44 protein-coding genes (2 of these 44 cut by a window edge) are annotated in these 57,671 nt (G+C 30.0%); 10 read left to right on the top strand and 34 right to left on the bottom strand.

Translation table 11 applies throughout. From position 1 onward, the window contains the following. The 5 genes from VHP32_06755 to VHP32_06735 all read right to left on the bottom strand — a co-directional run. Positions 1–662 carry the 5' portion of a ThiF family adenylyltransferase gene (locus VHP32_06755; protein HEX2787590.1) on the bottom strand. 115 nt of this gene lie to the left of the window's left edge, so only the first 662 of its 777 coding nucleotides appear in the window; its start codon is at positions 660–662; the stop codon falls past the left edge of the window. 64 nt (positions 663–726) lie between these two features. Then, positions 727–1,560: a hypothetical protein gene (locus tag VHP32_06750; GenBank protein HEX2787589.1), complete on the bottom strand. Its 834-nt coding sequence runs from the start codon at positions 1,558–1,560 to the stop codon at positions 727–729. 161 nt (positions 1,561–1,721) lie between these two features. After that, positions 1,722–1,991 (bottom strand): hypothetical protein, encoded by a 270-nt coding sequence (locus tag VHP32_06745; GenBank protein ID HEX2787588.1) that lies wholly within the window; start codon positions 1,989–1,991, stop codon positions 1,722–1,724. Between the two features lie 102 nt (positions 1,992–2,093). Continuing rightward, a complete protein-coding gene (locus VHP32_06740; GenBank protein HEX2787587.1) occupies positions 2,094–2,423 on the bottom strand; it encodes a hypothetical protein in 330 nt (109 codons plus the stop codon). Between the two features lie 6 nt (positions 2,424–2,429). Continuing rightward, a complete protein-coding gene (locus VHP32_06735) occupies positions 2,430–2,591 on the bottom strand; it encodes a hypothetical protein (protein ID HEX2787586.1) in 162 nt (53 codons plus the stop codon). A gap of 148 nt (positions 2,592–2,739) precedes the next feature. On the opposite strand from VHP32_06735, the gene VHP32_06730 reads away from it, so the two are divergent. Further along, positions 2,740–4,167, top strand: a complete 1,428-nt coding sequence (locus tag VHP32_06730; GenBank protein ID HEX2787585.1) for a T9SS type A sorting domain-containing protein — start codon at positions 2,740–2,742, stop codon at positions 4,165–4,167. A gap of 264 nt (positions 4,168–4,431) precedes the next feature. Continuing rightward, positions 4,432–4,830, top strand: coding sequence for a hypothetical protein (locus VHP32_06725; GenBank protein ID HEX2787584.1), 399 nt, complete (start codon positions 4,432–4,434; stop codon positions 4,828–4,830). A gap of 558 nt (positions 4,831–5,388) precedes the next feature. On the opposite strand, the gene VHP32_06720 is transcribed toward VHP32_06725, so the two are convergent. Genes VHP32_06720 through VHP32_06705 form a run of 4 tightly spaced genes read right to left on the bottom strand, consistent with a single transcriptional unit; the run spans position 5,389 to position 12,943 of the window. Beyond that, positions 5,389–9,294, bottom strand: coding sequence for a helicase-related protein (locus VHP32_06720; GenBank protein ID HEX2787583.1), 3,906 nt, complete (start codon positions 9,292–9,294; stop codon positions 5,389–5,391). Position 9,295: 1 nt separating this feature from the next. Then, entirely contained in the window at positions 9,296–10,537 is a 1,242-nt protein-coding gene (locus VHP32_06715) for a hypothetical protein (protein ID HEX2787582.1), read from the bottom strand. Beyond that, positions 10,534–12,018, bottom strand: a complete 1,485-nt coding sequence (locus VHP32_06710) for an SMI1/KNR4 family protein (GenBank protein ID HEX2787581.1) — start codon at positions 12,016–12,018, stop codon at positions 10,534–10,536. Before VHP32_06710 ends, VHP32_06715 begins: the two co-directional genes overlap by 4 nt. 1 nt (position 12,019) lies before the next feature. Beyond that, a complete protein-coding gene (locus VHP32_06705; protein ID HEX2787580.1) occupies positions 12,020–12,943 on the bottom strand; it encodes a hypothetical protein in 924 nt (307 codons plus the stop codon). Between the two features lie 374 nt (positions 12,944–13,317). On the opposite strand from VHP32_06705, the gene VHP32_06700 reads away from it, so the two are divergent. Continuing rightward, a complete protein-coding gene (locus VHP32_06700; protein HEX2787579.1) occupies positions 13,318–14,940 on the top strand; it encodes a hypothetical protein in 1,623 nt (540 codons plus the stop codon). On the opposite strand, the gene VHP32_06695 is transcribed toward VHP32_06700, so the two are convergent. The 6 genes from VHP32_06695 to VHP32_06670 all read right to left on the bottom strand — a co-directional run bounded on the left by VHP32_06695 (position 14,933) and on the right by VHP32_06670 (position 21,046). Continuing rightward, a complete protein-coding gene (locus tag VHP32_06695; protein ID HEX2787578.1) occupies positions 14,933–15,931 on the bottom strand; it encodes a DNA cytosine methyltransferase in 999 nt (332 codons plus the stop codon). The genes VHP32_06700 and VHP32_06695 overlap by 8 nt on opposite strands. Then, positions 15,909–16,400, bottom strand: coding sequence for a DNA mismatch endonuclease Vsr (gene vsr / locus VHP32_06690; GenBank protein HEX2787577.1), 492 nt, complete (start codon positions 16,398–16,400; stop codon positions 15,909–15,911). Before vsr ends, VHP32_06695 begins: the two co-directional genes overlap by 23 nt. A 466-nt stretch (positions 16,401–16,866) precedes the next feature. After that, complete coding sequence (locus tag VHP32_06685) at positions 16,867–17,895, bottom strand: site-specific integrase (protein ID HEX2787576.1); 1,029 nt, start codon at positions 17,893–17,895, stop codon at positions 16,867–16,869. A 12-nt stretch (positions 17,896–17,907) separates the two neighbouring features. After that, positions 17,908–18,246, bottom strand: coding sequence for a hypothetical protein (locus tag VHP32_06680; protein ID HEX2787575.1), 339 nt, complete (start codon positions 18,244–18,246; stop codon positions 17,908–17,910). Between the two features lie 169 nt (positions 18,247–18,415). Continuing rightward, positions 18,416–19,999 carry an ATP-binding protein gene (locus tag VHP32_06675; protein HEX2787574.1) on the bottom strand — a complete coding sequence of 528 codons (1,584 nt, stop codon included), beginning with the start codon at positions 19,997–19,999 and terminating at the stop codon, positions 18,416–18,418. Positions 20,000–20,326: 327 nt separating this feature from the next. Further along, on the bottom strand, positions 20,327–21,046 hold the full coding sequence (locus tag VHP32_06670) for a hypothetical protein (protein ID HEX2787573.1): 720 nt from the start codon (positions 21,044–21,046) through the stop codon (positions 20,327–20,329). Between the two features lie 735 nt (positions 21,047–21,781). On the opposite strand from VHP32_06670, the gene VHP32_06665 reads away from it, so the two are divergent. Then, the gene (locus VHP32_06665; GenBank protein ID HEX2787572.1) at positions 21,782–22,777 is read left to right on the top strand and encodes a hypothetical protein; all 996 of its coding nucleotides are present in this window, start codon (positions 21,782–21,784) and stop codon (positions 22,775–22,777) included. Between the two features lie 242 nt (positions 22,778–23,019). Here VHP32_06665 and VHP32_06660 read toward each other — a convergent pair whose 3' ends face one another. The 6 genes from VHP32_06660 to VHP32_06635 form a co-directional block, all read right to left on the bottom strand. Beyond that, complete coding sequence (locus VHP32_06660; GenBank protein HEX2787571.1) at positions 23,020–27,984, bottom strand: T9SS type A sorting domain-containing protein; 4,965 nt, start codon at positions 27,982–27,984, stop codon at positions 23,020–23,022. Positions 27,985–28,112: 128 nt separating this feature from the next. After that, on the bottom strand, positions 28,113–29,624 hold the full coding sequence (locus tag VHP32_06655) for a T9SS type A sorting domain-containing protein (protein ID HEX2787570.1): 1,512 nt from the start codon (positions 29,622–29,624) through the stop codon (positions 28,113–28,115). A gap of 285 nt (positions 29,625–29,909) precedes the next feature. Then, complete coding sequence (locus VHP32_06650; GenBank protein ID HEX2787569.1) at positions 29,910–30,506, bottom strand: C39 family peptidase; 597 nt, start codon at positions 30,504–30,506, stop codon at positions 29,910–29,912. Between the two features lie 26 nt (positions 30,507–30,532). Continuing rightward, a complete protein-coding gene (locus VHP32_06645) occupies positions 30,533–30,796 on the bottom strand; it encodes a DUF6150 family protein (GenBank protein HEX2787568.1) in 264 nt (87 codons plus the stop codon). A 51-nt stretch (positions 30,797–30,847) separates the two neighbouring features. Beyond that, on the bottom strand, positions 30,848–31,681 hold the full coding sequence (locus VHP32_06640) for a DNA/RNA non-specific endonuclease (protein ID HEX2787567.1): 834 nt from the start codon (positions 31,679–31,681) through the stop codon (positions 30,848–30,850). A 30-nt stretch (positions 31,682–31,711) separates the two neighbouring features. Further along, positions 31,712–32,392 carry a hypothetical protein gene (locus VHP32_06635; GenBank protein ID HEX2787566.1) on the bottom strand — a complete coding sequence of 227 codons (681 nt, stop codon included), beginning with the start codon at positions 32,390–32,392 and terminating at the stop codon, positions 31,712–31,714. Between the two features lie 311 nt (positions 32,393–32,703). Between VHP32_06635 and VHP32_06630 the strand changes: the two genes are divergently transcribed. The 5 genes from VHP32_06630 to VHP32_06610 all read left to right on the top strand — a co-directional run bounded on the left by VHP32_06630 (position 32,704) and on the right by VHP32_06610 (position 42,749). After that, positions 32,704–33,573, top strand: coding sequence for a hypothetical protein (locus VHP32_06630; protein ID HEX2787565.1), 870 nt, complete (start codon positions 32,704–32,706; stop codon positions 33,571–33,573). Positions 33,574–33,757: 184 nt separating this feature from the next. Beyond that, positions 33,758–35,461 (top strand): tellurite resistance TerB C-terminal domain-containing protein, encoded by a 1,704-nt coding sequence (locus VHP32_06625; GenBank protein HEX2787564.1) that lies wholly within the window; start codon positions 33,758–33,760, stop codon positions 35,459–35,461. Further along, entirely contained in the window at positions 35,451–36,761 is a 1,311-nt protein-coding gene (locus VHP32_06620) for an ATP-binding protein (GenBank protein HEX2787563.1), read from the top strand. The genes VHP32_06625 and VHP32_06620 overlap by 11 nt, the downstream gene beginning before the upstream one ends. Next, entirely contained in the window at positions 36,761–38,878 is a 2,118-nt protein-coding gene (locus tag VHP32_06615) for a DEAD/DEAH box helicase (GenBank protein ID HEX2787562.1), read from the top strand. The genes VHP32_06620 and VHP32_06615 overlap by 1 nt, the downstream gene beginning before the upstream one ends. A 4-nt stretch (positions 38,879–38,882) precedes the next feature. Continuing rightward, positions 38,883–42,749, top strand: coding sequence for a hypothetical protein (locus VHP32_06610; GenBank protein HEX2787561.1), 3,867 nt, complete (start codon positions 38,883–38,885; stop codon positions 42,747–42,749). A 437-nt stretch (positions 42,750–43,186) separates the two neighbouring features. Here VHP32_06610 and VHP32_06605 read toward each other — a convergent pair whose 3' ends face one another. The 5 genes from VHP32_06605 to VHP32_06585 form a co-directional block, all read right to left on the bottom strand. Then, the gene (locus VHP32_06605) at positions 43,187–43,930 is read right to left on the bottom strand and encodes a hypothetical protein (protein HEX2787560.1); all 744 of its coding nucleotides are present in this window, start codon (positions 43,928–43,930) and stop codon (positions 43,187–43,189) included. Then, complete coding sequence (locus tag VHP32_06600; protein ID HEX2787559.1) at positions 43,927–44,751, bottom strand: ThiF family adenylyltransferase; 825 nt, start codon at positions 44,749–44,751, stop codon at positions 43,927–43,929. The genes VHP32_06605 and VHP32_06600 overlap by 4 nt, the downstream gene beginning before the upstream one ends. A 49-nt stretch (positions 44,752–44,800) precedes the next feature. Next, positions 44,801–45,688 (bottom strand): hypothetical protein, encoded by an 888-nt coding sequence (locus VHP32_06595; GenBank protein HEX2787558.1) that lies wholly within the window; start codon positions 45,686–45,688, stop codon positions 44,801–44,803. 129 nt (positions 45,689–45,817) lie between these two features. Next, positions 45,818–46,093 (bottom strand): hypothetical protein, encoded by a 276-nt coding sequence (locus tag VHP32_06590; GenBank protein HEX2787557.1) that lies wholly within the window; start codon positions 46,091–46,093, stop codon positions 45,818–45,820. A gap of 100 nt (positions 46,094–46,193) precedes the next feature. After that, positions 46,194–46,523, bottom strand: coding sequence for a hypothetical protein (locus VHP32_06585; GenBank protein ID HEX2787556.1), 330 nt, complete (start codon positions 46,521–46,523; stop codon positions 46,194–46,196). Between the two features lie 574 nt (positions 46,524–47,097). On the opposite strand from VHP32_06585, the gene VHP32_06580 reads away from it, so the two are divergent. Then, positions 47,098–48,585 carry a hypothetical protein gene (locus tag VHP32_06580; GenBank protein HEX2787555.1) on the top strand — a complete coding sequence of 496 codons (1,488 nt, stop codon included), beginning with the start codon at positions 47,098–47,100 and terminating at the stop codon, positions 48,583–48,585. Between the two features lie 315 nt (positions 48,586–48,900). Here the strand turns inward: VHP32_06580 and VHP32_06575 are convergent, their stop codons facing one another. The 8 genes from VHP32_06575 to VHP32_06540 form a co-directional block, all read right to left on the bottom strand. Then, complete coding sequence (locus VHP32_06575; GenBank protein HEX2787554.1) at positions 48,901–49,158, bottom strand: thioredoxin family protein; 258 nt, start codon at positions 49,156–49,158, stop codon at positions 48,901–48,903. A 70-nt stretch (positions 49,159–49,228) separates the two neighbouring features. Beyond that, positions 49,229–49,603 (bottom strand): DUF305 domain-containing protein, encoded by a 375-nt coding sequence (locus tag VHP32_06570; protein ID HEX2787553.1) that lies wholly within the window; start codon positions 49,601–49,603, stop codon positions 49,229–49,231. A gap of 109 nt (positions 49,604–49,712) precedes the next feature. Next, on the bottom strand, positions 49,713–51,017 hold the full coding sequence (locus VHP32_06565) for a hypothetical protein (protein ID HEX2787552.1): 1,305 nt from the start codon (positions 51,015–51,017) through the stop codon (positions 49,713–49,715). Positions 51,018–51,102: 85 nt separating this feature from the next. Continuing rightward, positions 51,103–51,843 (bottom strand): MauE/DoxX family redox-associated membrane protein, encoded by a 741-nt coding sequence (locus tag VHP32_06560; GenBank protein ID HEX2787551.1) that lies wholly within the window; start codon positions 51,841–51,843, stop codon positions 51,103–51,105. 92 nt (positions 51,844–51,935) lie between these two features. Beyond that, the gene (locus tag VHP32_06555; protein ID HEX2787550.1) at positions 51,936–52,517 is read right to left on the bottom strand and encodes an AraC family transcriptional regulator; all 582 of its coding nucleotides are present in this window, start codon (positions 52,515–52,517) and stop codon (positions 51,936–51,938) included. 20 nt (positions 52,518–52,537) lie between these two features. Beyond that, on the bottom strand, positions 52,538–55,762 hold the full coding sequence (locus VHP32_06550) for a CusA/CzcA family heavy metal efflux RND transporter (protein HEX2787549.1): 3,225 nt from the start codon (positions 55,760–55,762) through the stop codon (positions 52,538–52,540). 5 nt (positions 55,763–55,767) lie between these two features. Next, positions 55,768–55,968, bottom strand: coding sequence for a GDCCVxC domain-containing (seleno)protein (locus VHP32_06545; GenBank protein HEX2787548.1), 201 nt, complete (start codon positions 55,966–55,968; stop codon positions 55,768–55,770). Between the two features lie 108 nt (positions 55,969–56,076). Then, on the bottom strand, positions 56,077–57,671 hold the 3' portion of the coding sequence (locus VHP32_06540; GenBank protein ID HEX2787547.1) for a copper-translocating P-type ATPase. 358 nt of this gene lie beyond the right edge of the window; 1,595 of the gene's 1,953 nt are visible here — the last part of the coding sequence; its start codon lies off the right edge, out of view; the stop codon is at positions 56,077–56,079.

Here is a 57,671-nt window from a genome sequence, read left to right as displayed (position 1 = left end):
GCAAGTATCTGAGGAGTTGCAAACAAGCTTGGAACGACTGTATATGAACCGTCATCACCCCATTTACCCCGTTCAAACTCATTCATAAGAATAGTACCGAAGAAGCCGTCATACCCGCATTTGCAGTATGGTGTATTAAACTCAGTAGCTTGTTTCGATATAGTAGGTATTCCCGGGATAAAGTTGATTTGGTTATTATTGTTATTATCATTGCTAACATTGTTATCAGTGTTTTTAGACTCTTCAGCTAATTGTTTTGATTTATTCTTGTAATCTTCAATAAGCTTTCTTGTAGATAGATTATCCGTACAGTCGAATATGTAATCAACTTCATATTTTTCTAGATGCCTTTGATTAAAATAATCTTCAATAGATACTATTATGATATCCTGTCTTCTTTCTTTTATCAGCTCTTCGATTGCAGTTGTTTTCTTTTTCCCGATATCAGAGAGCTTAAACATTGTCCTATTTAAGTTTGAAGCTTCTATTATATCCGGGTCAATAATGATAAGAGTTCCTACTCCGATAAGAGCCAGGTCCATTGCAAGCCAGCTTCCGATACCGCCGAGTCCTATTACAATAGCGCTGTCATTAGAAAACCCTTCCAAAAACTCCTGGCGTTTGTAAATTTCTTCGTTTATTGTTGTAATATTATTTGACATATGATTAATGATATTTAAGTTTATAAATATGTTTTGTTTATTCTGATGGTTTGAATTAAATATTTCAGTTACTATTCCATGCTGCTTCAGCAGTCTCTTCTACTTTTTTGAAGCTTCCATGCGGCTGCCAGTATGCTGATTTAAGATTCATAACTTCATATGTATGGCAAATTTCATCTAAAAGAGTGATTAATTCTTCAGGATTACTTAAAGAAATGTCCCTGTCTTCAAGTGTTCCATTGCATACTGAAGTTAATCCGGGTGCCTGTGCATTGGGATGTCTGCCTTCGGTATTAAGCATTATTGTTCCTAAAGTTATTTTAGGATGAAGAAGGTTAACATAAATGCTTTTTATTTTACAGACCGGTGAATCATACTGGACTGTATAGTCATCCGAGTCATCATTAGCATTGTTTCCTTTAGTGCCTACTGATACTTCATAAGGCGGAGAATAATACTTATAAGCCCATATTGTATTATCTTTCATGACCAGACAACATTCATGGAGACTTAACACATTAATAAGATTAATCAGGTGAGAGCCAAAAATCTCTTTTTGTCTTATAACCTGGAGATTAAGCATTTCTTCCGAGTATTTTGTTCGAACTTCTTCAAGTGCTGCATCAAGCTCAGTCTGAAATACTCCTTTTAGCTGGTTAACGCTTTTTATAAAATCAATTTCACTTTCAAGCTTAACTTCTTTAATTTTTATCTTTTCATGTTTGCAGCTTACAAGTTTTTGCACTAAATCCTGTGGGAATATCTCATGTTCGATTTCTTTTATGAGTTCATCTGCGGTTAATAATTCCAATATTTGCGTATCCTGAGTACTATCTCCTGAATCTGAATTATTCACCCTTTCAATAAATGTCTGTAATGCTGATGTATTTTGTGACATAATTGTTTTTAGTTTTTTATTAATACTTTTTATAAACAGAAAAAGGAAATCTTGCTCTATAACTTATTCTTATATACCCGGTCATATACATTTAAGCATAAATCAGATGGAGAATAAGAAATAATCTGAAGATTTCCTTTAATATTTGATTTTGAATCTTGTTATACTGCTATAGAAGCAGCAACATTGAACCTGATGACCTTTAAGTCACCTTCAAAGTTTCCTGCCTGTATATCCTGAGGATTGACATTTTTGCAGTTGCTGTCGAAGATATCAAACTTGCCAATTGAGTTTTCTCTGGCTATTTGCTTAATTCTTTCAACAAGCTGAACTCCTGAGAGTCCTATTACATCATATGAGTTTGAATTACATGTTACTTTGGTTGCATCGGATAAATCCGACGGATTGTTTTGTGTGTTTGTATTCCACATAGGAATAGTTCTCCTTTAGATTTTTTATTTTTAAATGAATGAATTACCTGCTTATGAGGCAGATAAACTTTTAAGAATTAATAATTTTATAATGGGTTGAGATTATGCAGCTGCATGAACGGCAGGCAGGTCTTCTAGAAACGATGAATTTACAGCTAAAGAATTGCTTACAGTAAATGAATGAGATTCGTTATAAGTATTACGTTCAGGAATTAAATCGTCAGGAATATCTTCTTCTTCGAGACTTACGGACATTTCATCATAATAATAGTTTGTATCATCACTATTATCTGAATCTTCATATTCTTCATCTTCAAGATAGCCTTCAGAAGCTAATTCTTCTGCTTCTTCCTCGTCTTCTGCATATACAAATCCTGTTTTATCACCGTACTTACGATAATCATATGGGATTGAAACTGAATATTTGTTCATGATATTTTAATTAATTTTATTAACGGTATTAACTGATTCCTTTGTATTTTCAGCTATCAAGGCTGAGCGCAGGATATTGTCAACAACTTTTGTCATCGGCTTTTTGATTTCTAAAGACCTGCGCTTAATGATTGGTATTAAATCCTCATTTATTTTTGGTGAATACATTGATACCTCCTTTCTTGAGCATATTATACCATAAATTATATAAGACTATATAGAGTAATGTTATTTCTAAAGTATTGATTAAACCATAGAAAATTCAGATTTTATGTTAATTACAAATTTCGCCAAGTAGTTAATAAAGGAGGACTTAATGAAAAAAATATTTCTTACTTTTATTTTAACAGTTTTATTTACTCATTTTATGTATGCGGATAATGGTCCGCAAATTTGGACTGCTTCGTTGACAACAGGTGGCCAAATATGGGCTTTAGCAATCAATCCCGTAAATCAGCAGGTTATTTATGCGGGTAGTAATACAACAGGAATATGGAAAACTACTAACAATGGTCAAAACTGGTTTCAAACAAATACAGGATTAACAAATCTTGCTATACAGGCAATTGCAGTTGGAACAAATAACCCGTCAATTGTTTACTGCGGCTCGAGTCAGACTGGCGGTGGTGGAGTATATAAATCAACAAACGCCGGCACATCGTGGTCATTAATTAATAACGGTATACAGGAAACATCAATTAGTATCCAGGCAATTGTCGTCGATCCTACAGATGCAAATATAGCGTACATAGGAGTATTTGATGGAATAGTTGATTCTCCTGTTGGCTTATATAAAACTACAAATGGCGGACAGAATTGGACTCCGTCAAGTAATGGATTAACAACTTATAAAAATGTTTTATCCTTAGCTATAAATCCTCTCAACCCAAATGTACTATATGCAGGAATATCATTTGAAGTTGCTTCCCAGCTTCTGCCAGCCAGAATATTCAAATCGGTAAACGGTGGTGCAAGCTGGACTGATATGAGTAATGGACTTCCTTTTTTCCCGGGTGAGATTAAACCGGTCAGATGTTTAAGTATTAGTACATTGGACACACAAGTAGTTATTGCCGGTTTATTTAATAATACAGATTCTTTAACCGGAGGAATGTACTTATCTACAAATGGGGGTAGTCAATGGAATAGAAGGAATTCCGGTCTTCCCAGTGCTATAGGAACACATCCTCGTGCATGTATTATAAGACCGGGAAGTGCAATTGAGTTTTATGTAGGTATGGGTAATGCAACAAATACAAATATCGGAATTTATAAAACCAATAATGCCGGATTTACCTGGTCTAGTTTTAATGGAGGTACAATGCTAAATACTACTACTGTAAGAGCTTTAGCATTCAAAATCACACTTGATAGTACATTGTTTGCCGGGGTTGCACATCCATCTGTTGTATCACAACAGGGTGTTTTTGAATATTCATTAGTTATAACGAGTACAGGAAATAATACAGAAAATCTACCCGATAAATTTTTATTAAAACAAAATTATCCTAATCCCTTTAATCCGGTTACGAATATTGAGTTTAATATTCCTAACTCTGGTTTTGTCAACCTTGAAGTTTTTGATATTAACGGAAAACTTATAAAAACATTAATTAATAAAAATCTTTCTGCAGGTAATTATGTAACGTCATTTGAAGCTCACTCATTGCCAAGTGGAATGTATTTTTATAAATTAACTACTAAAAATTTTGTTGAAACAAAAAAGATGATTTTAATTAAGTAAATGTGAATATCTAAATATATTTTAATTGGATTAATAAGAAGTTATTTTAAGATGTAAATAGTTCTTTATATAGTTTTTATTCACGAAAGTTTGGACTAACTTTCGCCACGTTTTCATCAGAAATCTGGTAATTTCAACAGGTAAAACGGACGAGAGGCAGTCCCATTAAATTGGGGCGCGCCTTTATGTCTTACCTGTGGGCTTACCAGAGCCTCTGATGGGGACGTAATAGGTTGCGTCCCTTTTTTATTATATAAACTAAATATGAAAAAAATATTATTAGTTTTTATTTTGCTCTCCTTCCAAGCCTGTAATAATAACAAAACAGAAACAATTAATTATGATTGGACAGGATTATACTTATTTGAAGACGGTTATGATAAACGATATGTAAAAATTCATCCGGATGGTACAGCTGTATTTAGTGCGGAGGATTATTTTGGTTTAATATATGTAATTAATTGTAATACAAAAGACAAAGATTCAATTATTGAGATTTTTTACAAGGGTATAACTGTAAACAATATTGCGGGACATGAAATTATTAAAAATGAAGATATGCCTCTTTATATTTTCTCTTATGAGCATGATTTACTATATACCCAAACACAATTCTCAGACCCACCTTTGGAGAAAAAATATATCTATTTTAAAAAACAATAATTTTATGATATAATAAACTTGAAAGTTAAATTTCAATAATTAAAATAAAATTAAAATGCTAAAAAAATACAAACCTGCTTTAATAATATTTGCAATACTGGTTTTAATTAATTTATTATTCCCACCTGTAATTCAAAAGTTCGAAAGTTTTTCAAGTACTACTTCATTTAACGATTATTTTCATAGTATATTCAAAATGACAGCTAATAGACAAATTAATATCCCAATATTAATAGTGCTTATATTAATTTCGTTTATAGTTTCTATTCTCATACAATTATTTGTTGATTATATGAATAAAGATATGGTTTCCGAAAGAAAAGAAGAAAAATGATAAAAATGCCGGTTTAATAATGCGCCGATAAAATGAAATGTGATTTGTGATTAAATATAAACCAAAGCCGGCAAAACTAATTTTTATATTTAAAGATTAATTTTAAACTAATATTACACCCAACCCATCTAAATTTCTTTACACTTTCCGTTAACAAATTATTTATTTTAAGTCATCTGAATTGTAAGGTAAAACGAAAGAATATTTATAAAATAAAAAAGAATTTAATAATACATTTTTAACTGAGATTTTAATACTTCTATTTCATTACTAATTTCCATTATTTTTGTATATTTGGTATCTCTCTTTCTTGTCTGAAAATCCGGAATTTGATCATATTCAGTATATAATTTGTCTAAATATTTGCTTTTATTTTCTATTAATCCGAAAATCTTTTTTACTTGATATTCTTTATTTCGTATAATTTCCCATATATTATCCATTTCATCTCTGATAATTTTTTGTTGCTCTCTATTAATTTTATAACTATGCCATTTAAATCCCTTTAAAATCTCCCGGGCCTGCAAATTTGGTAATCTTATTATTTGCATTCGAAGATTTGAAATATTTATAATTAATTCATCATACGCTTTATCGATTCCCAGAATAGAAATTTTTAACTCCCAAGACTTTGCATACAATATTCTTAATGAAGAGTTTAATATAGGATATTTATTTAATAGATTAATTAAATGTTGGAACAATATAGGTTTGCTAGCAAAAAACTCTGTCCCGTTTATTTGGATATCGTTATCTAGAAATAAAGCATATTCGGCATTATTATCTTTTATTTTACAAAGTAAATTTTCTATATGTTTTATTTCTTCATAGGTTAAACTATCGTCGTCCAAGCAATCAACAATAATTTTTTCAGTGTTTTGATTTCTCAATTTTAAGTTGAGTGTCACTTCTCCTCCTATTACAATAAACTTTATATCATCTTTAATATGTGCAATTGGTAATATTAAAGGTAAATGAAATTCTCTTTCATCTGATTTAACATTAAAAGATATATATTGTTCTGTAATTTTAGAGACTATAACTTTTATTTCGACAACACTCAAAAGTCTAGTTCTTTCATTTTCAAGTATTGGGACCAAAGAAAATATAGGTTGTTTTGAAATTTGAGTTATACCAATCTTAATTAAAGTAATTCTTTTATTTACTAATTCAATAAGTGAGTCATTTTGGAGCTCTATACTAATTTGATCAATTGGCAAAGAATAATTAAATCCTTCAATAGATACCATAAATCCCGCAATTTCTCTTAGTCCATTGGTACGTATATTAAATATTGGGCGTTTAATTAATGCTTCTACTTTTTCACCAAGTTTTAGATGTATAAAAAGACCTGGTTCATAATTTAAAAATTCATCTAAAACAGCAACCACCTTATCTTTCTTTTTTATCCATCTTTCAATAATTATATTTTCTTTAAAATTAATGCCTTCATTAAGCTCTGCTTTATATTCTTCTTCTAATTCAATTTTTTTATCTGAATGATAGATAGCACCAAATAAATCATCTAAAACATATGGATCATTAGAGTTCTCTGCAACTGGGAAATATCCTATAATTTTTTGGAATTTTCTTTTATCGTTTATTCTTATTCTGGAATTAATAGGAATTATTAAATCCGAAATACAATTTGAATAAGAATCAGTTACTGAAGAGTTGGAGTTATATTTTCTAAATGTATTTATTATATTTATAATCGTTTTTGTTGAAGATGAAGGTTTTATATATCTTATTAAAAAATTTGCAATGGGTACTTTGATTTTTTCCCCTTCAATAAAGATATCATTTTGATTTTGATCCAAAATTCCGACAATTGCCATTTTTTCATCAGTCCAATTACCAGCACAGTTTTCAGAAATTATACCTCTGAATTCATATTCTTTATTTTCAAATAGTATTCTATTTGATTTTGTAATAGTTACGACTCTATCAGGCCATGCTATAGAAGCTAAAACTCTTACACGAGAAATGAGATTTAAATTAATTTTCCGGATTTTGTTAATCTTTTTACCTTTACTAAATACCTTAATTAATTCATTCCTTGTGTTATCTAATAATTTGAAGTTTTCGTAATTTAATGGAACTTCTTTTAAAAACCATTCAATATATGATTTATTAAGATTGTAATCAAAAAAACTACCTTCATATAAACTATAAAGTTTGCACGCAAAATCTAAATCGTCACTGCAGCCTGCTTTAAAACTGTCTATTAATCTAATTTGATAATCTTTAGAGATAAGATTTAATTTTTTATTCCATTGCAAAAGACCATCTGATTTCCAATATAAAGCATTGCCCATTCTTGGCATCATACAAATTGCAGTTATAGCTTCTATAAGACAGCAATATTTATCTGCTAAAATTAAAAAGGAAGCAACATCTAACGCTCTTTGAGTTGAATTAAACTCAACTTTGTCTAAAATACTATTTAATGCTTTTGATAATCTGTAAATTTCTTTACCTTCTAAAGTAAAGTCATGTTCATTATCTATTATTTTTCTTTTTTTTATAACTTTCAATGCTCGTTGAAATTCTAATTCTCCAGGTTTTTCAAGCAAAGAAAACTCTTCAATATTATTTACACCATTAGCAAATAAATTTAGAATTATACTTTCGGCATTTGACCTTTTTATTTCCGGTGGAGTATGATTTGGAAAATATTTTATATACTGTTCCTTACTATATAATTTATGAACAAAACCTTTTTGAACTCTTCCTGCTCTACCCCACCGTTGCTTACTACCATCTTTTGAATGAAATATTGTATTAAGTTCCTGTCTGCAGGTTATAGAATTCCAATTTGATTGTTTTATTAATCCCGAATCAATAACATATACAACATCGGGTATAGTTAGAGATGTTTCGGCAATATTCGTTGCTATTACAATTCTTCTTTCTTTAATATCTCTTAAAGCCTCTTGAACCTTGTCATTTCCTAACCCAGTATATAATGGAAATACTTTAACATCTTTTCTATCCTTTAGCTTATCTTTTATCAATTTAACTGTATATTCTATATGTTCCTGACCATCAAGAAAACCAATAATTCCTCCATCCTTCGTATTATTAATCAATTCAATAACTTTTTGCGACATTAAATATGAAATATTTCTTTCATATTTTCTTATTATTAAATGTGCTTCCTGTTTATATTTTTCAATTAATGTGGCATCAAATTCTTCTGGCTTTATTTCTGAAGTTTTCCATGGAAACTCTTCATATCCAAAAGATTTTTGGCAATTAGAAAAATCTAAAAACTTCACGCTAAATGGATAAGAAAAATACTTTACAAAACTTTCGGCATCTATAGTTGCTGAAACAATAATAAATTTTAACTCAGGATATTTAAGTAATTCTCTTTTGACAAGTCCAAGAATTAAATCTATATTACAACTTCTTTCATGAGCCTCATCAATTATTATCATACTAAAATCTGAAATTTGCCCTTTTTCAAGCCAATTTATTAATGAACCATCCGTTACATATATTAATCTGTTTCTTTTTAGATCAAAATTATCACCTCTTTTTTTATTATTTCTATCACCATGCCTAAATCCAATTTCATAGCCCTCCCCAATACTTGACCCAATAAGTTTTGTACCTATTGTTTCTGGAATTTTCCTTGCTGCAGCTATCCTAGGTTGTGTAACAATAATTGGACCTCTTTTTGTAAAATGGTCAATTGGATATCCTTCTAGAGGGAAAATAAATTTAGAAGGGAGATAAGTTGATTTTCCAGTTCCAGTTGGAGCTATAATAACTAAGACTTGGTTTTGCTCTAAAGCTTCATAAACTTGCTTAATATGAAACTCTTTTATTCCAAAATCCATTCCAGAACTATTTGGTGTTCTTTCAATTTTTCTTAACTCTTTTTTATCATGCTGTATTTGTCCAATAAAGGGATAACCTAATATTGAAGATTTTAAATCTCTTTTTTTTAGCGCAAAATGTGATGAAACAATAGATTTTATTTCTAAAGCATGAAGTTTTCTGCAATCAGAGCATCGCTCAGTTCTACTTAATCCTTTTTTAAAATCTTTTTGTAAAGAAATATCAGAATATCCAAATTCTTTGTTACAATCCTTACATTTTTGTTTCCATTCTATTGTCATTTTAATACCATGATTTTAAGTCGGAGTAAATATTCCCTCCTTTAAAAATTTTTGGTGTTACAACAATCTTACCCCTATTTTCAGGTTTTAAAAGAATGTGCAATAGCGCACGGTATGTGCCTATAACCGCCGGTTCTAAACCTGTATGAAATAATTCAATATGTATACCATCAGTATTCTTAAGAATTTCATTAAAAAATTCTTCGGCAATTTTAAAACTTAAACTCTCTTGTTCTGATATTGTCGCTTCTTCTCTTCTACTAATCTCACTGTTTCGAATTATACAAACATCAACAATATTATCAAGCTCAAAATGTCTGTTTGAAATTAACGATACTTTGATAGTTTCTAACCTACTTTTAGGTTTTACCTCCAGCATAGAATACAAAGGGAAGGGTTCACTTATTGAAGCGTCCTGAAAAGCAAATTGAGTATATTTAGGTATAATATTAACTTTTATTTCCTTTTCCTTTTCAACTTCAATTTTCTTCATTATTTTAGGTTGATTGAAAAAAAGATTGATAATTTTAGACCATAAAGACTTATTCCTTTCTTCATTTGCTTTTACATCTATAACATTTTTCTTTACTTTATATTTTTCAATAATTGTAGGTTGTTTTTTGACATAAATATGTTCACGAAGACAAGAAATAAGACCTTCGTGCCTTAATAGAAATTCTGGTTTATTTTCTGATTCGATTAAATTAATCCATCCTATTGGAGTTCCTTTTTTAATAGCATTTAATATCTGTACATGAAATTTATTTTGGATATTATCAGGGCTGGTTAAAATTCCTTCATTAAATTCAGTTATATTGGATTTAGCAATATTCGTAGATAAATTTTTATTTTTACGATTAAATTTAATTGTTCCATTAGAAAATTCATTAAGAATGAAAACAATATTCATTTTTGAATCTATTAAATAACGAATATTTTCACTAAAATAGTTTATGAAAGATTCTAATTGAATTGTTTCTATAAAAGGTAATTGGATATCTTGTTCTATATTGAATGAATCCAATGCCTTTTGAAGTTCATTTTCATCGAATAATATTTCTTTCCCCTTTTGTAAGGCAAGTTTTTCTAATCTATAGCAAGAATTGTTAAAACGTTTCCGTTCAATCCCAATATCAATCTCTTTCATAATTTTTCGTGCTGAATCTTTTATTTGACGTACTACAATAGAAAAATAATCAGAGTTCCAATCCTGACTTGATACGGAAATAACACTTATTTTCATATTCTATATTGCCGAGCTTTTTTCATTTTATTAATTATTTCTTCATCAAGTTCTTCAGTAGAAAATGGAAGTATTAGATAAGATAATTCTTCGCTTGGGTTCAATGACATAAAAGTTGAGTGAAAATTCGGAATATTCAAAATATTATTGCAATATAAGATTATTTTTTGACCAGGTTCATTTTTTATAGTATTAATATCATCCATTACTTGTACATAAAAATTTATCCAATTGCTTCTGGGTCGTGAAAGTATAGTCAAACTTGTTTTTGGTTGAATATTAAAAAGTTCATTATTATACCCCCAATCAATAGAATAAAAATGATAATTTAAAAGTACAAAGAATAATTTATTTATGTTCACTTGAATATTTATTGAATCATTGTCTGAAACAGATTCTATTTTATCTTTAAACTTTGTTAAGGCTAAAGCACATCTTCCTAAAGAAACTGATTCAGAATAATTGATTCTATCTTCAGGATCATCTTTACCAAATATGACTTCTCTTACTCTTGTTGCATTTAATATTATCCAATTTATTTGTTCAATTGTCCATATTCGACAATTTATTAAAAAACATACTCCCTGTAGTGATATTTCATTCAATTTTGCAAATTGTTTGATTTTATTTATTACATCTTCTTGAATTCTTAGAATAGATGTAAAAATATTTATTGATTCTTCATGAGAAATCATTCCTTTATCCGAATTGCTTAAAATGATACCTGAAGAAGTTATAATATTTAATAAATTTTGGGGTATAGTACTAGAAACTCTCTTTTGTAAATTTGAATCAAATCGAGTGAACCTTATTTCCATTCCTGAACCATTCCTATATGCATCTGAAAGCAATAAAGCCAATAATGCTTTTGTACCATGTTCATCTTCATATTCCGGATGATTAGTGGATAGAAATACATCAACTTCAATACAATTAAATAATTCACTATATCTAAATGCAATCAATCCGACAATATAATCATGCACACAGCATCGGTGTATTCTCCAGTCTTTAGCTTTATAAGGGATATTGGTTTCTCCAAATCGCGAATAAGATTTAACATGTTTATTTGCAAATAAATTCTTAATTCTTTTAAGACCTTCTTTGATCTCTCTTTTTGAAATTTCAGATTCATTTATATATTTTGCAAATGAGTTATGAATAGGGTTTAGATTTTGAGAAGTATCGGTACTTATCTCAACTAAAGGAGCATCATTTTCAGTAGCATTATTTAAATCTAAACAAAGAAATCTGCAATCACAAATTCTAATAACTAAATAATTTAAATATTCAGGCTTTATCATTCTCAATAACACTGTAGCACCATAACAACTTGTAATATCTTCTGTTAAGGGAAGTCCTAATATAGGTAATCCAAAAACTATACAATCTGTTTTATTTAAAAGTAGGTCCTTATATGATTTTGGAAGGCGAATTTTTAATTCATTTTCTATGAATAATATATCTTCGTATTTTGACAAATTATCCTTCGAATTTAATTTTTTCACAATATCCTATTTGAGGGATATCATATTTTTTAGCTATTAAATTTAAATGGTCGACATCTAATACAGATTTTAACTCCTCAATCGATGCTGATATTAGAGAACCTTTTTTCTCAATATTTGCAAGGTATTCAAAGTTATTTTGCATGTCCAAATCTCTTGTAAGCCTATCTTGAAATATTAAAATATTATATTCATTAATTTTATTTATGAATGATTCTGAGAATTCAACATTTGAAATGAAATAATATCCATTTAAACTCCCATCTGCAAAACAATTTCTTATTTTTTCTAGAGAATTATTAAAAGAATCATTTTTAATACCATAATGAGTGCTTGTTTTACTATATTTAATATCTACACCTATATTGGATTGTTTTAAGTAAAGTTGAAGGTCTGCTTCTAAAGTTTTATTAGAAACATAATGCTCTCCAAAGTACTTTTGTCCAAATGATATTTTTAAATCATTTTTATCAATTATTAAATTACCTAATGAAGTATTTATTTCTTCTTTTTGAATTATGGCTGCTCCTAAAATTAATTCTCCTGCGTGTTGTAGAGGTGAAGAATATTCTCCTCTGGGTTTTGGAATGCTATGAAAGATCCCATGTACATTTGGGTCTACATTTAGAATTGTCAATAGAGCTTTGGGTAAGTGATTTAAGTCAGTGTCACTTAAATCATTTTTGAAAGCTTTTCTTAACAAATCATCTATAATTTTGTATTGGGGTTTTGAAGAATCAAAAATCGTTTTTTTAAATTCCTCAACATTATTTTTGATGTATAAATCAAGCATAGTCTGTGCATCATTTTCTGTATTTTTCAAATATCCAACTTTTAAAGAATTTTGAGCTTGAATTAAATCACTTTCAGTAAGATATAAATTGCAACCGTCCGCCATATTTTACGGAATAATTTGAATCAATGTGTTAATATAAAATATCTACGAGTTAACACACAACAATTACTTTATTATTTTGTTTAAAAAATCGGCACAACAGGTTTAAAATTTATATCATTATTATATGAACGTCAATATAAAAATATGAGTTTATACTGTTCACATATTTTTATAATTTCCAAGAGTAGTCTCAAATGTGCTCGATATCTATAAATTTTATTTAATACTCCATAAAGTTCATACTTTAATACAGCTTATAATTTTCCTATAATCATTAGCTTTTAATAACATCTAACATATAGTAAAGTTTAGAAATAAGATATAATTTATGGATTTTAGGTTTAAAATCATCATTTAAATTTTAATTATTATATATGGAAAGTATCAAATACGAAAACATTTTAACATTAAAGAATATTCCTATTCAATGGATTCCCTTTTTTGAATTATATTATCCAGATCTTCCTCATTTCCCTATGATCTATGTTCATTTTAGTTATGGCAAGGATAGAGTTTATGGATTTCCTATAAGTATTTCATTTAAAGAAGTAAGAGGTGAATTTTGTACAGTCGATATTTTATTTTTATCAAATAAGAATCTGAGTAATTCTCAAGATTTAAAAGAGAAAACAATTACAGAACTTGAAAATAGGTTTGGACTATCTGATAAAATATCAATTGATGATGTAAAAGTGTGCTGTTCAAAAGAAGAAAAATATTTTCCAGTGTTGAACCGTATATTTACTTTACTAGAAAATTCTTTTGGCAAGCATATACCTTTTGGAAGATATTATGAAGAAGTTTATTCGATTGTCCGGTTTGTAGCTGCATGGCAACCGAAAACAGGAAGACAAAGCGAAATGAGAATGCTTTACAATTTTCTAAGTATTTTTGGGGAAAAAATTAATATAGAAGGAAAATGGAGTTTTTATGAGTTTTATATTCTTCCTACTTATAATGATTTGCTATCAAATAATCTTAAAAATTTTCCAAAATTTTCTGATTTATTTGATACTATATTAAAAGTATATAATCATAGCTTTACTTCTATAGTAAATATTGATGGAACAGAATTTTCAAGTATGCATAAAGCATGGCCTAGAGATAAAGAACAATATATTAAAACTATTGGCTTAGAATTTGAAGACCAAAATATTTTAAATGCAAAGGAAAGACACATAATCGAAAGATTAATTGATGCATTTAACAGGCACCCGTGGAGAGCTTGTTATTTTATTTCTTCTATAATGTTTGCTTTTGCAAAAGATTATAAATTATGGGATAAAGATTTTTATATTAATTTTTATTTATCAAAAAAATTTAAAGGAGTTGCCCCAAAAGTTATTGGATGCTTTTTGCAACAAGGTTTCGGGAATATTAATGCTATTCCGATAGATATTTGGATTGAATCATTTGCCTTCTACGTTCTAGGATTTACTAATAATATAGAAGGATTTTTAAACTCATTTTCAAATTTAGGAAAACTTGAAAGAATAATTTGGTATGCAAGTCAAGCAAATAAGACTAATATGAAAAGTTTTTATTTTACTCAATGGTGCACTCGGTTTGGTACTAAAGGCAATAGTCAACTAAGAGAATCAAATCCAATCGCATGCTTTGAATGTGAATTACGCACATTATGTACTGGATATGGTAATATCGAAAATGAAAAAGTTTTAGTTGTTGAACAAAAAAATTTGGATATTGTGAAAGTCATAAACAGGAAAGGCGAAGAAACAGGTAATTTGATTACAAAAATCCCTAATAATTTAGCTAAAAAAATAACAGAAAATCCCATGTTTTTATGCGCAACTATAAATAACATTCCTAAAAAAATTTTTAAGATTTACACCTCGAATAACTATTTACTCATTGATGAATTTTCAGGATATTTATTAGATAGTCAAAAAATAAAAGCTGATGAGATAACAAATATTGAAAAAATTCGGAAAGTATCAGAATTTATTAAGGAACTTCCCGAATTTGAGTTTAAATAATTTGTTCTAAAATAGATTCTGCAATAGCCTTCCCCAAAAGCGGTGGTACTGCATTTCCAATTTGCATATATTGTTCTTTTTTATTACCAACAAATTTAAATGTATCTGGAAATGTCTGAATTCTAGCACATTCGCGTGGCGTTAACATCCTAATTTCTGTCTCAGAATATTTTACTAATGCATCAGAACCATCTTTCCAATATCGTGCAGAAATAGTATATGAAGGTTTATTCAAATCCAATATTTGCCATCCAAAACCATTTCCTTTTTTCCGGTTAACAGCGGTTCTTTTTATAAAACCTTCAATCATTTTTTTGGAATGGAAATACGATTTTTCAACTTCGTTTTTTTTAAACAAAACTTCTTTTACAGGTTTCCATTTTTTTAATGGAGGTTCAAATAATCCTTCAGCATTGATTTCAGAATGTGTTGGTTTAGGAAAATGTATCTTTTTATTTTTATTTGTTCCAATAAAAATTATTCGTTTCCTTTTTTGAGGTACACCATAATCTGAAGCTAAAAGCTTTTTATATTCAACGGTATATCCAAGTCTCTTAAATTCTGTTAATATAATAGATAATACATTCTGTCCAGAAGCAGTTTCCATAGTTAGTATACCGGGAACATTTTCCATTACGAAATAAGTAGGTTTTAAACCCTCAACTATTCTAACATATTCCATAAAAAGAGAATTTCTTGGGTCTTTAGGATCTCTTTGACCTGCCATACTAAATCCCTGACAAGGTGGTCCTCCAACTATAACATCAACTTCTAAATTGTTGATAATTTTTTTTATTTCATCAACTGTTATTTTAGTAATATCTCCACATATTGTTTTTGAATTTGTATGATTTAATTGAAAAGTTTCTGTAAATCTCTGAATGCTATCAATTCCTAATAGAGTTTTAAATCCTGCCATTTCAAAACCTTTACTTAATCCTCCCGCACCACAAAATAAATCAATTAATCTAGGTTTTCTTTTTCGTGCCATTAATTTTTATTTCCGTTAAATTATTAATTAAATTTAATAAATATGTTTGATTATTTTTTTTAATATTGCATTCCCAAATAATAAATACTTGCCAACCTAACTTTTTAAGAGCTTTAAAATGCTTAGCATCATTAAGCTTATTCTTTCCTATCTTATTTAACCACCATTCAGTTTTTGTTTTAGGAATAGAAGCGTATTGACAATTTTTATGTCCATGCCAGAAACAACCGTGAACAAATATAATTGTTTTATATTTTGGTAAAACAATATCAGGTTTTCCAGGTAAATTTATTACGTTTTTTTTATATCTAAATCCGTTTTTAAATATAAATTTACGAACTATCTGTTCTGGTTTTGTATCTCGACATTTTATTTGGGACATATTATAGCTTCGAGTCTTTTTATCATGTACGTCTGCCATATTTAGTATATGTATTTTATATAATAAAATACTTAATACTAATTTCATTCGTAATAGATTAATTTTTATATGAATTAAAAGTATAATTAACCCATTACCAATATTATGCCATAAAAATTTAAAAATTGTTAATGGAATTCTTTAATTATTATAATATGTAAACGAATGAAGAATAAGGATTATCCTTTTGGTTATTAGTTACATGAAATTCCTCTTAAATTCTTTCAGCAATTTATCAGAAATTCTTTCAGCGATTTTTCAAAAAAGTGGGTAATTTCAGGTAAAAGCAGGAAGGACGCGATTTTAAAACATTGAAAAACATTAAAAATTTCAATATTTTAATATGCGTCCTTAGCTCAGCTGGTAGAGCAAATGACTCTTAATCATTAGATATAGTATTTTATAAATCTTAGATATAAAAAGTAAAGCCCTGTAATATAATACACTTACAGGGCTTTTTATTTCAAGGAAATGTTAGAATTATGAAAGTGTCAGCGATTTTGTCAGCGATTTTTTAAGAAACGAACACTTTATTTAAATCTTCTTTCAAGTTTTCAGCTTTAACTTTTGCATAATATTTTATTGTCGTGGCAACAGATTCATGTCCTAATAAATCCGCAACTTTAGTCCTATCTATTCCTTTAGAAGCTAAATGTGTCCCAAAAGTTTTCCTGAAAGTCTTTAAATCATATCCTCTTTCTTTAATATTTAATTGCTTCTTTATTCGAATCAATCTCTTGCTAACAATGCTTATATTAAAACCTTCAAATATTAAGTCCTCCGGTTCAATCTGATATTGCATAATATCAGTCAGTATGAATTTCCTTAATTCATTATATATTGGAAAGTAGATTTGTTTATCGGTCTTTGAAATCTTTATAAATAATAAATCCTTTTCTAAATTCATATCCTTAAACCGAAAATTTAGAACATCTCCTGGCCGTTGCCCGGTTAATAATAACATTTTAAGAAAACAGTAATACTTATGGTCTCTTTGTTTAGCAAGCGAGAGTATATTCTCTATCATATTAGAATCAAAAGTTTTGATGAGTTTCTTAGGAGACCTAGGCATAAATTTCTTTGGAATTGGTGATTTTAATATATATTCTTCTTCGACAAGAAAGTTAAAGAAAATTTTAAAATATCTTAAATATGATCTAACTGTTTCAATACTACGATTAGTTTTTAATTCAGAAATAAGCAATTTAATATCTTCTTTAATGATATCTTTTATATTTTTTTGCGGAGATATATATAAGCTGATTTGACTAAATGCTGTTTTAAAGGATAGTAAATGATTTTTAGATTTGCTTAATAAATATTCAACATATTTTTCAGAAGCCGTTTCTAATGACATTCCTTCTGTTTTAGTTATGAATTTATTTTCATTACTTTTAATTAACAATTCGATTTTAAGCTTAATTTTTTCAGCTTCCGTTTTAAATATTTTGGTGGCGGGTAATTTTGTGTTTTTGGTTTTTTTCTTACCGTTTAATACATAATCAATATACCACCTCCCTCTTTTTTCGTATAAAGTTGCCATAGTTTAAATTCTTTAATTATTGATAATAGAATCGATTTCATACTGAATGTTTTTAAATTTATTTTTTATAAGTTGGTTAACATTTCCTTTGGTTTCATTGATGTATTTCCAAAGTTCAATTTTAGGAACCATGATCTTATTGCCAATTAACTTATAACCAATCTGACCGTCTTTGATTAAATTTAAGGTTTTGCAATAAGATAAGCCTAGAAGCTTTCTTACCTTGTTAACTGATAAAAGTTTAAACATAGAGTCCTGTTCAAGTTCCTTATTCAAGTTAAAATTTGATGATTTACTTGATTCTATTATTTCGTTCATTTTAATTTTTTGAACTTTAATTTCTTCATTCATCTTATACCATAAAAACATGTTTACCTTAGTAATGAATTAGCAATGGGTTTATTATAAGTCCATCAATTCATTTTCTCATATATAAATAAAGGATAACATTTTTCAAATTGAACAACTATCTAACAAATTAAAATTTTGTTTTTCATATGGTTTTTCTTAGCTTTGAATGTTAAGCCCCTAAATAAGTTGTTAAAGGTTTATCGTTTAATTCTTCCAATTCTCTTTCCAATTCATAATACACTTCTTTAAACTCATTCATTTCATTTTTAGAATTTATCTGTTTTAGATAATGACTTAAAAACTCAATTATTATAAGACTGATTAGTGATTTTGTCATAAATTCTTCTCCGAGTCTATTTCTTCTGACTCTTTCATTAAAATCCTTATGTTTCTTATAAATGACGACCTTATTATTTACAAGTATTGAAAGAAGAGCGGTATTATTTTCATCGTTCAGCGGTTGCGCATTTCCTTCAATTTTAATTTTAATTGAGGAAATTTCATCTTGAACAGGGTTTACGACTAAAGTTTCATATTTATAACTATCCGCTGATATAATATTACTACGCAGAGGATTTGCCTTCACTCGGCGGCTCGTCCGTTTTAATCTACGTTGATCTGGAGTTGCTTTTTCTATTAACTCAAATTGAATGCATTCTATTTCATATCCTTTATCATCTTCGTTTATGGTTACAATATCCCCGCTTTGAGGTTTCCTTTTAATCTTTTGTTTGTTTTTAATTGAACATTTAATTTTTTCATTTATAATATCCTCTAGCCGGTTAAAATGTGTTGTTATATTTTTTTGATTACATATGTTGATAAAATCAATAATAACAGGTTCAAGTTTTTTTAGTTGGGTAAAAAACCTTTTTGTATCTATATCATTCTTATAAGTATTTCTTGTTATCACAGGGCTTAATATATCAGCTGTATCTATATAACCTGTTAATTGAGGATTAGACCATATGAGAGTTTTATTATTGGAATCAAATAAAGATATTTGATTAACATCATTAATCCTTCTGCCTTTGGAAAAGAATGCTATAGGCCTTTTAGTAATTCTTTGAGAAGTATATTTCAAAAATATTTTAGCTTTCTTAATTATTGTGTTGCTTCCTTTGCCGATTTTAACGGTAAATTCTTTTGTAAACTCACTACCTTGATGAATACCATACATATAGGGTCTACATTGGGTTTGTTTGTTATTTCTCAGCAATTTTATTTTCAAAGGTGATTCCCTAAGTATAAGGTCAAAATGATGCGAAATAAAAATTCCTAAATATAAATCTCTAAAATCTTCCCATTTTTCTTTGTCAAATCCGCTTAATGTGACTTCTGTATAATGTTCGGCAAAATCTGCTCTTACAGTTGTGATATTTAGGTTCACATCTGAAATACTTTTCTTTTCAAAGTCATTTCTAGTAACTGTAACTTTTTCAGCAAAGTTTTTTCCTTTGAACTTAGTTATTATATCAAGTCTGTTGCAGACAGCCATAAAAGAATATATTCCAAAACCAAAATTCCCATTTGTCCATGATTGAGATTTCTTGTTTGAGAAACCTATATTTTGTAAAATATCTATTAATTTAAAAATCCCTTTACAGTTATCTGTTATTGTTATGCTGCCTCCCGCATAATTACTTCCCCGAATATTAATGATAATTTCAGCATCGTTTTGATAAATGGTTTTATGGGTTAATGGATTAATTCTTAATGACGCAGCATCAATTGAGTTATCAATGTATTCCATCAAGACGCGATATGTATCAGTGTAAGTAGATGCAACACTGGAAATTATTACTGGTGATATAACAGGATTAAAGATCATATTTTATAGTTTTTAAATAGAAAATCCGGTTGCTGCCGGATTTCTAGTTCTTATTTTCAATAACGTTTTCTTAAAATATTATTAAACCTTGAGTCAAATTCGTCTGACAATTTAATTTTTGGTGCAATTCTCTGATTGAAAGACTATTCTATTGGTTTTACCTTCTTTAATTAATTCAATTGATTATGCATCAATGTTTAGTCAAAGAATTTGACTCAAAGATTTAGAATTAAGATCACTATTTAATATTTATAGTGAACTTAACAATTTCTTATTCTCCTTTCCCACTTTAAGGTCTGTTTGAGTGTTCGATTGTAGATTATTTCCTTTTTCATCTTTACTACCTTCTGCAACAGTTTCAGATACAACCATAGTGACCGTTTCTTTTTCCTTCTTCACAGGCTTATCAGTTGAGGCACCGGACTGGTCAGCGTCCGTCTTTTTGTCTTTCGCTGCCTTTGAAGATGCTGCACCTAATGACGGAGCTTTGGAGGAGGTTTTCTTTCTATTAACCTTTTCTCCCTGGAAGCTCGTGCACAAGCCATGTTTTTTTAAGAGCTTGGCATCGAGTTTTGTGTTTCCAAATAAGAGATTCCTTAAACTTTCATCATTGAGTTTTGAAGCGCTTTGTTTGCAAAGTACTCTTTCAAGGAGTTCTAATACCTCAGGATCATTGAGAACAGCTGGATCAATACTAACAGCTTGTCCTGGTTCGATATTTCTGTTCTCTTTTTTCGCAGAACAGAGTATCAGCATACCTTTCAGATTCAAATTAGAAACTGCCTTAATTTTTGCATTAGGCAAGGTATGCTTAATTCTATTGCTTAGTTCTTCAACATCGTTGTAGCTAAGCTTTTCACATCCAAAGATTAAAATTTCTTTATCATTTGGATCTTTTGCGGCTCTTTCAATATTTGATAAGAGCTTAGGTAACTCTGAAGAGCTACCTATTGTTATTATAGTTTTCATAATTTTCATATGAATATTATAAAAAACACTGCTTTTGCAGTCGTTTTAAAAAATAAATTATTAAATTTGTGCCATTATCCTTTAACACAGAAATGTAAAATCTGAATATTATAAAAAACACTGCTTTCTGCAGTCGTAAATTATAAATTATTAAATCTGTGACTTAGATTATTGGTACACGGAATGTTACATCGTGTGAGATTTCGATTTATGAACAATCTTCGAAATTTAGTATCGGACTAACCATGCCGATTGTAGGTTGAGGTTAACTTCTCTTTTATTCAGTGGCATTTCGCTACTGCCTCAAATTGATTTTTGCGATATTGTTATAGAACAAAATTAAATTATACTGATACAAAGCTAATAAATATTTCTTTATTTGTCAACTACTTTATTAGATACTTAATTAATTATGGTGTTCGGAAATTTTGTTAGACAACATTCAAATGCAATATTATAAGGTAAAGATAAACTATGCTAACAAAGAATAAATTTATAAACTATAATTTAAGATTGAAGAACACTGAAAAGCTTAATATGGTAATTTCAGAACTTAAGGTCATAAACAAGAAAACTGACCAAAAAAAGGAATTTCTAAGCTGCCTAATAGCAAACTTGTTTATTTGCAAAAAGTCCGGGAATGAGCTTATGGTTTCTAGGGCGAAGAACTACTATGCATTCATACCCCCGAGATATAAGCAGAATATACAGAATTACCAAACAAGCGTTGAAATATTGGATAAACTAGAAAAGAATGGTTATATGGTCCGGCAGCTGGGAGCAAAAGGTGAAAAACCGGATTCATACATAGGAACTGATAAATTGTTTAAAATTTTGAATGATTCAGCTGAAATTGAAGAATGCATACCATATGAAAGTATAATCCTGCGAAAGAATGATAACGGTAAAAAATCTGATATAGATTATGTTGATACTGCCTTGACTATGAAACTCAGCGAAGAAGTGAAACTAATTAATAATGTGAGAGCTAAGAATAAGGTTTCATTGAAGAATGTACCGGCGGATTTATTGAAAGATGGAAATGCATTGTATTTTGCTGAAAAAATCGAGAGGAAGGATAAAAAGACAAATATTGACCTTAGAACTACTTATCTTGTCCGGATATTTAATGACAACTTTTTACACGGCGGCAGGTTCTATAGAGGAGTCGAAAGCAATATGCCTAAGGCAATCAGGAAGTATTTAATGATAAACGGTAATGAAACTGTAGAGCTCGATTATAAAGCTTTGCATTTAAATATGCTGTATCATAAAGAAGGAATAAAACCAAAGACAGACCCGTATGATGATTTGTGTAAAAGGATGCCCAAGCTCCGTTCCATATTTAAGCTTCTGGCTTTAACTTGTTTAAATTCAGTTGATGAAAAAAAATGTATACAAGCATTCAGAGAAGAATTAAAAACCGGCGGCCTTCAATCACTGCTTCCCGATTTAACAGACCGAACGTTGAAGCCCATGCTTGAGTTATTCAAAGATAAACACAAAAAGATTGCCAAGTATTTTTTCACCGGGATTGGCTTGGAACTTCAAAATATGGATGCTGAAATTGCTCATGAGATACTTTTGCACTTTGCTAAAAAGGGGATTATGGTATTGGTAGTTCATGATTCATTCATAATTGAAAAACAACATGAAAATGAGCTAAAATTGGTCATGAGGAAAATTTACAAAGAAAAGCTTAGATTCTCCCCTGATATAACAATTTCGTAAAGATTCTTACCTTATTATGGTGAGAGATATACTAGATGGATACATAGAGGGAGAAGAAGAAGGATTGGAAAGGAGAAAGGATGAGAGGAGGTAATGATAAATATGATGATAGAATATGATAGATAAATAATGATTATTAAGTATATGATATAAAAAATATAAAACAATAAGATACGAATTAGATATAGAAAAACATCCTCTAAATAAGCAGGATGTTTTTTTGTTTTTTTATTTTCTTACTTCTATTTAATCAGCATCATTTTTTTAGTCTCAACAAAATTGCCAGCTTGAATTCTATAAAAATAGATTCCACTGGCAAAATTTAGCCCATTAAACACTGCTTCGTAGGTGCCGGCGGTTTTTTGTTCATTTGCTAATGTCATAACTTCGCGACCAATAATATCATAGACCTTAATCTGAACTAAGCCATCTTTAGGCAATTGGTATTTAATAGTAGTTACCGGATTAAATGGATTCGGGTAATTCTGCTGAAGTTTATATTCCATTGGAACAGTTGTATTACCACTATTATCACTTACGAGGCTCATTCCACCGCTTAAAATTAAATCTTCGACCAATTTTTTGTCTTTTTCAGCTTTCGTGCGTAATCTCGCATTTCTAATATTATCAAGGCTTCGCTGCATAATGGTTTGCTGTTGTTCTGTATATATCTTCTTTTCAATTGTGCTTCTATCGTTTGCAGTAATGTCTTTTTTCGCTAAGACAATCTTTTCGGCAGTATTGTATTTATTTACGATTTTATCATCATATTTTGCTTTTAACTTTTGAAGTATTGGATCTCCTGAAACGATTTTATCCATTCTAAACAATCTTTTTAATTTGTACTCTTCAAACGAAAGTTGTTCTTCTTTTACTGAACTTCCTCCACCAAGTAATTCAGCTAAATCTTCGTAATCCCAGCTGGCATTCAAACGGATTACCGGATCAGGATGGTATTCTACTAAAAATTCATAACCGTCCATTGCTTTATTATAATCTCCTAATTGTGCTTCGCATTCTAATATTACCTGATATGCGGCTGATTCAACTCCTTCATCATAATTTTCACTTGAGATCAGATTGGTCATGTAAATCTTTAATTCACTATATAAATTATCATGATTTACAGAGCCAGTATCTAATGAACCATAACATGCATTCAAATTCCATATAGCATCTATGAGATATGAACTGCTTAGATAGTTATCTATTAAATTTTTATTTACATATATTGCGTTCACATAATCATAGCTATATTGATAATATAATGCCTGATTATACATTATTTCATCATCATCTTGTTCCGAAAGTGTTCCTGTTTCGGAAGTCCATATTGTATCGTATATTCCATTGCCACGATTTGCAATGTTATAACCATCATAAGAAGGTGTTGTAGAACAATTGTATGTCGGGTCAAGCGCAGGTACTATCGGAGTAGAATTATAATGTATATTTGAAAGACGTTCTGGTGTAACATGAGTCCACCCATTATTTCTACACATGTACGTATTATCCGTAATTGAGGAAACGCCCAATAAATGGTTTCCGTTAGTAGATGAAATTAAGTTGAAACAATTTTTACCATAATCCAGTAATGGTAATCCCGCACCATTAAAAGCGAGGTTATTTGCATTATTAGAGGTAACCCAATTAGCGCCTCCTTCCCAAACAAAATCTTCTCCATTAATTATCGGAGACATATTAACTGTTGATAAGGCTAACACATTGATGTTGTCTTCGTTACCATTTATCGCATTATTAAATAAACTTACATCACTTAAATCAATTCTTAATGCCTGATTTATATTTGTGTTATTGAATAAATTATTTTTTATTCTTCCATTTACTTTTTTAGTTATAATTCCATAATATCCGTTAGCACTTCCTGCAAAGATATTTTCTGCAACATAATAGGTTAGAAGCTCAGAATTCATAAGTGCCATCCCTATAGTTCCACCATAAAAAGTATTACCTACAATATTTACATATGTTGGAGGTGCCTCACTAAAAGGATCTACGCCAAATGAATTTTTTGTATGAATTCCAAATGAACCGGTTCCTATATTAAAAGTATTATTCTTTACTAACAGGTTAAATACATTCTCAGCATATATACACTTTTGACCTCCGGAAGGCAAGTTAAACGTATTATTAGTAATTCTAATATTTCGGCTAGCTGTAATTGAATCACTTTCGATTGTAATTTGATTCTCACCAGAATTAAATGTACAGGAATCAATAATAAGAGTATCAACAATAGCAACAGATCCACTGTCACTTGCAACTATTCGTATGGGTGAACTAGTGTTTTCAAATGTACATTTTTTTAAATGACCATTAGCTGATCCTCTAAACTCAATGCCATTCCAAGAGGTTGCTGCATCATCTTTGGTAAATGTAACGTTACTACCATTTGTGACAATTAATTTTGCAGTCTCATCAACAATTATTTTAGCATCTTGAGGCATTTTAATCTCAACATTACCATCTATTGTTACTGTTGCACTATCAGTTATTATGATGTCAGATTCAAACTCCATATTTCCATTTATAACTAAATCAGCTGCAATTGGGAATAAACACGCATACTGGTAATATGGTTGGTACAATCTGACATTAAATGCTCCCATATCAGACGTTGCTACCCAAACAGAGAGGGGAGTACAATCACGCGAGATTCTTAGAGAAGAAATTCCTGTTACATAATCCATGTCGGTGATGACAGAAAAATTCGCTCCGCCATCATATGAAACATATAATCTATCTGCTGCATCAACTCCATCTCTTTTTCCATATACACATATAACTTTTCGTCCTAATTTATCACTAATTGCATCTACCTGCCTTGCAGAAGAAAAAAAGGAGTGTCTTGTCCATGAATTTCCAGTATTAAATCCGTCATAATCGGTAGAGTATAATCCACGTTTCCAATTATTAGTTAATTGATCAGGAGTTTGCTTTATTGCTATAAAAAGTTGATCTGGTCCTGTTGCCCAATCAGCATATTTTAGACAACCTTCACCTTTAAACTTATCATCTCCACTTGGGTTGCCGACAACATTGCTTTGAAATTCCCACGATTCACCGTAATTTGGACTCATAAAAAAACCACCACCTTCTTGAGTACCAGAACCAAAGCCTTCCAAATAAAGATATTTTTCACCCGGTGTAGCACTATTGCTTAAATTAAATTGATTTTCAAATAATCCAGATATATATCCATTTTCACCAAAAGTATTACCTGCTGAAATTATTGCATTCATAAACATATTATTTGTAATATTATCTTCTTCTTCAGCATTATAAAAAGAACAAGGAGACCAGTTTAAACCACCATTTACACTTCTGTAAACTCCTAAACCAGACGTTATATTAGGCGTTGATTTACCACTACTCGGACCCAATAAAACAATTAACCTATCATTATTTGTATTAAAATCATAATCTATAATTCCATCGGGAAATGATCTATTTGTTGCTATAAAAGGACTATACGTTCCTCCTATTTGCGAAACACTAGACGGTTCGCCATATATATTTGCGGTTCTTTTATACATGAACGCTGAATTATCATATACATTTCCTCCAATACAATATGATACATTTGGTTGACTGTTAATAGTAGAATGTAAGATTCTTCTAACATTGGGAATCTTTGTATCATATTGGTTTCCAAATTTGGTTTCTTGCCTGTCATATTCAAGTGGTGAAGCTGAATAACTCATTGCTCTTTTTTGTCCAACATTTCCCATTGTCCAGTCTGACATTGGAAAATACATATTACTAAAATGTTTATAATTTACAGATACGTCATACAGAACCGGAAAATTCATTCCAACAGTGGTATATGCAAATTTTTTATTACCAAATAAAGTAGATGATGTAGGAGCGTCATTATTAATAGTCTGAATCATTCCGGCGCCACCTGTTACATACCATGTATTGGTCATACTTGAATTGTAATTTCTAACAATCATGCTTATACCTGATTCAAGATGCGTAACGGTGCTTATTGGAAATTGATGTCGTGGATAACTAGTATTTTGCGTGTTTGGATCAAAATATAATCTTATAGGATCATTTGGATTACCGGATGTTTCTCCCACAAAACTTGCTCCGTCATTCGTGCTTTTCATTGTAGGTCTTAACACTCTACCAGCTAAAAGTGTATTTTCATCACTTCCTGCAAAACTAAGTAAACACATATTATTACTTGAATATCCATAATTTGTAAAATAAGAGCTTGTAATATCGCCTTCAGAAATCGTTCCTGAAGCATATTCATTAACTTCAATTTTATATAGTCCGGTTGAAGTTGAACCTCCTCCCGCATAAGCAATAAACACAACTAATTTATAGTCATTTCCACCTAAATGAACTTTTTTTAAAATTACTCTTCTTGCGCAAGGTAAATCAAATTTTGTAAAGTTGTAACCACCACTACCATTAGGTATTCCTCTTAATACCCCACCAAAATTATTTCCACTTGTTTTATGTGTAAATGCTATCCAAATTTCATTACTACCTTTTGCAAATGCAATACTTGTAATCGTATCGTTAACACTTAAAAATCCACTTCCATCAAAACTATTTATTCTTATAAAATTTGCTCCATTATCAACACTTTTAAATAATCTAGGAACATCTGTATTACTTGCTGATAATCCAGCAACAAAAACAGGATAGATTCCGTTTTCTGTATCAGGTTTGTATTGGATGCATTCACCTCCTTGCTTTATATGAGGAACATCACCTGCAAATCGGGGTCTATTGCTTGAACCCACATTAAAAGTTGATTCAAACCAATTATCTCCACCGTCAGTAGAATAATAAACGCATTTATTATCCCTATCTCTTGCATCATAAAAGTCTGCTCCTCCCCAACAAGCAATTATATAATTAGAGTATTCGGGGTTCATTGCAAATCCTTGAGTAACAAGTTCGGATTTAAGTAAAGAAGTATGATTCCCAGTTGGAATAGTTGTATAATTACTAATAAAATTCCAATTAACACCATTATTAGTTGACTTATAAATTCCTCCAATATCTGTTTTCGCATACAAAATCTGATTGCTAATGTTTCCAGTGTTTTTTGCTACATAAATACCGGTTACATACCCGCCAGCTTGAAAATTTACTTTTGTTATCTGAGCATAACAAACACTCTGAAAAACAAAAAAAAGCAGTAAAACTTTTAGTGTTTTCATAATTGAGTTTTTAAAGTTTATAATTTAGTTTAATTTAAAAAATAAGGGCAGGACAGTATAATTGCTTTATAAGCATTATATATTTTCCTGGGGAGGAAAGGTCTTAGCCCTTATTAAAATTATTTATTCTACTTCAGCAAAATCATTTTCTTTAAATCGAGTTTTTTTCCATCTTTGTATAAAGAATAAAAATAAATTCCGCTAGCATTATTAAATGCATTCCAAGTTATTTTGTAATTGCCAGCTATTAAACTTTTTTGAATTAATTTTCCAATAATTTTCCCGGTTATATCATAAATTTTTATTTCATAGAACCCTGATTCAAATATATAAAATTCTATATTTGTTGATGGATTGAAAGGATTTGGGTAATTTTGTAACAAACTAAAATTTTGTAAATATTCTGGTGGGAATATATTAACTATTTGATTATATTTTATACAATAAATATCAGTTGAGTAATCTATTATGTTCCCATCACAAGCAAGGAAGATATTTTCAAATTTGTCTATAATTATTTTCTTCGCTGTTGTTCCACCTCTCCCTTCAAATAAGGGAGGAATATAAGTTGTTTCCCATACAGTCTGTCCGGTTGAATTTACTTTTACAGTATATGTTTTTTTATCTATACTATGACCAATGCTATCAAACGTCCATTTATAACCCGTTGCATAAATATTATTCTTATTATCAATATCTATTGAATACAATACGTCTTGGCTTCTTCCTCCAAAATAATAATCTCCGTTCAACACCCCAGCAGAAGAATATTTTAAAATTAAAAAATCTTCACCATTCGAATTACCATTACCCATATACATAACACCTCCGATAATAAAATTCCCATTATTATCCATCTTCATATCTATGGGAGTAAAATCCGTATTAGTCATTAAACTATCATGATAATATTTATACCACTGAAGTTTTCCCAAAGAATTGTACTTAATCAGAATTGATTTTGCATTTATTATTGTACTCGGTAAATAATACATTCCTGAAATATAAACAAATCCTTTACTATCACATAATATATTTTTTGAATAAGAGTGGGTTTGAATATTTGCAAAATCTCTCCTCCATTCAAATAAACCAGTTGGTTTTAGCTTTGTAACAAAAATGTTTGATGTATCCCCAATTGAAGCCAATGCATCTGAACCGCAAAAATACACATTACCTTTATAATCAAAACATAAATCATTCAATTCGGCATTATTAATTTCGGATAACGGATGGGACTCTTTATATTGCCAGATTGTGCTAAAATTTATATCTAATTTTAAAATTATATAGTCCTTAATATGCGTTGCTATATTAGTATATGTGCCTGCGACATATATTTCGTTATTCTCATTTACTTTAATATTTGTTGATGTTGAACTATTAAATATAACATCTAATTTTTTACTGGCAATTGAATCTCCATTTTGGTTATATTTTATAAAATATAAATTACCTTGTGTAAAAAAGATATTTATGTTTCCTTGTTTATCAACAAATACATTTCTTATCCAGTTTTGTCCTTGGGTCATATAATGTCGTTTCCAAACAATACTTCCTGCTGGATTAATCTTTAAAAGTATTACATAATTAGCTTCTGCACCTAATAAATAAGTATTACCAACAGAATCTCTTGCCATATCAATAGTATAATTAAAATCAGTTGTATCAGAAATATAATCAGATACCCATTCGACTTTTGGTTGTGAATAACTAATATTAAATGATAAAAAGAAATAAAGGAAAAGAAAAATAAGAAATTGTTGTTTGGCGGAATATATAAACATTATTTAAACTACTTTAAATTGGCACTTCAACGCTTTACATTACAACCTATAAAAACTTTCATTAATTGTCAATTGAGAATTAGTTATTTAATAATAATAAATTATTTTTTTAATTATAGTGCCATTACTATTTAAAAATTACCTAATCATTCTCGCTCGCAACCCACTTCCTTTTTCTCTGATTTTATTGCCCCATATAGCAATTCCATAATTATATGTAGTTATGCGTTTTGAAGTCAAACTTTGATTTTCCCAATCATGCCATCGGTAATCAAGTTTATCAATTGGAATAAAACCTCTTGTTTTATTTAAAGAAGGATCTTCAAAGTAAAAGTTGTTGGAATCATAACCAATCGCAGTAATCCAATGACCGTGTTTCCACGATCTCTCATATTTATTGATATTTTTAATCTTCCATCCCCAGGCCTGCAACATTATCATGACTGTCTTTTTTTCATCGATGCACTTCTTTAATTGCTCTGTAGTCATCGGGCGGAATTCTTTATATTTCAACTTATATTTCTTAAGCACTTTTACTATTTGATAAGGATCGGTTCCATTTTCTGTCATATTTAATTCACAGCCAACCTTTCTTTCACCAATTGGTCCCTTAGCATAATAATTTAATATGGATTGCAAAACGGCCGCGCCGCAGGAATAACCAGTTTCTTGCCATGTATCCGGTAATGGAATTTTAATTATATTTTTGGGGATTCTTTTTATTATAATGCTCATAAATATTATTATAATGACAATTTGAATTACCCTATTCTTTTTTGTAAATGATGTGAATTATTTTTCCAGCCAGCTAAACTTTTTGAATTTACATATTGTATTTTTAAATCAGGAAAACTATCAACAAATTTTATTTTTTTATCCGGAAATGAATCAGAAAAAAACCAAATACAGTCACTTCCGATTGCTTCAGATTTTGATTTAGTAACATAAACGTAAAGATCGGGGAAGGAGGTTACTATCTTAACCTTAAAATCTGGAAATGATGTTACTTCTTTCACTATTGCCATTTTTGTTTTGTTTGATTTATAAAAAAATCTAATAGTATATTTTGAAATGCCTTATTCCTGAAACTCTCTCTCTTCTAAAACTTCCTGAACATCAACAGGAACAGCTGTCAAAAAATCATATCCGGTTGAATACTCAACAGCATCAATCGTCGTTATATATCTCTGCCATTTATGTTTCTTAATTCCTTTCTTATTAGGCATCATAACTGCAATAACCTGCGTATTTGAATCTACATCGGCCAATCCTTCTCCTTTATTTAAAATCACAATTATCTTATAACAGCTGTCAGGAATTGTAACTTTTCCTTTGCCCTTACCTTTAAGCTTTCTGTCATTATCATAAACTCCGCCGGCGATTATATAAAGCTCTTTGTCTTGATCTATTGCCAGATCATTGCAGTAAAACTCAAGCTTAACCCATGGTCCTTTATTAAGGTCCGCTCTTTGAGGAAATACATTAGTTAATATAAATGTAGATTCATTGTCCTCAATATTTTTTGTTCTTTGCTCACTCATTACCATATGACCTCTTTCATATCCTGAGTTTGTATAATCATTGTGTTTTGCTCTATAAAATCCATCAGGTAATGAATTATCTCTGAAGAAAGAACCTGAATGCCGCGGCGCATCTCCGAACCAATCTTCGTTTAAGTTCCAGCAAGCCCAATTGGAAACATTTTTATTTTGGTTATAGCTTAATACATATTGGTCTCGTGTAATTATATAATCATCGGAATTGTCATTGTCAGTTGGAATTCCCATAACAACATGAACTTCCCATGGTTGGGGAATATAATTACTTTCTGAAGGTTTTCCCGTTATAGAAAAAGATAACCCACACACTAAAATAACATATGAAAAGATAAATATTTTAATATTTTTCATTTTGAAATATTTAATTAAATGAAAATTCCATTATTTTTTCTTATCTCTCAAGATTGTTTCGCCTTTTACAAGCCATGAAACACCAAAAGCCCAGAGCGCTAATGTTTCTAATAAAAAGACAGGATTTAAATTGGATATAAAAGTATTATCCTTAAAGAATAATTCATAAACAGGGATCAATAATATAGATAAGATCATAATCCACGCACAAATTCTGTACACAGTGTTTCTTTTTTTCTTTTGATTCGTCGGATGGGGAGCGCTTTTTGTAAATAGGAAGTATGACATATATGCGAGTATGATAAAAAATAAAGCAGCTGAAATAAAATGTATATTGCTAATGATTGGCTTACTTTCTGTCGTAAGCACAATGCAGCTGTTCCTGTCGATTCCATAAGTTGTCGGGAAAAATGCAATGCCAAGAGCACATACTGCTGCAATGTTGCTCATCACAGTATCAATAACTTCATTACCCTTATATGTAAATAAGAATAATGCAAAAGTAAAAAGTATCGCAATAAAAACATGACCTGTCACAGTATAATAATAAGCACTCATTGAACGCTCTATAGTTGAACAATTGCCAAACCAAATTGTGCCAATTGCTAAAATAAATGGCAGAAATAATGCAAGAAGCCCTAGAATTCTTCTGATGGTTATATATGAAATAACCATAGATGAATTATCTTTCTCAAGAAACTTTGTATCCAAACTATAAACTATTTAAGTTTAATAACGGTTTAAAGTACTATTATCGTGATGAAAAATTGTTCGACGCAACCTCAATGCGTTTAAATATGGTATAAAATAATAAATACTATTTATATAAAAAACACTTAATATAGACTAAATTTGTATCTAAAACTTAAAAATCTAATAAAGTATATTATTTCTTAACCGGCTTTGGTTTATATTTAACCTCAAATCACATCTCACCTTTCGGCGCATACTAGAGCCGGTTATTTCTTCCTTTTGGGATAATTTTAACTTTAGCACCGATTTTAATAGAATTAAATTATTAAATGGGAAAAAGAATGAAAAATTTAATGCCTGATTCAATTCAACCAGTCGAAACATCTACTTGGATTCACTATCAAGATTCCATTATAATCTTTTTAGATATTTTAGGATTTCAAGATTTAATTAATGAATCATATTCAAATAAACCGAAAAGAGGAATAAATAAAAAAATAGCTGATATTTATGATGGTATAATGACAATTCGAACGATATTGAAAATTGATGAACAAGAGGTAATAGGCACTAAATATTTTGTTTCAAATTTCTCTGATTGCGTTGTAATTGCATTTCCATTTGATAAACCTAATGTTTTATTAGATACATTAATTAGAATACAAGAATTATTATTAAACTTAAGTCACAAAGAGATTATTGTTAGGGGCGGTATAACGAGGGGATTAATTTATTCAAATAGAGATTTTCAAATCGTATTTGGTCCAGGATTAGTAGAAGCTTATCAGTTAGAATCGAAAGCTGCACATTATCCAAGAGTAATTCTAGATAATGAAATCGTAAAAATATGCAAAATGCATACTAATGCAATTTATGAAAACGAAGTGGAAAAATATTTAAAAAATTTATTAGAACAAGATACGGATGGAATGTTTTATATCGATTATTTTAAACCACTAATTGAGGGACTTGAAGCTCAAAATTATGATTACGCTAATGGGCTAAATAATTTAAGAACAATTATAGTTAAAGGACTCAAGAAAATGTCACCAGGAATTCGAATAAAATATTTATGGATGAAGAAAAAATATAACGATACTTTAAAAACAATAAAGAAAGAAGAATTTCTTTCAAAATTAAACTCAATAGGAAGAATTCAATTAGCTAAAGATATAATTAAGCTAAAATTAATTTCATAAAGATTAATAAAATTTAATTAGTAATCATATGAGCTTTAGTTATTTGAAATTTTAACTCCATTTTGTCTTTAGGTACATATCTAAATTAATTGTTGCTAATTCTTACCCATATTTTGAAATAATTATTCTGCAATAATTTACTTGTTTTTTTAAGGTTAGTAGTTTAGATTTATCTTTCACAATTGTGCCGCTAACTGAAAAATTATTTTATATTTTACTAATTTCTATGAGTTTTATCGTAATTATTGCTATAATATCATTCTTAACTTATATATTTATTAAGAATTTCAATAAAAAGTCTACTAATAAAACAAATAGTATTAATAAAATTCCTAATGCTTATAATGCTACAAATCAACATTTATTAAAGAATTCACAAGTGCAAGAGCCCCAATTATCTAAAGATAAATTTAAAGATAAATCTATCATTGAAGTAACTATTGATTATAAAATTGATCCGCCACAAATTTCATACAGTTCAAATGAAAATAATCCAAATACTGAAGCTGTTTATAGTAAAAAAATTGATGAAGATAATTATAATGAATTAAAGTTAGGTAAAAGATATAAACAAAAATTAGGATTAAGTAATCAAGAAGTTTCATGGCTAAATAAATTTTGGGATCCAAATAATGTGTTTTTATCTATTGAAGGCTGTTGCATAGAAACGATAAAACTTTATTTGTTAACAATTAAATCACTTAACAATAAATTAAAAAGAAATGATTCATCAATACAAATGGAAGTGGATTTCTTCAAACAGGAATTAACTAATTATACCCCAACTTATGCGACTTATTGGTCTGATTATGAATATATTTGGGCAAAAGAAAAAATAGAATCAGATATTTTTTTAACGATATTTAAACGAGCAGAGAGTAAGTTAAGAGAATCGTATAATCATAAACGAAAAATATCTACTGATTTTTCATACTATGAACCAAAGTTAAAAGACTTATTTGAAAGTCGGATAGGCTCAATAGTTAACGAGATAATTAAAGAATCGTCTGATTCTATAAGCCAACCGGATGAAGCAACGGAGATTGAATTAAATATACAGAATGTTAATAGATGGAAATTAAAACTTGAGCATCTAACAATTAATTTTAATGAGAACTCAAAAGAAAACTTTATTGATAAAATTCATGAATTAGTTAAACTTAATAAAAAAAACTCTTCAGTTGAAAATATTTATTTTGAAGCTTCAAAATTCATTTCTAAATATGATAATACTGAATCCTTAAAATTCTATATTCATTATTTATATTATGATTTAAAGTCTGATAAATTTGACAATAAGAAGCTAACAAAAACTATTCAAAAAACGCTTTTTAAAAATACTGAACAAATTCATGAATTTGAAAAAATAGTTAGCGAATTAATTAAGACTAAAAATTTAGATGTGGCTATTAACCAAATTCAGAAAATTTATTTACCGAAACGAAAAAAAATTAAACTTGATAAAGCAATAATAGATAATGTTAAAAGTCAGCATTCAAATACAGTAGAATTATTAAATGAATTTTTACAGGATGACTATGAAGATAGCAATGCGAGCATTAATATCAAACAAATAAATAGTGAAGAAATGGAATTAGATATAATTATAAAAACTGAAAATAATCTTCAAAAGTTATTTATTGACGAAATTGAGTTAAATCCTATTCAAATACAGTTAATTGAATTATTCAGTAAAAATTCGTTTAATCTTTCGGTTAATGAGATTGAGGCATTTTCAAAAAACAATGGAGTCTTTAAAAATCAATTGATAGATAGCATAAATGAATCCTGTTATGAATTTTTGGATGATATTTTAATTGAAGATTTAGAAGTAAATTACTCTTTAAACCAAAATTATTATCAAAAAATAAAGTTAAATGGCAATTAATATTAAGCCAAAAGAAGCAACTGCAATTATAAATTCTTTATTAGGAGGTGTGGTTCCTAAAATAGGAGTTCAACATATTACAGTTGGACGTTCCTCCGAGATTGACGCATTTGTACAAGCGTTAGAGGATGTAAAAAATGGGCATAGTATCGTAAAGTTTTGGATCGGTGATTTTGGTTCTGGAAAATCTTTTATGCTTCATTTATTAAATACAGTTGCTTTGAAACAAAAGTTTGTAGTAGCAAATGCAGATTTTACGCCAGATAATAGATTGTATTCCAATGATTTTAAAGGTGTAATATTGTATTCCGCAATAATAGATAATATTTCAATTCAAACGAAACCTGAAGGAGGTGCGCTTCCTACGTTATTAGAAAAATGGATTGTTAATGTTGTAGAAAAAACAGCAAGAGAAAATAATATCCATTTATCAGAGATAAGAAATGAAAAGTATTTAAATTTAATTAATGATAATATTCTTAAAACAATAAATGAAATTACTGATACCGGAGGTTTTGATTTTGGAGTTGTAGTAATGAAATATTATGAAGGTTACATAACAGATAATGAACAGTTAAAAAAAAATGCACTGAAATGGTTGAAAGGAGAATACAGAACTAAAACTGAGGCAAGACAAGATTTAGGAGTTCGTGAAATAATAAATGATATTAACTATTATGATATGCTAAAGAATTTTTGCAAATTGTTTGTTAACATTGGTTATAATGGTTTTATGATAAATCTTGATGAAGCTATAAATTTGTATAAGATTTCAACTTCGGTTATGAGAGAAAAGAATTATGAAAAAATTTTATCTATTTATAATGATTGTTTTCAAGGTAAAATTTCTAATTTCTTTATTAATTTTGCTGGAACCAAAGAATTTCTAGAAAATGAACGAAGAGGATTGTTTAGTTATCAAGCTTTGAAATCGCGATTAGAAACAAATAAATTTGAAACTGTAGAAATTAGGGATTTTGCTCAACCAGTTATAAGATTAATGCCTTTAGATAATAATCAAGTTTTTGTGTTATTGAATAAATTGAAGGAGGTCTTTGAATTTAATTATAATATTACACTTGATGTTTCTGATGCGGAGGTTCATCTATTTATGGAAGAGATGTTCAATAAGCCGGGTGCTCATGAATTTTTAACTCCACGTGAAGTTATTAGAGATTTTTTAAATATATTAAGTATAATTAGACAAAATCCTGAAATTGATAAGAAAAAATTATTTGGTGAAATTGAAATTAAAGATGAAAGACCACAAGAAAACTTAGATAGTATAGAAGAAATATAATGCCGCTTACCTTATTATCTCCTCTTATCCGTAAATATATTTATGATAAAAAATGGGAAACATTACGTCCAATTCAACTTGCCGCTATAACTAAAATAATTTCTACTAATAGTAATTATATTTTAGCATCAAGAACTGCTTCAGGAAAAACTGAAGCTGCATTTTTACCAATCATATCAAAGGTGAATTTTCAAGAAAAGGGTGTTCAAGTTCTTTATATTTCGCCTCTAATTGCTCTTATAAATGATCAATTCGTTCGGATTGAAGAACTTTGTAAGTATTTAGATATTGATGTAACGAAATGGCATGGTGAAGCAAATAAAACTTTAAAACAAAAACTTTTAAAAAATCCAAGAGATATTGTTTTGATTACACCCGAATCACTAGAAGCAATGCTTGTAAATGCTCCTTACAATGTAAAACATTTATTCTCAAATTTAAAATTTATTGTTATTGATGAAATTCATTCTTTTTTAGGAACTGACAGAGGAACGCAGTTACGCTCACTTATTTTTAGACTAAAACAAATTAATAATAAGTTCAATGTAGTAGGACTCTCAGCAACTATTGGAGATTATGTTGAGGCGAAAAAAATAACATGTGATGAAGATAATACTATAATTTTACTCGATAAAACATCCCGTGAATTGGAAGCTCAATTTAAATATTTCGAATCTGATACTATGGAATTACCAATAGATTTAATTAAAGATTTATATCTTGAGACAAAAGATAATAAAGCATTGATATTTCCTAATAGCAGAGGTAGAGCAGAAGAAATTGCGGTGAAACTTAAAAAAATTGCTGAAAAAGTAAAAGGCCATCTTTATTATTTTTCTCATCATTCTTCAGTAGATAAAGAACTAAGAGAATACACAGAACATTTTGCTAAAAATAATCAAAGAAATAATTTTTGTATATCTTGTACCTCAACTTTAGAATTGGGAATTGATATTGGAACAATTGATAAAGTCGTTCAAATAGATTCAGCTCATTCGGTATCTTCTCTTATCCAAAGGGTTGGAAGAAGTGGCAGGAGAGAAGGTGAAATTGGAAATTTAATACTATATTCAACTGATAAATGGAATTTATTACAGTCTTTAGCCTGTTGGTTATTATATAAAGAAGGTTTTGTTGAACCTGTCCATTTTTCGGAAAAACCTTATGATATTTTATTACATCAAGCTCTTTCAATTGTTAAACAATTATCCGCATGTTCAAAACCTGATTTAATATCACTTCTTTTATCAAATCCTTCATTTCAGAAAATTACTGAAACTGAAATAAGTGAAATTATAGATGAACTAATTAAAACTGATTTACTTGAACTTTTACAGAATGAGTTAATTATTGGAGTTGCAGGTGAACAAATAGCGAATTCACGTGATTTTTACAGTATGTTTAAAACTGAATTACAACTTAAAGTTCTTAATAGTGGAAAGTCTATAGGTGAAATACCATTTACGCCTCAATTGCAAATAAATGAGAATATATTTTTAGCAGCGAAGGTATGGAAAATTGTTGATGTAGATCTGAAATCAAATAAAGTTGAAGTTATACCAGCTAAAGATGGGAAAAAACCCTTATTCTTAGGAACTGGTGGAAATATTCATCCAAAGATAAGAGAAAAGATGTTAGAAATTTTATTCACTGAAATTTCTTATGAAGAGTTAAATGATACTTGTAAAGATATTTTACAAATATTTCGAAAAGAATTTTCTCATTTTAAGATAGAAAATTTTGCAACAGATAGACCAGTTATTGCTAAACATGATAAAACACTTTTATATTCATTTCAGGGAACTAGAGTCAATAAAAGTTTGCAATTTTTATTAAATGAATCAGAAATTAATTCAATATATAATGAAAATAGTAGTAGTTTTGAGATTTCTATTGATTATAAAGATTTTAATAACCTCATTAAAAGATTATGTGTACTACTAAATAATATAGAACCTAAAATTGAGGAAAAACTTTTGGCTAATTCGTCATTACTAAATTTTTCTAAGTGGGGAAAATATTTACCAATTAAATATCAGAAAAATCTATTAAGAGATAATTATTTTGATTTTCAAAACACAAAATTATTTTTGGAAAAAATAAAAGTAATAACATAAAATAATGGAACCAATAACCTTTAAACATATTGAAGGTTTAAACCCTTTTCAATTTGTAAGTCTTCTAAAACTCCTTTTAAAATTAGAAGCAATAAAATCAGAGATTCCACTATCAGCTGTTACAGTTCCATTAAATTTAACAGTCGCAGATGGAGGAGAGGATGCAAGAATAGAGTGGGAAGAAACAGATAAAAATGAGTGGTATAAAAATAGTAATTATATTAACTCTCCATTAACAATTTTTCAATCGAAAGCATCTCCAATGAGCCCTGAACAGTGCAAATTAGAGGTTTCCGATAAAATAAGTAAAATAAATGTAAATGGTAAAGTTTATAATCTAACTACTACAATAAAAAAACGGATTAAAGATGTAATTGACAAAGATGGTTCCTATATTTTATTTATAAATAAAAATTATACAAAGAATGCTATACAGAAAAGAATTGAAAAAGTAAAAGAAGCCTTTAAAGATGTAGATTTTAAAAATTATAATGACATAAAAGTGGATGTATATGATGCAAATAAAATCGCTGATTGGGCAAATCAATATTTCCAAGCAGTTAATTATTTATATGATTGCCGTGTAGGTATCAGAATTCCTGATGGTATCAAATCAATGAATATATTAGGAATGCGAGCAGATTTTCAGAATATTTTTCGAAGCAACTCATTTCTTCAAAAAAAAGTAACTGAATTACAAAATTCAGTCGCAAAGACTAGACAGACTATTAGAATAAATGGATTATCAGGATTAGGTAAAACTCGACTTATTTATGAATCTTTTAAAAATAATTCTAATGACAATTTACAAACACAACTTTTAAAAAGTTCAATAATTTATTTTGATGCATTAATTCCTGGAACGGATATACATGGCTTTGTAACTAAATTAATAGATAATGGTTTAAAAGGCATTCTTATTGTAGATAACTGTGAACTAACTTTGCATCAAAAATTGCAAGGCGAAATTAAAAGAATCGATAGTAAGCTTAATCTAATCTCAATAGATTACGAAACGGCTGAAAGATATGATAGTATTGATGAAATAAATTCAATATTAATTAAACCGGAAAATTTAGATAATATAATAACAGAAATTATCAAAGATTTATTCCCGGATCTAAATAATCAAGATGTAGATAAGATCAAAGAATTTGTGAAGGGATTTCCACTTCTAGCTGTTTTATTAAGTGACCAATATTTAAAAGAGGATTCCAATATCGGAAGAATAAATAATGATAGTCTTTTAAGAAAACTTATATTTGGAAGAAGTGATATAAATAATGATGAGTTTGAGGTTTTAAAAACGCTAGCAATTTTTGATAAACTTGGATTTAGTGAAGATCGACAAGTTGAAATGAATTTTGTAGCGTGTAACAAAAGACTTTGCGGTCTAAATTTTGACGATGAAACTTGCAAGAAAAAATTTTATGAAACCTGTGTAAAATATAAAGAAAAAGGTTTGATAGAACAAGGAGGTAGGTATATTTTTTTAAAACCTAAACCATTAGCTATTACATTAGCTGCTAAATGGTGGGAAACTGTCCAACCAGATATTTTAGAGGATATATTATTGGATATAACGAGTAATAATCTCGGCTCAGCTCTATGTGATCAATTAAGATATTTAGATTTTTTAGAACAGACGAAAGAATTCGTTGAAAAATTATGTGGAGAACAAGCCCCTTTTGGAAAAGCGGAAGTCCTTAATACTGAACTGGGTTCACGCCTCTTCCGCTCTTTAGTTGAAGTGAACCCATCAGCATGTACCAATGCATTAGTTAGAATATTTGGAAATATGAGTAAAGAAAATTTATTTAAAATTGATAAAGGAAGAAGGAATTTGATTTGGGCTTTAGAAAAAATTGTATGGAGGAAAGAAACTTTTAGTGATGGAATGAAGGTGTTACTAAATTTTGCTGTAGCTGAAAATGAAAGTTGGGCAAATAATGCAACCGGTGAGTTTTTAAAAAGATTTCATGTAATTTTGCCGGCAACAGAGGCAACTCTTGAGGAGCGATTTAATATTATCAAATATTCTTATTCGCGTGATATTGACTACAAGAAAATCGCAGTAGATGCATTAAAGTCTGCACTTCATACTCACTATTTTACACGTGACGTCGGTGCCGAAAATCAAGGTTCTTCGAAATCATTAATTGATTTTAAACCAACATTTAAAGAGCGTGATGATTATTGGATAAAATGTCTCAATTTATTATATCTTATTTATCAAGAAAAAAATGAGTTTTCCAACGAGGCAGAAAATATACTTTCAAATTCAATAAGAGGCTTAATAAGTCACGGTTTGTTTGATCTTATTATACCAATAATTAAAACAATTGCAACCGAGAAAAATTTCTTATGGAATGAGGCAAGAAATGATTTACAATTATCCTTGAAATATGAGAAAGATATATTAACACCAGAACAAAAGACAACATTGTCAGATTTTATTTTAAAGTTAACCCCACAAGATATTCTAGAAAAATATAAACTTTTTATTAAAAGTTCTGCAATTGAAGATGAAATTGGAGAGAATGATAGTTATACTGAAAAACTAAAGCAAACTTCCGAGAAAATAGCAATTGAATTTGGTAATAATTTTAACAAACTCATATACTCTTTTGATATTATTTACAATGATTATCAACATAATGGATATTATTTCGGTGAAAAATTGGGGACACTACTGAATTCAGAAAATCGAAATGTTTTTATAGAAAAATCAATTAATTATTTTAAAAATTCTAATGAAAATTTAAATATAATTGTATTTATTGGATTTTTAATCGGGATTGAAAATAAAGAAATTGTGAAAGATATAATTTTAAAGTTTATCAATGATGATAAAATTGCAAAGTATTCGTTTGATATCAGCAGTTCAACATATGTAGATGAAGAAATATTTGATAACTTAATAAATTTAGCCAATAAGTTAAACAATCTTAAACTACTTCTTAGTTTTCGATATAGTAGAAGTATTGAAAAATTAAAATTTGAAACAAATTATAAATTATTAAAAAAAATATCAGAGTTTAATTTGTTGGGAGCATTAATTGCGTTATCAATTTATTCTAATTTGGCATTTAGGAATAAACAAAATTGGGCTCAATACAAAACTGGAATTAAAGAAATACTGTCTAAAAAAGGATTAATTGGTAGTCATAATCTCAATATGATAGAGCACTATTGGGAACAGTATACAGTTAAAATTTTAGAAGAAGATAATGATACTTTATTTGCTATACACATAATGAATGAAATTATTGATATGTGTAGTCAAGAAGATTATAAATATAATTTTGAACTTTATATTCAAAATATTCTTACACATTTATTACCTAAATATTTTACAGAAATTTGGCCAGTATTATCTCAAGCTCTTCTCTCAGATTTTATGACATACTATCATTTAATGCATTTAATTGGCTCGAGAATTGAATTTAATGATAATTTTTCTGAAGACCTTCAAAAAAATTTTGACAATAAGAATGGTTTGTTGTTTAAGAGTAATAATGAATTAGTTTTGGATTGGTGTAAAAAAAATATTCCATTAGCACCACAGAGAATAGCAAGATATTTGCCCATTTTTAGTAATAAAAAACGAAACGAATGGCATTCCTTTACTTTGCAATTTATAAATGAATTTGGAAGTGATAGAAAGGTATTGAATGAAATAAGTGCAAATATGGGTTCGTATTCTTGGACTGGATCACTTGTTCCATTACTTAGATCTGAACTAATTCTTTATGAAAATTTATCAAACCATAAAAATGATATAATAAGAACTTGGGCAAATGAAAATATTAATTATTTAAATAAATATATTAAAGCAGAAAAGATTGATGATGAAGAAAGATACTTGTAAAATGCCCATTTTAAACGGGCATTTTTGTTTAAGTGCTTGGTTTGTAATGAAGTTAAGTTTATAGCGTCAAATTCCTATCGCTTAAATTTATCTTCTTTTTTAGGCTCTTCCATAAAATACTTGCTCAAAGTCAGGAAAATCATCCTTAAGAAATTTGGTGGCGAAATCTCCTGTAAGTATATGAGGATTAGGTTTTCAACCAGTTCCGATTCAAGTAATTTTATTTTTAAATGTTCTTTTAATGAGTTAATCATGTGTTATTTCCGTTTTAGTTTTCTTAAAATTATTTTTAACAGGTCCATTCCGACTGCTTTGATTAGTTCTTTAAGTATTTTTCTCAACATAAATATAATTCTCCGGTTAAGTTTGATTGATTTGTTGTTAAAAAATGTATGAGTTTGATTTAACCCGGCGGGGGTTTATTCTATTATATTGTGTTATCCGATAATTTCACCGCTCATCAATGCTTCTTCCATCATGTCCATTCTGCTTTTAAGTTCCATTATTTCCCACATAACATCATCATTATCTATGTATGAGCTTCTGAAATTATCTTTTCTGTGCTTGTAATCTCTTCTTCTGTCAGATTTTATGCTGAATTCTTTTTCGATTATGCCTGCGCATTCAATGTTTGATATGTCAATTGATCCAATTCCGTAGTCTATAATTGATTCAACAGGTAATGGAATAATGCTTTCTTCTACTTTCATGTTATAAATGCCGTTAACAAATCCATCTTTTTTAGTAAAGAGAAGGCTTAGTTCAAAGTTTTGGTTAATATAGCTATGGTCTGTTCCTGAAAAACTGTTAAGTCCGTCCGGATGTCTGTGTATTACAACATTATGGCTGAACTTATCCGGCATGTAATCGATAGAACCTGATGTTACTTTCTGTTTTGGAATGTAATAATACTCTGCAAGCTTTAGTTCATTTAAGTTTTCTTTACTCAGTATGTCCGTTACAATAGAAAATTCGTTATCATCAACCATTCTTGAGATGTGGTTGCATATTATCAAGAGTTTTACTGGTATAATAACTTTGACGGAACGGATGATGTTAATATCTGAATCCCAACCGGAGTCTTTCGGCTTATCAGGTGGAGGGAAGAGCTCTTTATTGCCGGATTTTGTGTCTGATCTAGTTAAGTTACTGCTATCATCATTCAAAAATATGTTTTTCATTGCTTGTCTCCTTTATAGTTCTTGAGAAGATGTTTGATATTAAAGTTAATGCATATATTTTGATTGCAATCTACAAGCAGCATTTCAATAACTGCCATTGCTGCAAGCATCTGAGGAGTAGCAAACAGACTTGAAACAATAGAATAACAACCGTCTTCACCCCATCTGCCGCGGTTAAATTCATTTATGAGAATGGTACCAAATACTCCATCATATCCGCATTTGCAATAGGGTATATGTAATTTATTCATTTCAATTACGTGAAGCTCAGCGGGAGTTCGGTGTTTATTATTCGGAATGTTTCTGTATTCTTCATCTGTCATTGTCATGCTAGGAGCACCGGGTATTCTGTATATAGTTCCTTCTTCATTATCCGGCAGGTTAAATGGGATTTTATCAATTTCTTCTAATCCCAAAGATACTTTATTTCTTAAGTCTTCGATAATCCTGCGCGTTGCAAGATTATCCGTGCAGTCGAATATGTAATCAACTTCATACTTATTTAAATGAGATGAATTGAAGTAATCATTTATAGTAATAATGATTGTATCAGGTCTTCTTTCATTTATTTGTTCTTCAATTACTTCGGTTTTCTTTCTATTTATATCACTTAACCTGAAGAAAGTCCTGTTTAGATTAGATGCTTCGATGTTATCAGGGTCAATAAGAATAAGAGTTCCTATTCCTATGAGTGCCAAATCCAGGGCAAGCCAGCTTCCGACTCCGCCGAGACCAATTACCATTGCGCTTTTCTTTGGAAAGTCTGCAAAGTTCAGTTGTCTTTTGTAAATATCTTCTGTTATTGATGTTATTTCTGACATGTTTATTTTTTTTTAATTGTTAAATTAGGTTTAAAACTTGTTAATAGTTTTATTCATTGCTTGACCATACAGCCTCTCTTCCGCCTTCAACTTTAGAATATGTACCTCTTGGCTGTTCATACGCAGATGTAAGGTTCATTATTTCATATGTCCGGCAGATTTCATTCAAAAGAGAAATTAAGCTTTCAGGATTATTAAGGTTTATTTCTCTGTCTTCGAGGTCTCCGCTGCATACAGTAGTTAGTCCGTTTCCGTCTTGGGCATTCGGATGTCTTCCTTCCGTATTAAGCATTATTGTTCCTAAAGTGATTTTAGGATGCATAAGATTGACATAAATGCTTTTTATCTTACAGACATGCTCGTCATATTCGACAATGTATTCATCTTGTTCTTCGGAAGTACCTGTATCCTGAATACCTATGGTCACTTCATATGGATCTTCATAATATTTATATGCCCACACAACTGAATCTTTCATTACAAGACAGTAGCCTGCGCTGTTTAATTTTTGGATAAGATTAATAAGCGGCTGTCCGAATGTTTCTTTTTGTCGTATAGACTGCAGGTTAAAGAGCTCGGTTTGATATTTTTCCCTAATTGTATTTACAATAACCTGTAATTCATTTTTGAATACTGTCTTCAGCTGCTTAACACTTTTTAAGAAGTCTATATCAGATTCAATTTTGATTTCCTTTATTGTTACCTTTTCCTGTTTTGAGTCTTCGAGCCTGCCGTAGAACTCGTCAAGATTAACAATGGATTCTATTTCATTGATAAGTGTTTCTGTTGATTTGATGCTGCACGCCGGTGTATTATCCTCATTTAGATTGTTTAAATCAGAGTTGTTAATCCTTTTTATGAATGTCTGAATGGAGGCTGGCGGGAACAACTCCAAACTTCCTGGCGAATGCCCATTAGTTGATATGTTTTCTGACATACTTTTTATTTAGTTGCTAAATAGAAAAGGGAAATCTCATATTCCGATCATTTTTAACTTTTAATCCACATTTATAAAGAGCAAAAACACACTATGGAATATTTTATTAAGATTTCCCTTTAAATGTTTTTAAATATTTACTTCCGCGGCGACATTGAATCTGATAATGCTCAGGTCTCCTTCGAAGCTTCCATTTTGAATATCTTGAGGACTGATATTCTTATTATTGCTGTCGAAGATATCAAACTTTCCAATTGAGTTCTCTCTTGCGATCTGCTTGACTCTTTCGGCTAACTGAACTCCTGAGAGTCCTGTTACGTCATAATCGTTTGAATTGCATACTACTTTTGTTTTCTGGTTTGTTTCTACTGGCTGTGTTGAACCGTTTGTGTTTGAATTCCACATTTTAGTTTTCCTTTTGATTTTATTGAATGAGTTTTAATAATAGATAAGTTAACTGCGATTAATAAATACAGGTTAACACTTTTATTTATTTAAGTATGAGCTATGCTTCAGGTTGAAGCGCAGGCAGGTCTTCAAGGAATGTTGAACTTACTGATACCGGTACATTGAATGCTGAATGAGACTCATGATAAGTGTTCCGCGAAGGTACGAGATGATCAGGAACATCTTCTTCGTAAAGCTCGATCGTCATGTCGCTGTAATTATATTCAGTGGAGCCTGTATCATCAGAATCTCTGTAATCTTCTTCATGCAAGTAATCTTCCTCGTTAGCCATGTCCTCAGCTTCATCTTGGTCTTCTGCATATACAAATCCTGTTTTTTCTCCGTATGTTGCATACTGATAAGGAAGTACTACTCGATATTTGTTCATAAGTTGTTTTTTAGATTTGCGGCGGATTTTGAATTAGACTGACTTTCAATAGTTAAAGCTGACCGCAGAATTTTATCAACTATCTTAGTCATTGGTTTTTTAATTTCCAATGACCTGCGTTTGATGATTGGAATTAAGTCTTCGCTTATTTTTGGTGAATACAATTTGTTGTCTCCATTTAAGTTTACTAAAATGATTGATTTATTTCTTGAGTATATTATACCATGATTATGTTAAATATTTAAATATCTATTTTAATTGAAATTGGAAGGAGTTATTTTTATAGCATAAGAAGTACTGTTCTTTATATTTATTTGAACGAAAGTTTGGACGAACTTTCGCCACGTTTTGAATCGAAATCTGGTAAATTTTAGCAAGCAAAACGGACGAAGGGTAGTCCCATTAAATTGGGACGCGCCTTTATGTCTTGCTTGCGGGCTTACCAGAGCCTCGATTTGGGACGTAATAGGTTGCGTCCCTTTTTTATTTTTAAACTAATTAAGGGATAATATTCATGTAAGCTCAATCATTAAACAAAGCAACTAAAATGAAAACATCCCTTAAATTATTCTGTTTGTTAATTTGTATCATATTCGTTTCCTGCAGCATTGATGAGGATAATATAAATGATTGGATTAATGACAATAACAATAAACAATTATTACGATTTGTTGAAAGTAACATCCGAGATACTAATAAAACATCTCTTGTAAAACTTGCAATAGAAGGAATTACAAAGAATAAAGATTCGGTCGGAGTTAAGTATTTAGATTCGCTATTAATGTACGAAATTGTAAGTTCTGAAATGTATACTATAATTCTCAAAGCTTTTAACCACTATAAAGTTCCGCCGCGAAACCTTGAATTATTTATAAAGAAGTATTTGAATAAGGCAAGTTCAGTTGTATACGATTATTCTGATCAATTACCTGAATTTCGTGGAATCATTATTAAGTCCGACAGCGCCGTTTTCTTTAAAACATATCCTAAATTAATAAATAGAAATGTTGATGCCGGTAAACTTATAGCATTATCAGACTTGTTTAAGGAATACTGCATATCAAATAATTTGTACGAAAATATCAAGAACTCAAAATATCAGTTTATATTGGATTTATCTTTAATTGCAGGGCAGCTTAAATGGGCAGAGTATAATGTCAATACCCGCGATGAACAAATTGGAAAAATAACTAAAGAAATAAATGATCTTGAAGATTATTTTAGCTATAAAAAGCTTTATACAATTAGGGGTTATATTGTAAGCAAGCTTACTGATGACAGATATGAAATATCCTTTGGATACGGAGCAAATCATATATTGGAAACCACAAACACCGAGTATACTTCAAGGGGTTTATTTTCGAAACGTGTTTGGAAAGACACCGATGACTATGTTGAATATGAAGATAATTATGGTTTTACCAAAAAGGCATATGTATATATCGAAGCCACAAAGGATGAGATTCAGGAGTATAATGAGAGGTCAAAAAAATTAAATAACCTCAGAAACCAACTATACAGTTTAGACGATGAATATTATCTTAACAAAGGTAAAATAGAAATATTAAAATCACAGATTAAACGAAACATTGAACAATTTGAAGCTGATGTGATACCAACAGCGATTAATGATTCAACTATGAGAGGTATGAGTTATATGAACGGAGATACTTCGGATAAAGATATAGTTAAAAATATTATTACTGAGTGGATTCAGGCGACGAATAATAAAGAACCTGCTATAAATAAATTCTATGCTAACAATGTTAGTTATTATTCATGGGGGAATGTTTCGAAGAATAAGCTTATGAGTGACAAGAAAGATTTCTTTAAAAAATGGAATTACATAAAGCTAAATATAAGCAATATTAACTGTTCACAGATAAATATAGATGAATATAATTGTAAATATGATAAGGAGTTTGACTGTAAAAACTATTCGAATGGTAAAGAATATAATGGTAAGGTTGCTTCTATCTTAACATTTAAAAAAATTGATAACAATTGGTTTATAATTAAAGAAACTGATGAAAAAACATATTTTATCGACAAGAATTGGTAAAACAGAAGGATTACAAAAACCGGTAGATTAGTGCTGCCGGACAGGTTATTAATCTTACCGTAAGGTATAACGCCAAAAGTATCATTCGAATAAACAATTTGTGAGGAAGTTCTGTAAAAGCTGAATGTTTGAGATTGTAAATTAATAAAGCTAATTAAAAAAGAACTAAAGTTATATAATACTTCATAATATTGCTGACTTTTTACTAACTAACGTTATTAAAAAATATATTATTTAAACGAGATTGGCAATATATTATGAGTTTTTATATTCAATGCTATTATGAATTATGTCTTAAATTTTCTTAACTTGAGTTTAACTTCCTAATCCAAGATTTTTTAATACTTCAATATCAATTCCTCCGTTTTCACAACATGATGCTAATTTACCATCTATTGCTACTGACGGAACATGCTTAACATTGTATTCTCTGCTCTTTGTTAAGGCATCCTTATCTTCTTTTATGTTCAGCACTTCAATGTCGCAATTTTGACATGCTTCTGTTTTAATTCTTTTAACTGTTTCAATACAAATTGGACAGTCCGAAACGAATACTTCAATTTTTCTTTTCATTGTAATTATTTTAAGGTTTTTAATGAACACTTGGAAACATTTAAAAACGTAATTAGAAATAGCCTTTAATTTATTGATCTAATCTATTTAATATAGCTTTCATTTGTTCAATTTCTGCTTCCTGGCTTATTTTAATTTGTCTGCATAATTCCTGTATTTCCGGATCCTGAATAGAGCTTTTATCACACATTAGAATTGCACCTGCATGATGTGGAATCATTGACCTTAAAAATTGTTTATCTCCAATGGCTGTCTGCTGCCGTATAAAAAGAAAGCATCCCGCCAATAGAAAGACACTAAACACAAGAATAATAAGGTTCCATCTTTTATTTTTATACATAGTCCGCATTAACAATATTTCAATAATTATCATTGATGCTGTCATTAAACCTGCCATATATACTTGGTTTAAATTTGAATAAACATTTGTAAAGGTGTCTACCATAGCATACATAAATACATACATTGAAATAAATGACAGAAAAATCATTATAATCAAAGAGACGTAATGTTTTTTACTCATATTTGTTTCCATATTCATATATTTTTAATTATTAGTGATGATTTGGCATATTACTTTTATTGCTTATAAGCGGAGGAGAAATTTTAAAATAGACCTGAGCGGAAATTGGATTTGCTCCATAAATAGTTTTCAAATCTCCCGGTGTAAAATATACACTTCCCTGAATGCCCAATGACAAATTCAAATTGTTAAATTGCATAATTGCATAATTAGCTCCAATCGTCAAAGCAGTTATATTAAATTTTGCATCATGGTCAAACCCACTTAAGTTTAATTCTTCTGGATCCTTTTGAACAAACTCATACCTATTATAAAGATTTAATCTATTTAATTGTAAATTGCTTTCCAACAAAAATGAATGTTCTTTATGATTGTCTCCTTTATCATTAAGCCCCCATGCAATAGTTGAATTAAGTTTTCCTAATGAAGGGAAATTATAACTATGTATTATTGATGCCGTGGTTCTATGCAGGTTTATATCCGGTTCAATTGCTTCAGGGCTTTTAATAAAAGCATATGATACTTGCAATGCAAGATTTGGAGTGAGATTAATTGATATACGTCCTGAATAACTGTTAAAGTGCGGTTTGTCTAAATTATATCTGTTTTCATCAGGCTCCCTTCCTGAGAAAATGGAACCTTCTAATTTAAATTGCTTATATCTAATTCCTAATGTACCAACTCCAAAAGTGATATGAGTTGCATCCTGCCAGTGATGCGACAAGGGAGCATCCGGATTGTTAAAACTTGATATCCTATGCATGAAAGCAACTGGTCCTAATGCAGGTTCTCCGGGATACCCTATATAACCTGTAATGTCAATTTCTTTATTAATTCTTTGAGTGTATGCAATGCTCAGCTCTGAAAAAAGATCATGTGGATGCTGTCTGTCTACTAGTCTTTCTCCATTCCATGTTTCCCCCGACTGAAACAAAAGCGGATAACCGTTGCCGTTCTCTGTTAAACGGTCAAGCGACATCATTAAGCTGGTTTTGAACAACCCATCTGAGCCAATTTTCTTTTGAGCCATACCCATGAACCAGTTTGGTGCATCCCACATACTTGCACCACGTGAACCTTCTTTTGTTATGTCTGTACTTGTGTATCTTAAAAAAATATTTCCATGAAACATTAATATCCAGTTATCAGTATGAACCATATATCCGTAAATTGGAGACTCGTCGGGAAGCCATGCTGTTCCGGAGCCATTTCTATTCATTGGAAGGCTTAATGAAAACATATGAGACATTTCTTGTTGCATGTCCAGAGAATCTTTTTCCAAAGGCATTTCTTGTATATCATTTTTTACAGTATCCATACTTTTTGTTGTGTCCATACCGTGATGTTCATGCTGAGCAAAAGCTTGAATTGAAATAAATAACAAAATTACTGAAATTATAATTGTTTTCATGTTTTTTGATTTAAATTAATATTAGCATTATCGCTGACATGGTGACCATTAGCAAATCTTCAATAATTGTAACTGTTGACATTGGTAAATTAAACACCGTTCCTAAACATGCACATTGAATTTTGTTTTTCTTTAAAACACTTTCAATAACACCTATTGAACTTACAGCCATTACTATAAAAGTAATTGAATTTGTAATAAAAGGTAAAAATGAACTTAAAAATGCAATTCCAAGAAAAAGTTCAATAAAGGGATAGATGTATCCGTAGGGATTCCATTTTTTTGCTATAATATCATAAGATGAATATGCATTTGCAAAGCCTTCTAAATTTAAAAGTTTAAAAAACGAGAATGTTATAAAGAATCCTCCCATAAAATTATTCATAAAAGTCATTGCAGAAAAATATCCCTTATGAAACTCACCTAAGAAAACGAGTCCCAGTAAATAAACAAAAATCAAAATTATAGGTTTATAGGTTAAAAACTTACTTTCCGACTCGGTTTCAGCTAATACTTCTGTTAATATAGAAGTACCGTTTGTATGAATTTCTTGTAAAGAATAATTACCTATTTTACTTAACATTAAATTTAGCTTTACAGTGTCCACATGTTCTGACATTGATATTTCTGCCTGCGGAGGATTTAAAGAAACTTTGGCGGAAGTAATTCCGGTAGTATTAATTAATTGGTTCTCTATTTTACTAACACATGAATTACAACTCATTCCTTGTATTTTATATGTATGTTTCATTTTAGTATCATAAATTTGTTAAGTTACTATACAAAATTATGAAATGTCAATCTCATAACTGTTATAAAATTCCTAAAATGATTTATAAAATTTCAAGAATTTGAAAGATGATCTAAAGGTTTTCTCCGGTTCCCTGCATTTAACTTGAATTGGGATGGAGTAAGACCTGTTATATTCTTAAATTGGCTGGATAAATGCTGAACACTGCTATAACATAAATTAAAAGCTATTTCACCTAAAGATAATTCATCATAGACCAATAATTCTTTCACTTTTTCAATTTTTTGCAATATTATAAATTTTTCAATTGTAATACTTTCTATTGAAGAATAAAGATTACTTAAATAATTATAATCTAAATTTAATTTACGCGATAAATAATCGGAATACTTTTCCATTTCTCGTTTATCACTATTATTGTGGTGAACTTGATTTATTATAACATTGTTTATTTGTTCTACAATCTGACTTCTTTTCTCATCGAGAAGTTCAAAACCATTTGTCAACAATACTTGTTTTATTTTATCCAACTGAATTGCGTCAGGTTTGGTCTTTAACACTGCATATCCTAAATCAATTTCCAAAATTTCTATTCCAAGATTTTCTAATTCGTTTTTGACAACGTTTATACATCTTTGACAAACCATATTTTTTATATAAAACTTCTCTTTCATAAAAAATTTAGATATTATTATTAATGAATCAAGAATTTGGCCATATCGGATTTATGCAGCTTACCTTTTTTATTTAAATAAACTTTAATCATTACAAATATTATCGGAGTAACGAAAAGGACATGTATGGCAGAGGTTATAACTCCTCCAATCATAGGAACGGCAATCGGCTTTGCTAAATCTGAACCTGTTCCCGTTGCCCACATTATCGGAATTAAGCCTAAAAGATTTACAGCTACCGTCATAAGTTTCGGACGCAGTCTTAATATAGCACCGTCTTTCGTGGCATCAATAATGTCCTTGGTTGTGACTTTATCATTTTTTTCAATTAGTTTCTTATCGAGAGCTTCGTGTAAGTATATTACCATCACAACTCCGGTTTCAACTGCCAAGCCATACAAAGCAATAAAACCAACCCATACAGCAACCGAGAAATTATAATCAAGTATTACCATCAAATAAACTCCTCCAATTAAGGCAAATGGAACTGACAGCATTACAAGAAGTGACTCAAGAAAATTTTTAAACACCATGTACAGCATTATGAAGATAATAATGAAAACTATAGGCATTACAATTTGCAATCGTTCTTTAGCTCTTATTTGGTTTTCCCATTGTCCGCTCCATACATAGTAATAACCCTTGGGCAAATTAGGAGCAAATTCTTTATTTAAAACTTCCTTTGCATCCTCGACAAAACTTCCCATATCCCGGTCTCTGACATTAAGAAATACAATTGAACGAAGCATGTTGTTTTCGCTTGAAATCATGGGAGCCCCTGAAGTGATTTTTATATCGGCAAGCTCTCCAAGAGGCAATTGAAATTTTTTCACGGAACTGTTTATTGAAGAACCTTCGCTCATTTCACCTTCTCCGACGTTCATTGGAGAAGAACCAACTGTAACAAGAACATTTTTTAATTTATCTATATCTTCTCTATAATCCCTGAAATATCTGACTCTGATTGGAAACCTTCTTCTTCCCTCAATAGTTGTTGTAATATTTTCTCCGCCTATAGCGGTTTCAATCACATCATGAACATCTCCAATATTAAGTCCGTATCTTGAGATAGCTTCCCTGTTTATATTAATATCAATATATTTTCCCCCTTGGGTTCGTTCTGCAAAAACATCAGCTGCTCCGTTAACATTTTTGACAATTCCTTCAACTTCAACGGCGAGCCTTTCAAGTGTGTCAAGATTATCTCCAAATATTTTAATTCCCAAATCTGTTCTTACACCAGTAGCCAGCATGTTTATCCTGTTAATTATAGGTTGAGTCCAGGCATTTCCTACGCCGGGTATCTGAAGCTTTGAATTAAGCTCATTAATAATATCATTTTTGGTTAAACCTTCTCTCCATTCAGATTTATCCTTCAGGATAATTATTGTCTCAATCATATTCATGGGCGCAGGATCAGTAGGAGTATCAGCTCTTCCAACTTTGCCCAGAACATGCGCAACTTCGGGAACCGACTTTATAATTTTATCCTGTACTTGCATAATTCTTTTTGCTTCAGTTACCGAAACATTAGGAAGTGTTGTCGGCATAAAAAGCAAACTTCCCTCATCTAAGGAAGGCATGAATTCAGATCCTCTGTTAAGTATAAGAGGAATTGTTATTAATAGTGCCAGTATGTTTAGGGTAAGAGTAATTTTTCTATATTTTAATGCTAAATTAAGAGCGGGTCTATACAATCTTTGAAAAAACTTTGAAACAGGATTCTGTTCCTCTGTATAAAACTTTCCACGCATAAAAAGAGTCATCAGGACAGGAACTAACGTTATTGTAATTAAGGCCGAACCGGCAAGCGCAAAAGTTTTTGTGAAAGCCAAAGGATGGAATAGCTTTCCTTCCTGACCTTCAAGCATAAAGACAGGAAGAAATGATACAACTATTATTCCAATTGAAAAAAATATAGCACGGCCAACCTGTTTTGCAGATAAGATTGAAATTTCAGTATAATTCACTTTTTCATTTTTCTCTGCTGCTTTAGCGAGATTTCTATATGCATTCTCAACCATTATAATGGAAGCATCAACCAGCACTCCTATTGAGATAATGAGACCTCCCAAGCTCATTATATTTGAGGTTATGTTAAACTGTTTCATTAAAATGAACGCTATGAGAATTGAAACAGGCATTTCAATCAAAATTCTTATTGCACTTCTGAAGTGAAATAAGAAAATCATTACAATTATGCTGACAACAATTGCTTCTTCTATTAACGAGTTTTTTAGCGTATTTATTGCGTTGTCAATCAATCCGCTTCTGTCGTAAGAAGTTTCAATTTTAACGCCTTCAGGAAGTCCTCTTTGTAATTCAATTAATTTTTCTTTAACTTTTTCAATTACTTCAGAAGCATTCTCACCATACCTCATAACAATAATACCGCCTACAACTTCACCTTCTCCGTTCATATCCAACAAGCCTCTCCTTGTGTCCCCACCAATTTGAACAGTCCCTACATCACTTATCCTGACCGGTATTCCAAATTCTGAATTTCTTATTGTTATGGTTTCTATATCATAAGCAGATTGTATATAACCTTTTCCTCTGACAAAGAACTCTTTATCGCTTGATTCAATATTTTTACCTCCTACATCTCTGTTGCTGTTTCTTATTGAAGAAACTATTTCATTTATGCCTATGCCATAAGACGCGAGCTTGTTGGGATCTATATCAACCTGATATTGCTTCACAAATCCACCAATTGAAGCAACTTCTGCAACTCCGGGTACAGACGTAAGCTGGTATTTTAAATAATAATCCTGTAGTGCTCTTAATTCACCTAAATCATACTTATCACTTGTAAGATGATACCAAAAAATATGACCTACCCCTGTTCCGTCCGGACCCATTACAGGAATTGTACCCTGTGGTAATAAGTTTTTTACTTGATTAAGCTTTTCAAGAACTCTGCTTCTTGCCCAATACACATCAGCTCTATCTTCAAATATTACATAAATAAAACTCATTCCAAACATAGACTGTGAACGCACAGCTTTTACATCAGGAATTCCTTGTAAACTTTGAGTTAGAGGATATGTGATCTGATCTTCAATTATTTGCGGACTTCTTCCCATCCATTCAGTAAAAACTATGACCTGATTCTCTGAGAGGTCAGGAATAGCATCTACCGGCGTATTATAAACACACCATATTCCATATCCTGCTATGAATAAATATAATATTAATATTAAAAATCTGTTTCGAGCTGAAAATTCTATTATTCGTTCAATCATGATTATTAATTATTATTTTGCATGGGTGGACATTTTACCGTTCCATAAGAGCAAAAAATGCAACAATCACCTTCTTTTGGTTTTACGAATGTATTACATTTTTCACAAACATAAAAATAAAGACACGAATGTTGCTGCATTATTTCTTCTTTTGAATAAGCACAATGAGGGCATGTAATTAATGATTTTAAAATTATTTTATTCATTAAATGTTTAATTATTTGATAGCAATATTTTGCTTTTATTGTTCGGCAAAATTAAACTCAAAATTCCATTCCGTAAATGTTCGGGAATTCACTTTAAATTTTCTTCAACTATATTTTTAAAAATTTTGCATTTATGGCAACTATTACTGTACTTAATGACATCAAAACAGCTCCGACCGCAGGGTTCAGTAAAATTCCAAATGAAAATAATACCCCGGCTGCTAAAGGAATCGCAAATATGTTATATCCCGTTGCCCATAATAAATTTTGAACCATCTTATTATATGTGGCATGGGATAGTTTAATGATTGATACAACATCTAAAGGATTACTTTTTATTAAAATGATATCCGCAGCTTCAATTGCCACGTCGGTTCCGGCTCCAATTGCAATACCTATATCTGCCTGTGCAAGCGCAGGTGCATCATTTACACCGTCCCCGGTCATTGCAACGGTTAAACCTCTCTCTTGAACCTCTTTAATTTTATTTACTTTGTCCTGCGGTAAAACTTCTGCAAAATATTCATCAAGTCCAATTTCTCTTGCAACCCACTCAGCCACTTTTTTATTATCTCCGGTTAGCATAATTGATTTAATTCCCATTTTTTTAAGTTCTTCAATTGCTAACTTAGATTCTTTTCTTATTATATCAGCAAGAGCAATTGCCCCGATTATAATATTTTCTTTTAAAACAAATACGACTGTTTTTCCTTCCTCAAAAAGTTTCGTTATTTCTTCATTATCATAAGAAATATTGTTTTCTTTCAGGAATCCCGGACTCACAATCTTAATTAAATCCCCATTAACTACACCCTCTGCTCCCTTTCCAACTATGGCTTTGAAATTATTAACCGCATACTTATCTTTTGACGCATCAGCGATTCCTTTAGCTATCGGATGTTCGGAGTATGATTCAATTGAACCCGCAAGTTTTATTAATTCTTCTTCATTAAAGTTTTTGCTCAATAAGATTATGTTTGTGATTCCAAACTTGCCTTCCGTTAAGGTTCCGGTTTTGTCAAAAACTATTGCCTGAATGTTTCTTGACTTTTCAAATGCTATTCTGTCTCTAATTAATAAACCATGTTGTGCGCCGATAGCAGTTGAAATAGCCACTACAAGAGGGACTGCCAATCCCAATGCATGTGGGCACGCAATAACCATTACCGTTACTGTCCGCTCCATTGCAAATGCAAAGCTCTGAGTCGAAAATGCAACCCATACAAAGAATGTTAATGCTCCACCAATAATGGCAACAATGGTAAGCCATAGAGCGGCTTTATTTGCCAGGTCTTGAGTTTTTGATTTGCTTTCTTGTGCCTGTTTTACAAGCTCTATTACCTGCGAAAGGAAAGAATCTTCCCCGGTTTTTTTTACTTCAATCGTAATTGAGCCTTCACCATTGATTGAACCGCCGATTACGTTTGCGCCGTCTGACTTTGAAACGGGCATGGATTCTCCCGTAAGCATAGATTCATTTACTGATGTTATACCTTTGATTACTATTCCGTCAGCAGGAATTTTCTCCCCGGGTTTTATCAATACTTTATCATCAATCTTAAGCTTGCTTAATGCAATATCAATAATGCTTCCATCTGGATTTATCTTATGCGCATCAGAGGGCATTAGCTTTGCCAATTCCTCAAGTGCCTTAGAAGCTCCCAATACGGATTTCATTTCAATCCAATGTCCTAAAAGCATTA

It is taken from the genome of Ignavibacteria bacterium, from assembly GCA_036262055.1.
Classification (GTDB): domain Bacteria; phylum Bacteroidota; class Ignavibacteria; order Tepidaquicellales; family Tepidaquicellaceae; genus DATAJP01.
This window is presented reverse-complemented; position numbering and strand designations above follow the sequence as displayed.

Excerpts from the sequence above, each read along its gene's own strand:
- VHP32_06750 (HEX2787589.1), bottom strand. The coding sequence starts at position 1,560 with ATGTCACAAAATACATCAGCATTACAGACATTTATTGAAAGGGTGAAT.
- VHP32_06745 (HEX2787588.1), bottom strand. The coding sequence starts at position 1,991 with ATGTGGAATACAAACACACAAAACAATCCGTCGGATTTATCCGATGCA.
- VHP32_06740 (HEX2787587.1), bottom strand. The coding sequence starts at position 2,423 with ATGAACAAATATTCAGTTTCAATCCCATATGATTATCGTAAGTACGGT.
- VHP32_06735 (HEX2787586.1), bottom strand. The coding sequence starts at position 2,591 with ATGTATTCACCAAAAATAAATGAGGATTTAATACCAATCATTAAGCGC.
- VHP32_06730 (HEX2787585.1), top strand. The coding sequence starts at position 2,740 with ATGAAAAAAATATTTCTTACTTTTATTTTAACAGTTTTATTTACTCAT.
- VHP32_06725 (HEX2787584.1), top strand. The coding sequence starts at position 4,432 with ATGAAAAAAATATTATTAGTTTTTATTTTGCTCTCCTTCCAAGCCTGT.
- VHP32_06720 (HEX2787583.1), bottom strand. The coding sequence starts at position 9,294 with ATGACAATAGAATGGAAACAAAAATGTAAGGATTGTAACAAAGAATTT.
- VHP32_06715 (HEX2787582.1), bottom strand. The coding sequence starts at position 10,537 with ATGAAAATAAGTGTTATTTCCGTATCAAGTCAGGATTGGAACTCTGAT.
- VHP32_06705 (HEX2787580.1), bottom strand. The coding sequence starts at position 12,943 with ATGGCGGACGGTTGCAATTTATATCTTACTGAAAGTGATTTAATTCAA.
- VHP32_06700 (HEX2787579.1), top strand. The coding sequence starts at position 13,318 with ATGGAAAGTATCAAATACGAAAACATTTTAACATTAAAGAATATTCCT.
- VHP32_06695 (HEX2787578.1), bottom strand. The coding sequence starts at position 15,931 with ATGGCACGAAAAAGAAAACCTAGATTAATTGATTTATTTTGTGGTGCG.
- vsr (HEX2787577.1), bottom strand. The coding sequence starts at position 16,400 with ATGAAATTAGTATTAAGTATTTTATTATATAAAATACATATACTAAAT.
- VHP32_06685 (HEX2787576.1), bottom strand. The coding sequence starts at position 17,895 with ATGGCAACTTTATACGAAAAAAGAGGGAGGTGGTATATTGATTATGTA.
- VHP32_06680 (HEX2787575.1), bottom strand. The coding sequence starts at position 18,246 with ATGAATGAAGAAATTAAAGTTCAAAAAATTAAAATGAACGAAATAATA.
- VHP32_06675 (HEX2787574.1), bottom strand. The coding sequence starts at position 19,999 with ATGGAATACATTGATAACTCAATTGATGCTGCGTCATTAAGAATTAAT.
- VHP32_06670 (HEX2787573.1), bottom strand. The coding sequence starts at position 21,046 with ATGAAAACTATAATAACAATAGGTAGCTCTTCAGAGTTACCTAAGCTC.
- VHP32_06660 (HEX2787571.1), bottom strand. The coding sequence starts at position 27,984 with ATGAAAACACTAAAAGTTTTACTGCTTTTTTTTGTTTTTCAGAGTGTT.
- VHP32_06655 (HEX2787570.1), bottom strand. The coding sequence starts at position 29,624 with ATGGCAAGAGATTCTGTTGGTAATACTTATTTATTAGGTGCAGAAGCT.
- VHP32_06650 (HEX2787569.1), bottom strand. The coding sequence starts at position 30,506 with ATGAGCATTATAATAAAAAGAATCCCCAAAAATATAATTAAAATTCCA.
- VHP32_06645 (HEX2787568.1), bottom strand. The coding sequence starts at position 30,796 with ATGGCAATAGTGAAAGAAGTAACATCATTTCCAGATTTTAAGGTTAAG.
- VHP32_06640 (HEX2787567.1), bottom strand. The coding sequence starts at position 31,681 with ATGAAAAATATTAAAATATTTATCTTTTCATATGTTATTTTAGTGTGT.
- VHP32_06630 (HEX2787565.1), top strand. The coding sequence starts at position 32,704 with ATGGGAAAAAGAATGAAAAATTTAATGCCTGATTCAATTCAACCAGTC.
- VHP32_06620 (HEX2787563.1), top strand. The coding sequence starts at position 35,451 with ATGGCAATTAATATTAAGCCAAAAGAAGCAACTGCAATTATAAATTCT.
- VHP32_06615 (HEX2787562.1), top strand. The coding sequence starts at position 36,761 with ATGCCGCTTACCTTATTATCTCCTCTTATCCGTAAATATATTTATGAT.
- VHP32_06610 (HEX2787561.1), top strand. The coding sequence starts at position 38,883 with ATGGAACCAATAACCTTTAAACATATTGAAGGTTTAAACCCTTTTCAA.
- VHP32_06605 (HEX2787560.1), bottom strand. The coding sequence starts at position 43,930 with ATGAAAAACATATTTTTGAATGATGATAGCAGTAACTTAACTAGATCA.
- VHP32_06600 (HEX2787559.1), bottom strand. The coding sequence starts at position 44,751 with ATGTCAGAAATAACATCAATAACAGAAGATATTTACAAAAGACAACTG.
- VHP32_06595 (HEX2787558.1), bottom strand. The coding sequence starts at position 45,688 with ATGTCAGAAAACATATCAACTAATGGGCATTCGCCAGGAAGTTTGGAG.
- VHP32_06590 (HEX2787557.1), bottom strand. The coding sequence starts at position 46,093 with ATGTGGAATTCAAACACAAACGGTTCAACACAGCCAGTAGAAACAAAC.
- VHP32_06585 (HEX2787556.1), bottom strand. The coding sequence starts at position 46,523 with ATGAACAAATATCGAGTAGTACTTCCTTATCAGTATGCAACATACGGA.
- VHP32_06575 (HEX2787554.1), bottom strand. The coding sequence starts at position 49,158 with ATGAAAAGAAAAATTGAAGTATTCGTTTCGGACTGTCCAATTTGTATT.
- VHP32_06570 (HEX2787553.1), bottom strand. The coding sequence starts at position 49,603 with ATGGTAGACACCTTTACAAATGTTTATTCAAATTTAAACCAAGTATAT.
- VHP32_06565 (HEX2787552.1), bottom strand. The coding sequence starts at position 51,017 with ATGGACACAACAAAAAGTATGGATACTGTAAAAAATGATATACAAGAA.
- VHP32_06560 (HEX2787551.1), bottom strand. The coding sequence starts at position 51,843 with ATGAAACATACATATAAAATACAAGGAATGAGTTGTAATTCATGTGTT.
- VHP32_06555 (HEX2787550.1), bottom strand. The coding sequence starts at position 52,517 with ATGAAAGAGAAGTTTTATATAAAAAATATGGTTTGTCAAAGATGTATA.
- VHP32_06550 (HEX2787549.1), bottom strand. The coding sequence starts at position 55,762 with ATGATTGAACGAATAATAGAATTTTCAGCTCGAAACAGATTTTTAATA.
- VHP32_06545 (HEX2787548.1), bottom strand. The coding sequence starts at position 55,968 with ATGAATAAAATAATTTTAAAATCATTAATTACATGCCCTCATTGTGCT.